Source organism: Flavobacterium movens, from assembly GCF_039581425.1.
In the GTDB taxonomy this organism is placed as follows: Bacteria; Bacteroidota; Bacteroidia; order Flavobacteriales; family Flavobacteriaceae; genus Flavobacterium; species Flavobacterium luteolum.
Genome location: NZ_JBCPXY010000010.1, coordinates 1 through 57,671, shown reverse-complemented (window position 1 = coordinate 57,671; position 57,671 = coordinate 1). Strand labels below are relative to the sequence as shown.

50 protein-coding genes (1 of these 50 running past the window's edge) are annotated in these 57,671 nt (G+C 34.0%); 19 read left to right on the top strand and 31 right to left on the bottom strand.

From position 1 onward, the window contains the following. The 3 genes in view from AAYQ05_RS17235 to AAYQ05_RS17225 are tightly spaced (at most 31 nt apart) and all read left to right on the top strand, a layout consistent with a single transcriptional unit that may run on beyond the window. Positions 1 to 651 carry the 3' portion of an ABC transporter ATP-binding protein gene (locus AAYQ05_RS17235; RefSeq protein ID WP_343544625.1) on the top strand. Its footprint begins 72 nt before the window's first position, so only the last 651 of its 723 coding nucleotides appear in the window; the start codon falls outside the window, past its left edge; its stop codon occupies positions 649 to 651. Then, entirely contained in the window at positions 635 to 1,402 is a 768-nt protein-coding gene (locus AAYQ05_RS17230; protein WP_343544624.1) for an ABC transporter permease, read from the top strand. The genes AAYQ05_RS17235 and AAYQ05_RS17230 overlap by 17 nt, the downstream gene beginning before the upstream one ends. Before the next feature lie 31 nt (positions 1,403 to 1,433). Continuing rightward, positions 1,434 to 1,805 carry a group III truncated hemoglobin gene (locus AAYQ05_RS17225; protein ID WP_281632766.1) on the top strand — a complete coding sequence of 124 codons (372 nt, stop codon included), beginning with the start codon at positions 1,434 to 1,436 and terminating at the stop codon, positions 1,803 to 1,805. Between the two features lie 132 nt (positions 1,806 to 1,937). On the opposite strand, the gene AAYQ05_RS17220 is transcribed toward AAYQ05_RS17225, so the two are convergent. The 8 genes from AAYQ05_RS17220 to AAYQ05_RS17185 all read right to left on the bottom strand — a co-directional run bounded on the left by AAYQ05_RS17220 (position 1,938) and on the right by AAYQ05_RS17185 (position 15,765). After that, positions 1,938 to 2,534 (bottom strand): Crp/Fnr family transcriptional regulator, encoded by a 597-nt coding sequence (locus tag AAYQ05_RS17220; RefSeq protein WP_281632765.1) that lies wholly within the window; start codon positions 2,532 to 2,534, stop codon positions 1,938 to 1,940. Between the two features lie 250 nt (positions 2,535 to 2,784). Beyond that, positions 2,785 to 4,095, bottom strand: a complete 1,311-nt coding sequence (locus AAYQ05_RS17215; RefSeq protein ID WP_343544623.1) for an OmpA family protein — start codon at positions 4,093 to 4,095, stop codon at positions 2,785 to 2,787. Positions 4,096 to 4,124: 29 nt separating this feature from the next. Then, positions 4,125 to 10,802, bottom strand: a complete 6,678-nt coding sequence (locus tag AAYQ05_RS17210) for an MBG domain-containing protein (RefSeq protein WP_343544622.1) — start codon at positions 10,800 to 10,802, stop codon at positions 4,125 to 4,127. An 11-nt stretch (positions 10,803 to 10,813) separates the two neighbouring features. Further along, entirely contained in the window at positions 10,814 to 11,410 is a 597-nt protein-coding gene (locus AAYQ05_RS17205; protein ID WP_343544621.1) for a phage tail protein, read from the bottom strand. A 7-nt stretch (positions 11,411 to 11,417) separates the two neighbouring features. Beyond that, positions 11,418 to 12,014, bottom strand: coding sequence for a phage tail protein (locus tag AAYQ05_RS17200; RefSeq protein ID WP_343544620.1), 597 nt, complete (start codon positions 12,012 to 12,014; stop codon positions 11,418 to 11,420). A 10-nt stretch (positions 12,015 to 12,024) separates the two neighbouring features. Next, complete coding sequence (locus tag AAYQ05_RS17195) at positions 12,025 to 12,636, bottom strand: phage tail protein (protein WP_343544619.1); 612 nt, start codon at positions 12,634 to 12,636, stop codon at positions 12,025 to 12,027. 420 nt (positions 12,637 to 13,056) lie between these two features. Next, positions 13,057 to 15,411, bottom strand: a complete 2,355-nt coding sequence (locus tag AAYQ05_RS17190; RefSeq protein ID WP_343544618.1) for a mechanosensitive ion channel family protein — start codon at positions 15,409 to 15,411, stop codon at positions 13,057 to 13,059. A 105-nt stretch (positions 15,412 to 15,516) separates the two neighbouring features. Next, positions 15,517 to 15,765, bottom strand: coding sequence for a hypothetical protein (locus AAYQ05_RS17185; protein WP_281632758.1), 249 nt, complete (start codon positions 15,763 to 15,765; stop codon positions 15,517 to 15,519). Positions 15,766 to 15,855: 90 nt separating this feature from the next. Between AAYQ05_RS17185 and AAYQ05_RS17180 the strand changes: the two genes are divergently transcribed. From AAYQ05_RS17180 to AAYQ05_RS17165, 4 genes are all read left to right on the top strand, one after another. Further along, on the top strand, positions 15,856 to 16,152 hold the full coding sequence (locus tag AAYQ05_RS17180) for a winged helix-turn-helix transcriptional regulator (protein WP_281632757.1): 297 nt from the start codon (positions 15,856 to 15,858) through the stop codon (positions 16,150 to 16,152). Between the two features lie 75 nt (positions 16,153 to 16,227). Then, positions 16,228 to 16,605: a hypothetical protein gene (locus AAYQ05_RS17175; protein ID WP_343544617.1), complete on the top strand. Its 378-nt coding sequence runs from the start codon at positions 16,228 to 16,230 to the stop codon at positions 16,603 to 16,605. A gap of 80 nt (positions 16,606 to 16,685) precedes the next feature. After that, positions 16,686 to 21,062, top strand: coding sequence for a CusA/CzcA family heavy metal efflux RND transporter (locus AAYQ05_RS17170; RefSeq protein ID WP_343544616.1), 4,377 nt, complete (start codon positions 16,686 to 16,688; stop codon positions 21,060 to 21,062). Position 21,063: 1 nt separating this feature from the next. Continuing rightward, a complete protein-coding gene (locus tag AAYQ05_RS17165; RefSeq protein ID WP_343544615.1) occupies positions 21,064 to 22,194 on the top strand; it encodes an efflux RND transporter periplasmic adaptor subunit in 1,131 nt (376 codons plus the stop codon). 394 nt (positions 22,195 to 22,588) lie between these two features. Here the strand turns inward: AAYQ05_RS17165 and AAYQ05_RS17160 are convergent, their stop codons facing one another. The 7 genes from AAYQ05_RS17160 to AAYQ05_RS17130 all read right to left on the bottom strand — a co-directional run bounded on the left by AAYQ05_RS17160 (position 22,589) and on the right by AAYQ05_RS17130 (position 31,226). Then, positions 22,589 to 24,529, bottom strand: a complete 1,941-nt coding sequence (locus AAYQ05_RS17160) for an oleate hydratase (RefSeq protein ID WP_343544613.1) — start codon at positions 24,527 to 24,529, stop codon at positions 22,589 to 22,591. A 137-nt stretch (positions 24,530 to 24,666) separates the two neighbouring features. Then, positions 24,667 to 25,302 (bottom strand): ligase-associated DNA damage response endonuclease PdeM, encoded by a 636-nt coding sequence (pdeM, locus tag AAYQ05_RS17155; RefSeq protein ID WP_343544612.1) that lies wholly within the window; start codon positions 25,300 to 25,302, stop codon positions 24,667 to 24,669. 5 nt (positions 25,303 to 25,307) lie between these two features. Beyond that, positions 25,308 to 27,767, bottom strand: coding sequence for a ligase-associated DNA damage response DEXH box helicase (locus AAYQ05_RS17150; RefSeq protein WP_343544611.1), 2,460 nt, complete (start codon positions 27,765 to 27,767; stop codon positions 25,308 to 25,310). After that, a complete protein-coding gene (locus AAYQ05_RS17145; RefSeq protein WP_343544610.1) occupies positions 27,768 to 29,369 on the bottom strand; it encodes an ATP-dependent DNA ligase in 1,602 nt (533 codons plus the stop codon). Between the two features lie 84 nt (positions 29,370 to 29,453). Next, positions 29,454 to 30,458, bottom strand: coding sequence for a ligase-associated DNA damage response exonuclease (locus tag AAYQ05_RS17140; protein ID WP_343544609.1), 1,005 nt, complete (start codon positions 30,456 to 30,458; stop codon positions 29,454 to 29,456). 43 nt (positions 30,459 to 30,501) lie between these two features. Continuing rightward, a complete protein-coding gene (locus tag AAYQ05_RS17135; protein ID WP_343544608.1) occupies positions 30,502 to 30,888 on the bottom strand; it encodes a YidH family protein in 387 nt (128 codons plus the stop codon). Between the two features lie 17 nt (positions 30,889 to 30,905). Then, entirely contained in the window at positions 30,906 to 31,226 is a 321-nt protein-coding gene (locus AAYQ05_RS17130; RefSeq protein ID WP_343544607.1) for a hypothetical protein, read from the bottom strand. A 222-nt stretch (positions 31,227 to 31,448) separates the two neighbouring features. Here AAYQ05_RS17130 and AAYQ05_RS17125 point away from each other — a divergent pair, with 222 nt between their 5' ends. Next, positions 31,449 to 31,580 carry a hypothetical protein gene (locus AAYQ05_RS17125; RefSeq protein ID WP_262510489.1) on the top strand — a complete coding sequence of 44 codons (132 nt, stop codon included), beginning with the start codon at positions 31,449 to 31,451 and terminating at the stop codon, positions 31,578 to 31,580. Between the two features lie 85 nt (positions 31,581 to 31,665). Here AAYQ05_RS17125 and AAYQ05_RS17120 read toward each other — a convergent pair whose 3' ends face one another. From AAYQ05_RS17120 to AAYQ05_RS17085, 8 genes are all read right to left on the bottom strand, one after another. Continuing rightward, positions 31,666 to 32,295 carry a DsbA family oxidoreductase gene (locus tag AAYQ05_RS17120; protein ID WP_343544606.1) on the bottom strand — a complete coding sequence of 210 codons (630 nt, stop codon included), beginning with the start codon at positions 32,293 to 32,295 and terminating at the stop codon, positions 31,666 to 31,668. 546 nt (positions 32,296 to 32,841) lie between these two features. After that, on the bottom strand, positions 32,842 to 33,960 hold the full coding sequence (dnaN, locus tag AAYQ05_RS17115; RefSeq protein WP_111423316.1) for a DNA polymerase III subunit beta: 1,119 nt from the start codon (positions 33,958 to 33,960) through the stop codon (positions 32,842 to 32,844). A gap of 107 nt (positions 33,961 to 34,067) precedes the next feature. Next, on the bottom strand, positions 34,068 to 35,753 hold the full coding sequence (gene gldG, locus AAYQ05_RS17110; protein WP_343544605.1) for a gliding motility-associated ABC transporter substrate-binding protein GldG: 1,686 nt from the start codon (positions 35,751 to 35,753) through the stop codon (positions 34,068 to 34,070). Further along, positions 35,753 to 36,478, bottom strand: coding sequence for a gliding motility-associated ABC transporter permease subunit GldF (gldF, locus tag AAYQ05_RS17105; RefSeq protein ID WP_343544604.1), 726 nt, complete (start codon positions 36,476 to 36,478; stop codon positions 35,753 to 35,755). The genes gldG and gldF overlap by 1 nt, the downstream gene beginning before the upstream one ends. A gap of 58 nt (positions 36,479 to 36,536) precedes the next feature. Next, on the bottom strand, positions 36,537 to 36,911 hold the full coding sequence (locus tag AAYQ05_RS17100; RefSeq protein WP_343544603.1) for a YbbC/YhhH family protein: 375 nt from the start codon (positions 36,909 to 36,911) through the stop codon (positions 36,537 to 36,539). A 61-nt stretch (positions 36,912 to 36,972) separates the two neighbouring features. Further along, positions 36,973 to 37,269 (bottom strand): putative quinol monooxygenase, encoded by a 297-nt coding sequence (locus tag AAYQ05_RS17095; RefSeq protein WP_343544602.1) that lies wholly within the window; start codon positions 37,267 to 37,269, stop codon positions 36,973 to 36,975. Between the two features lie 134 nt (positions 37,270 to 37,403). Next, positions 37,404 to 37,889, bottom strand: a complete 486-nt coding sequence (locus AAYQ05_RS17090) for a hypothetical protein (protein ID WP_343544601.1) — start codon at positions 37,887 to 37,889, stop codon at positions 37,404 to 37,406. Positions 37,890 to 37,900: 11 nt separating this feature from the next. Beyond that, entirely contained in the window at positions 37,901 to 38,728 is an 828-nt protein-coding gene (locus AAYQ05_RS17085; RefSeq protein WP_343544600.1) for an SAM hydrolase/SAM-dependent halogenase family protein, read from the bottom strand. Positions 38,729 to 38,991: 263 nt separating this feature from the next. On the opposite strand from AAYQ05_RS17085, the gene AAYQ05_RS17080 reads away from it, so the two are divergent. From AAYQ05_RS17080 to AAYQ05_RS17045, 8 genes are all read left to right on the top strand, one after another. Further along, the gene (locus AAYQ05_RS17080) at positions 38,992 to 39,942 is read left to right on the top strand and encodes a PhoH family protein (RefSeq protein WP_281632742.1); all 951 of its coding nucleotides are present in this window, start codon (positions 38,992 to 38,994) and stop codon (positions 39,940 to 39,942) included. 122 nt (positions 39,943 to 40,064) lie between these two features. Continuing rightward, complete coding sequence (locus AAYQ05_RS17075) at positions 40,065 to 40,319, top strand: DUF7660 family protein (RefSeq protein WP_343544599.1); 255 nt, start codon at positions 40,065 to 40,067, stop codon at positions 40,317 to 40,319. Positions 40,320 to 40,331: 12 nt separating this feature from the next. Beyond that, positions 40,332 to 40,694: a DUF1801 domain-containing protein gene (locus AAYQ05_RS17070; RefSeq protein ID WP_343544598.1), complete on the top strand. Its 363-nt coding sequence runs from the start codon at positions 40,332 to 40,334 to the stop codon at positions 40,692 to 40,694. Between the two features lie 138 nt (positions 40,695 to 40,832). Beyond that, positions 40,833 to 41,663, top strand: coding sequence for a Cof-type HAD-IIB family hydrolase (locus AAYQ05_RS17065; RefSeq protein ID WP_343544597.1), 831 nt, complete (start codon positions 40,833 to 40,835; stop codon positions 41,661 to 41,663). 111 nt (positions 41,664 to 41,774) lie between these two features. Next, positions 41,775 to 42,368, top strand: a complete 594-nt coding sequence (locus AAYQ05_RS17060) for a hypothetical protein (RefSeq protein WP_343544596.1) — start codon at positions 41,775 to 41,777, stop codon at positions 42,366 to 42,368. A gap of 91 nt (positions 42,369 to 42,459) precedes the next feature. Next, positions 42,460 to 43,413, top strand: coding sequence for a phosphoribosylaminoimidazolesuccinocarboxamide synthase (locus AAYQ05_RS17055; protein ID WP_281632738.1), 954 nt, complete (start codon positions 42,460 to 42,462; stop codon positions 43,411 to 43,413). A gap of 281 nt (positions 43,414 to 43,694) precedes the next feature. Continuing rightward, positions 43,695 to 44,075 carry an ankyrin repeat domain-containing protein gene (locus AAYQ05_RS17050; protein ID WP_343544595.1) on the top strand — a complete coding sequence of 127 codons (381 nt, stop codon included), beginning with the start codon at positions 43,695 to 43,697 and terminating at the stop codon, positions 44,073 to 44,075. Positions 44,076 to 44,227: 152 nt separating this feature from the next. Further along, on the top strand, positions 44,228 to 44,608 hold the full coding sequence (locus tag AAYQ05_RS17045; protein ID WP_343544594.1) for an ankyrin repeat domain-containing protein: 381 nt from the start codon (positions 44,228 to 44,230) through the stop codon (positions 44,606 to 44,608). Between the two features lie 65 nt (positions 44,609 to 44,673). On the opposite strand, the gene AAYQ05_RS17040 is transcribed toward AAYQ05_RS17045, so the two are convergent. Next, positions 44,674 to 45,216 carry an SRPBCC family protein gene (locus AAYQ05_RS17040; protein ID WP_343544593.1) on the bottom strand — a complete coding sequence of 181 codons (543 nt, stop codon included), beginning with the start codon at positions 45,214 to 45,216 and terminating at the stop codon, positions 44,674 to 44,676. 385 nt (positions 45,217 to 45,601) lie between these two features. On the opposite strand from AAYQ05_RS17040, the gene AAYQ05_RS17035 reads away from it, so the two are divergent. Further along, entirely contained in the window at positions 45,602 to 45,982 is a 381-nt protein-coding gene (locus AAYQ05_RS17035) for an ankyrin repeat domain-containing protein (protein ID WP_343544592.1), read from the top strand. Between the two features lie 163 nt (positions 45,983 to 46,145). On the opposite strand, the gene AAYQ05_RS17030 is transcribed toward AAYQ05_RS17035, so the two are convergent. The 7 genes from AAYQ05_RS17030 to AAYQ05_RS17000 all read right to left on the bottom strand — a co-directional run bounded on the left by AAYQ05_RS17030 (position 46,146) and on the right by AAYQ05_RS17000 (position 56,218). Then, a complete protein-coding gene (locus AAYQ05_RS17030) occupies positions 46,146 to 49,244 on the bottom strand; it encodes an efflux RND transporter permease subunit (RefSeq protein WP_343544591.1) in 3,099 nt (1,032 codons plus the stop codon). An 80-nt stretch (positions 49,245 to 49,324) separates the two neighbouring features. Then, entirely contained in the window at positions 49,325 to 50,485 is a 1,161-nt protein-coding gene (locus AAYQ05_RS17025; protein WP_343544590.1) for a carbohydrate porin, read from the bottom strand. Between the two features lie 110 nt (positions 50,486 to 50,595). Beyond that, a complete protein-coding gene (locus tag AAYQ05_RS17020; RefSeq protein WP_343544589.1) occupies positions 50,596 to 51,681 on the bottom strand; it encodes an efflux RND transporter periplasmic adaptor subunit in 1,086 nt (361 codons plus the stop codon). 13 nt (positions 51,682 to 51,694) lie between these two features. Next, positions 51,695 to 52,942, bottom strand: coding sequence for a TolC family protein (locus AAYQ05_RS17015; RefSeq protein WP_343544588.1), 1,248 nt, complete (start codon positions 52,940 to 52,942; stop codon positions 51,695 to 51,697). Positions 52,943 to 53,026: 84 nt separating this feature from the next. Beyond that, the gene (locus tag AAYQ05_RS17010; RefSeq protein WP_343544587.1) at positions 53,027 to 54,388 is read right to left on the bottom strand and encodes a sensor histidine kinase; all 1,362 of its coding nucleotides are present in this window, start codon (positions 54,386 to 54,388) and stop codon (positions 53,027 to 53,029) included. Continuing rightward, entirely contained in the window at positions 54,385 to 55,065 is a 681-nt protein-coding gene (locus AAYQ05_RS17005; protein WP_343544586.1) for a response regulator transcription factor, read from the bottom strand. Before AAYQ05_RS17005 ends, AAYQ05_RS17010 begins: the two co-directional genes overlap by 4 nt. Positions 55,066 to 55,129: 64 nt before the next feature. Further along, complete coding sequence (locus AAYQ05_RS17000; RefSeq protein ID WP_343544585.1) at positions 55,130 to 56,218, bottom strand: M42 family metallopeptidase; 1,089 nt, start codon at positions 56,216 to 56,218, stop codon at positions 55,130 to 55,132. A gap of 81 nt (positions 56,219 to 56,299) precedes the next feature. On the opposite strand from AAYQ05_RS17000, the gene AAYQ05_RS16995 reads away from it, so the two are divergent. Next, on the top strand, positions 56,300 to 56,977 hold the full coding sequence (locus AAYQ05_RS16995) for a DUF4294 domain-containing protein (RefSeq protein WP_281632726.1): 678 nt from the start codon (positions 56,300 to 56,302) through the stop codon (positions 56,975 to 56,977). A gap of 481 nt (positions 56,978 to 57,458) precedes the next feature. After that, positions 57,459 to 57,671 (top strand): hypothetical protein (locus AAYQ05_RS16990; protein ID WP_343544584.1); only part of this gene is annotated, 213 nt, incomplete at its 3' end.

Genomic DNA, 57,671 nt, shown 5'->3' with positions numbered 1-57,671 from the left:
AAAGCTGGAGAATGCATTGCACTTATAGGTCCGAATGGTTGTGGAAAAACAACTTTGATAAAATCGATTCTTGGAATGGTATTGCCTGATAGTGGTGATATTTTACTTCATGAAGAGTCTATTTTAAAGAAGTTCGAATATCGAAATAAAATAGGTTATATGCCCCAAATTGGCCGTTATCCTGATAATATGACCATTTCTCAGATTATAGAAATGATCAAGCAGATTCGGAATTCGAAGAAGGAATTGGATGAAGATTTGATAAAAGCTTTCAAATTGGATAAAATGAGCGACAAACAAATGAGGACGCTTTCTGGGGGAACAACGCAGAAAGTAAGTGCAACATTAGCTTTCCTTTTTAACCCAGATGTTTTAATTCTAGACGAACCGACTGCAGGACTAGATCCATTGGCAGCTGAAATCTTGAAGGAGAAAATCATTAAAGAGAAAAACAAAGGAAAATTAATCTTGATTACTTCGCATTTGCTAAGTGAACTGGACGATATGATTACTCAAATCATTTTTATGCAGGACGGAAAAGTACATTTTCATAAAACTATAAAAGATCTTTTGGAATCAACTGGAGAAACTAAAATTTCAAAATCTATTGCCACAATATTAAAAGAAAAACAGCATGAACAGAATAATTAAAATAGTCTTACTGGATATTCTTAAAAACAAGATTGTTGTGAGTTATGCATTAATTCTAGCATTGCTTTCTTGGGGATCTTTTATGCTGGAAGATAATACAGCCAAAGGTTTATTGACTGTTTTGAATGTTATTTTATTCACAGTTCCGCTGGTATCGATACTTTTTTCAACCATTTATATTTACAACAGTTCCGAGTTTATAGAACTGTTACTGAGCCAGCCTATCAAAAGAAAAAAAATCTGGATTAGTTTGTTTACGGGACTTTCTATAGCGATGCTTTTAGCTTTTTTTCTGGGAGCAGGAATTCCTCTTTTATTAAATGCGCCAGGAATGGCAGGATTGATGATGCTGCTGTCTGGAAGTCTAATTTCGATTGTTTTTGTATCGCTGGCTTTTTTGAGCTGTATTTTAACTCGAGATAAAGCAAAAGGAATAGGTCTGGCAATTTTATTTTGGATGTATTTTGCGATACTATTTGATGCGATTGTATTGTTCCTTTTGTTTCAGTTTGCAGAATACCCAATTGAAGAAGCTATGGTTGGTGTTACAGCATCAAGTCCAATTGATTTGGCTAGAATACAAATACTGTTGCATCTGGATCAGTCGGCCATGATGGGTTATACTGGAGCCATTTTCAAAGATTTTTTCGGAACAACTGTCGGGTTGCTGATTTCTTTTCTGCTGCTTGTTTTGTGGATTGCTGTTCCGTTTGTAATTTCGGTTAGAAAATTTGACCGTAAGGATCTTTAATCTTTTATTATTTATTCAGAACAAAAGAAATATGAAAACAGATATTAAAAATAAAGATGACATAATTGTATTGGTCGATTCTTTTTACTTAAAGGTAAAATCAGATTTGACTATAGGATACTTGTTTACAGATGTGGCGATGGTCAATTGGCAAAAACACCTCCCGATTATGTATGATTTTTGGGATAACATACTTTTTCATACAGGAAATTTTGATGGTAATCCTATGTTGAAACATCGAATGTTAGATCAGAAAAGTGCGCTAACAGAAGCTCATTTTAAACATTGGACAAAACTTTGGAAAAAGACAGTAGATGATTTGTTTGAAGGAGAAAAAGCCGATGAGATAAAAGTAAGGGCAGAAAATATTTCAAAATGGATGATGAACAAAGTCATTTCTTAATACAAAAACGGGAACTTTTTAAAGCTCCCGTTTTTATTTTTAAAGATATTAGAACTGAATTAATAATTTCTTTTACTCTTATACAAATAAAGAAAAAATAGAATTGTTTGGGTATGATTCAAATCATAAGCATTAATAAAATAATTTATGATCTACGATTTCAATTTTTTTGTTCTTGTTCATAAGAGATAATGTTCGTATTACGGTTTCTACGCGAAGACCTGTAAAATCTGCAATTTCTTGTCTAGTATACGGAATTTTCATTTTTGTACATGACGCGATATCATGCTGTTTTTTTAAGTTATCTAAAAAATACTGAATGCGATGCTCCGGTTTATGATTGACTATATTTTTAGAAAAAACAATTTTATTATAGATTTTCCATGCAAATAATTTGAGTATCTTAAATTGCATTTCGGGGTTTTCTTCAAGAAAAGAAAAAAAGTTTGTTTTGGATAATTTCAAAATAACGCAGTCCGTCTGGGCAATTGCTGAAGCGGGGTAGGGCTGCCCGATAAAAAGTGGCGGTTCGCCAAAACTATTTCCGTTATTAAAGATGCCAACAGTTAAATCTTTACCATCTTCATTGGTATAACTCATTTTTACAGTTCCTTCTAAAATTTGAAAATAGGAAAGAGCAACATCATTTTCAAAAAAAATAATGGTGTTTTTAGGAACCTTTTTGGCTACAGCTCCCCATGTGTAAAGCAAATCAGTATCAATGTGCATAGCGAAACAATTAATACGTTATAAGGAATTGGTTAAGTGTTTGGTATTGTTTTAATTAAAACAAATGAAGGAATTAAAAAAGAAAGAAAATATGATAATTGTTAGCTTTTGAATTGTTTTTTAAATAAAAATTTACTCAAATGAAATTTGGAAAGTAATGTGCGATAATGTAGCGTTTTATGAAAATGAAAAAGCATGATGAAGAGCTAAACTCTTGCATCATGCTTTATACAATTGCAGATTAAAAAAATTATTGTGCGTCTATCAGTATAAGCGAAACCCTTCTGTTTAAAGGTTTATTTTCTGCTGGAGTATTAGGAACCAAAGGCTCGCTTTCTCCTTTTGAAAATAAATGCATACGGTTAGATTCTATTCCTTTATTTTTTAAATACTCGGCAACAGCTTCGGCTCTTTTCATTCCAATTTCAAGATTGCGTTTTTCTGTTCCGATATCGCAAGTATATCCAGTAATATTCAGTTCTGTATCTTGATTTGATTTTAAGATTTTAGCAATTTCATCTAATCTTGAAGCAAGTTCTGGCGTTACGCTTGTATTTCCAACTTCTTGAAACGCGAGAGGTTTTTCAACATAGGTTTTTTCAGGAGCTGAAAGTTCTTTTTTGGCTGGCGAAGTTTCAACAGCTTTTTGCTGTACTGGAGCTTCCTGCTGAACTTGAACTGTCTCAGTAACTGTTTCTGCTTTTGGCTGAACTGGTTCTTGTCTGGTTTTTGCTAATGAAAAGCCTAATTTCAACTGAATGCCAGCAGATAAATAACGGCTTTCCTGAACTATTTTACTATTTCCAATTGTGCCGTTTGCCTGAATATTGTCAAGCCCGTTTGGATCGTATGCCACGATATTGGTGCTTGGCGTTTCTTTTGCTAAATCGGTTAAACCGTAATCAACGTACAAACCAGTGTAAAGCTTAGTTTTCTCTTTTAATTTGAATGTAAGACCAGTTTCAAAACTTAACATAAAAGCTGGATCTAAGCTTACCGTTGTTTTATCCTGCCAATTGGTTACTTTGCCAAATCCGTGAGAAGGCAGATCATCAATCAAAAGATTTAAATCTGGATAATAACCGCTCAGTTGCAACTCAGAAGCAGAAGCTTTTACTGTTTGTTTTCCAGGAAACATAATTTTTCCTCCAAATCCAAAATACAATTGTGTCTGAGAAGCAATTGAGGTTCTGTATTGCATCATTAGCGGAATCGCTACACCAATAAAATGCTGTTCTTCTTTATAGTTAGTTGGTGTTACGTGATACTCAAATGCAGAAGTCTGGTCGTCTACTTCATAAGTTGAAATTGTGGTTCCGTTGTTCAATTTAAAACTATTTTGATTGTACGTAACATCAACTCCTGTTGAGATTCCCCAGTGATCGCTGAAGAAATAGGTGTATCCAACACCTATTCCTCCGCCAAATTTCAGTTTACCGTCTCCAATAGTACTATCATAGAGAATACCCGACGGACCGCCATTAATTTTAAAATTAATTTCCTGTGCTTTTATTGTGACGCTAAACAGCAGTAGTATAGCTATAGTGGTTTTAATCTTCATTACTTGTAATTTTAAATTAAATCTCATTTTTATTTAACCAATAAATTGATTGTTTTAAGCTGACCATCGGCCAGTTTAAGAACCACAATGTATAAGGCTGCCTGCGACGGAGCAATAATCTGATTTTTGGCTTTTGCATTTGAAATAGTCTGCAGTAATTTTCCTGTGATGTCATAAATAACTATCTCAGATCCGTTTAGTTGAGATTCGCTAAAATCACACTCTAAAGTAAATTCTGCTCTTGGTCTAACTGGGTTTGGATAGATTTTGATTTTCTTGCTGAACGCCGTTCCCGTAGTCTCAGTTGGACAAGATTTAATTGAATTTCCGTTTTTATCTTTTGCAATTACATGATAAGTACCATTTAAAGGCTGAATTTCGCTGTAATACTGACGGGTAGCGCCAGATATAGCTGTTCCGTTTTTATACCATTGCCAAGCCACAAAATTATTTGATTTGTTGTCAAAGAGCAGAACATTTGCCCATTGCTGTATAACAAGTCCGGACTGGCTTATTTCTAATGGCTTAACTATAGCTGTCGCTGCATTATGATTTTCGTCGCCATTTTGTGTTGCAGTAATGGTTGAGTTTCCTGATTCTATAATGTTTAATGTCGATCCAGAAATTGTACCCAATGCTGCATTTGCAATGGCATAAGAAACTGGTAAACCGCTGTCGGTTGTTGCAGTTAAAGCCACACTATTAGAATCGGCACAGCCAAATTCTAGAGTCTGATTCCAAGTTATCGTTTGGTTAGCTTTTGTAATTTCAAATTCTGCTCCAGTAAAAGCAATTACGTAATCTGCACCAGCATTGATTGTTCCTAATTTGATGTTGTATTTTCCAACATTTTCTCCAGCATCTCTTGTAAGTAGACCGCTAAGTATTGCGTTTGTGTCTCCGTTAGCAAAACCTGAAGCAGTATAATTGAATACAGGATCAGCTGTACCATACACTTTTGTATGTCCTGTTGTAGCAGTTATAGTAAGAGTATATTTTTGTGTTGTAAAATTTACTTCGTTTCCATAATTGACAAAACCATTACTGTTTACAGCATACGTTCTAACATAGTAAGTTCTATTTCCTCTTAATCCAGATAGAGAATTTGTAAATATTCCTAATGTTGCTGTAGCATTAATTCTAGTGTCGTCAATTGTTGGATTGGCATGCTGTGCATATACAAAACCAACCTCTGTTAGACAAGATCCATTATCTGTGTTTATTCCGTCAGAAGATGCTGTACCAGATAAAGAAGCGCCAGTTACTGTTATTTCTGAAATAGCATTCGTATTTAAAACAACTGGATTAGCAGGCTGCATTATTTTGACAGTTGCAGAAGCGGAGCAAGAATTCGCATCTGTAACCGTTACAGTGTAAGTTCCCGCAGTAAGATTAGTTGCAGTTGCTGCATTTCCACCAAATGGCAACCAAGAATAAGAATAAGCACCTGTACCACCTGTTACGCTTACTGTAGCTGATCCGTTATTTCCATTATGACAAGATACGTCTACAGGAGTTGTGGTTAAATTTAAAGCATCAGGTTCCGTAATAGTAATGGTATTGGTAACAAAACATAAATTCTCATCTGTAACCGTTACAGTATATATTCCGGCAGTAAGACCAGTTGCGGTTGCAGTATTTCCACCAGATGGAGACCAAGAGTATGTGTAAGTTCCAGTTCCTCCAGTTGCAACTACAGATGCCGTGCCGTTATTACCACCGTTGCAGGAAACATTGGTATGTGTGTCTGATGCTGAAAGGGCAGAAGGCTCAGTAATCTGTACAGACTCTGTTACAAAACATCCATTTGCATCGGTCACTGTAACAAAATAAGTGTTTGGACTTAATCCTGTTGCAGTAGCATCAGATCCTCCAGATGGTGACCATGAATAGGTGTAAGGAAAGGTTCCTCCAGAAGGAGTTACAGTTGCCGTTCCGTTATTTGCCTGATTACATAAAACATCTGTTTTGGCTATCGTTGCTTTAAGAACAGGTGGTTCAGCTATAGTTACAGTTGCCGTAGTCTGACATAAATTGGCATCTTTGACAGTAACTGTATATGTTCCTGCTGCTAAACCAGAAGCAGTCGCATTAGTTCCTCCTGATGGTGCCCAAGAATAGGTATAAAGACCTGTTCCTCCAGTTACATTTACTGTTGCAGATCCGTTAGAACCTCCATTACAAGAAACATCAGTTTGAGATGTTGTAGCAATAAGTGCATCAGGTTCTGTTATGATGACACTTTGTGTTTTCGTACAAGAGTTAGCATCTTTTACGGTTACAGTGTAAGTTCCCGCTTTAAGACCAGTTGCAGTAGCTGTTGATTGGACAGGTGTTGTATTCCATGAGTAAGTATAAGTTCCAGTTCCTCCGGTTGCTGAAACACTTGCAGAACCATTGTTTCCGCCATTGCAGCTAACATTTGTTTTTGCTCCCGGTGTTATTACAATAGCTGACGGTTCATTGATTGTAAAGTTTTTTACAATAGAACAGCCATTGTTAGCGGTAATTTTTACAGAATAATTTCCTGCAGCTAGGTCATAAACTCTACTAGTGTTTCCTACATTTGGAGTCCATTCGTAGGTAAACGGTCCAGGAGCTCCTGATGGAACAACCCAAGCAGAGCCTGTACTTGCTCCATTGCAAAGTACATCAGTTTTATCAGCAGTAGCGACTACAGTATTGGTTGTATTGATGGTAACGTTTCTGATAATAGAACAACCATTCCCATCTGTGATTGTACAGTGATAAGTACCAGCTGATAATCCGCGTGCAGTAGCAGCAATCCCTCCAGAAGGTGCCCAAGAATAGCTATAACCTCCAACACCTCCAGATGGTATTACTGTGGCTTCACCACCCGTAGAACAAGTAGCATCTATTTGAGTTGTACTTGCGTTTAGTGCAGAGGGTTCACCAATGATAAACGTTTTGGTAATAAAACAGCTGTTAGCATCTGTAATTTTACAAGTGTAAGTACCAGCAGAAAGTCCAGTAGCCGTAGCTCCCGTTTGTCTAGATGGAGTCCACAAATAGGTCAGGTTGCCAGAACCGCCAGATGCGCTAACAGTTGCAGTTCCAGTCGCTCCGCCATTGCATAAAACATCTGTCTGAGATTGTGTTGCGTTTAAAACTGGTGGGTCTATAAAGGTAAATCTTTGTGAAGTCTGACAGTTGTTAGCATCATTTATTGTTACAGTATAAGTTCCTGCTTGAAGACCAGATGCAGTTGCTGCACTTCCTCCAGATGGAGCCCAAGAGTAAGTATAAGCTCCAGTTCCTCCAGTAACATTTACAGTTGCTGTACCATTTGATCCGCCATTGCAAGAAATATTGGTTTGACTTGAAGTTATTGTAAATGCAGGTGGTTCAGATATAGGGAAATCAAGTGTTTTTACACATTGGTTTGCATCTTTTACGGTTACAGTATAAGTTCCGGCAGAAAGTCCAGTTGCAGTTGCAGTTGTCTGGATAGGATTAGTATTCCAAGAGTAAGTATAATTTCGTGTACCGCCTGAAGCAATCACTTGAGCTGTTCCATTAGCACCTCTATAACAAGAAGTATTATTTACAGTGCCTTTTGCAAGCGTGAGTGCACTTGCTGGCTGTCCTATTGTCACACTAGCTGTATTGGAACATGAGTTTTCATCTGTCACAGTTACACTGTAAGTTCCTGCTATTAATCCTGTTATAGTGGCTGTATCTCCTCCATTAGACCATGAGTATGTATAGGAACCAGTTCCACCAGTTGCAGTTGCAGTTGCTTGACCAGTTGCATCACCAAAACAAGCTATGTCAACTTTCGGTGTAAGTATAGTAATATAGTTAACAGTTAAGGTTGCATTACTTGAAGTAGCTGAAGGGGGACATGTTCCGCCAACGACAGCTCTATATTTATATCCGTTAAATGCCGCAGGCGCCCCAGTTATAGTTAGGGTAGAAGTAGTAATACCACTGTAAGGAGCGTTGTTTTGCACATCGACAAATCCTCCACCTTGACCATTATCTACCTGCCACTTGTATGCTGTTGCATTTGATGCAGTTACTGAAAAAGTAGTAGTGCCACCAGAGCAGATAGCTATTGATGAAGGGTTTGATGTAATAGCAGGAGCAGCATTTACAGTAAGCTTTGCACTGTTTGAAGTGGCTGGAGGGGTACAAATGCCGGCTGCTATAGCTCTGTATGAATACCCGTTCATTGCCACTGTCGCTCCAGTTACTGTAAGAGTTGCGTTATTTACTCCAGAATAAGGCCCACCGTCTGATATATTGGCAAATCCATCACCTTCACCTTTGTCTACCTGCCATTGATATATTGTTGCATTAGAAGCAATAGCAGTAAAGGTAGTATTAGCTCCTTGGCACACAGAGCTTGCAGAAGGCTGTCCTGTTATAGAAGGCGCAGAATTTATTGTTAAGTTTACATTAACTGAAGTTGCGGAAGGATTACATCCTCCTGTCACTACTACTCTATATGCATAACCACCTAGTTCGGCAGTTGCTCCATTTATTGTAAGAGTAGAGGTAGTAACACCAGAAAATTGAGCATTGTTTGATATAGCGTTAAATCCTGTCCCTTTATCTACATACCATTGGTATCCTGTTGCATTAGATGCTGTAACAGAAAAAGCGGCATTGTCACCAATACAAACTGATGTAGATGAAGGCTGTGTTGTTATAGACGGAGCAGAATTTACAATTAGTGTAGCATTGTTTGAATAGGCGGTAGTGTTACAGCTATTTGTTGCCAAAGCTCTATATACATTGCCTCTCATTGCTGCTGTTGCCCCAGTTATTGTAAGAGTAGTACTAGTAACACCAGAATATGGACCACCATTTAAAATGTCTCCAAATCCACTACCTTCATCTACTTGCCATTTATATGAAGTTGCATTAGTTGTATTTATATTAAAGGTAGTACTGCCGCCTGTACAGATTGTATTCGAAGAAGGTTGTGAAGTTATTGCAGGTACTGGAGTTATAGTCCCAGATAATGCTACATTTTTTGTTGGAATTCCCGTAGAAGAAACAGTTAAATTTCCAGAGGGTGTTCCTGTGGCTGTTGCAGCGATACGTATAAATATGTTTCGATCGGTTACAATACCACCGGAAGGTGTGATAGATAAGTTAGGGGTGTAAGAACCTCCAGCCGTTGTTGCTATTTCAAAGCCTGCCGGAGCAGATAAATCTAAATTTGAAGATAACTGACCAGCTTTTACTCTAAAGCTCTGTGGAGAAGAAGGTAAATTTGGACAAGAAGTAAATCCGCTTAGTGAAGTTACATTAGTAGAAGCTCCTGGAGATTCTGCTATTACTACTGTTTGCGTGCTGGTACACGCAAAGTTATCTGTAATAGTAACGGTATATGTCATTGGAGCAAGACCGGAAGCTGTAGCACGAGTACCACCGCTAGGAGCCCAAGAATAAGAATAGTTTGAACTGCCTCCAGATACAGTAACTGTTGCTGTACCATTGTTGGCTCCATAAGCACTTGGGGTGTTAGCCGAAACATTGCTGATAATTTCTGGAGAAACGGTCAAAACAGCCGAACTTGTAGTAATAGAGCACGAGCCATTTGAAGCGATACAGTAATATTTATATCCGTTTATACTTGAGTTTACATTCGATATGCTTAATGTCTTTGTAGTAGCATTGGAGAATGAAGGAGATGTGCCTCCATTGGAAACAGGAGTTATAATACCAGCTGCATCTTGATACCATTGGTAAGAAGTTGCTCCCAAATCAGTAATGCTAAAGGTAGTATTTGATCCAAAGCATACTACTTTGCTTACAGGTGATTGACTTACTATTGGTGAAGGAGTTATTGTGCTTGACACAGCAACAGTAACGCTTGGCGCTCCTAGTGATGCAATGACAATATTTCCTGATGGATTATTGTTAGCGCTCGAATTTGTACGTACATATATCTGAGTAGGAGATAGTGTTGAACCGCCTGAAGCTAAGGTAATGCTAGAAGTAAAATTACTGCCTGAACTTAGAGAAATTTCATAACCCGTTGGAGGCGTAATTGTTACATTGCTATTTAAATTTGTGCCAGAAACAGTAAAGGATTGTTGCGCAGAAGGTGTGCCTGAGCACGCTGCAAAAGTTGGCAAATTAGCAGGTGCAGTAATTGTCGAGAGAATCTTTTCCCATTTCATAGCATCAAGTGCAACATACTCAAAGGTTCCGGTAGTACTTATTACATATTCATCTATTATCGCATTAGAATAATCGAAACCTCCATAAGTACTCAAATCTATGTTCGTGTAACCATTACTAATTGAGTTGTCAATATTAAATCCAGAATTTCCAGTTGTGGTAAAGACAGTAGATCCGTTTAGTTTTCCTGTTATTGTGCAAGTTCCTGCTCCAGTATCTAAATCTGATTGTCTCAGAAGTAGATAAATTGACTTTAATTTAAATGGAGAAGAAGTGCTTTTAATTGTAAATTGAACTGGAATGCCAATATCTGCGGTATTTGAATTGTCAATATATTTATTATCGGGAGCTGTACCGCTCCATCCTGTTCCGCCATAAGCTGATATTGCAAATGTTCCTCCCTTTTGTGAGGTAATATTAAAAATTACGTTATTATCTGTAAAAGAAAGACTACCAGTACTTTCTGTCTCAAATGTTTCTGTCGATTGAGCAAAAATGGAACTAGAAAAGACGAATATGACCAGTATTATAGAGTATATTTTTCTCATGTTGTCTGTTTTTAATTACTACGTGGGAATATGCCCTGTAAGGCTATTATATAGTTAATTGCTGTGTAAGGTTGCATCACATTTATGGGTAAATTATTACCAACAGGAGTTGAACTTACAGGAGCCAAAGTAGTGTTTGGTGTCTTTTCATTATAACCCAACACATCTCTTGTTATATTGTTTACCGTTATAGAAGGAGATGCAATAGAAGAGTTGGTGGAAGCAACGTTTGCTGTTGCTTTTGCAGAACTCACTTTGATATTTCCGGTATGTGTGTGTGTGGGTAAATTATTGACTGTTAAAGTAATCGATTCTGATCCGTCTACTGTTCCTTCAGGTGAATTGGACGATGCTCCTATTGCGACACGACCTCGGTAATCTGGCAAGGCAAATGTCGTTATGCCATCACCGCCATAAGTGGTGCCTATTAAAGTGTATAATATTTCATTACCGCTAATTTGTAAAGCACTTCCATCACAAATATGCCATCCTAGTGGAGCATAATTACCAGTGAAAAGTCTAATTTCTCCTATGTAACATTCGACTTGTGCTTGAATTGCTTTTGTGGATAGAAAAAGAACAAATATTAAAATGTATTTTATTTTCATATTTTTATTAATTGTGAGATGGATAAATTCCGTTAACTGCTATACAATAGTTACCTGACAAACTAGGCTGAAGTGCAACAGGACTTCCTGCTCCAGAATTTGATAGGGATAAACTTGTAGCTGGAAGTGTAACATTTGCAGAAGATGAATTGTAATAATTAATATTTCGATTAGAATTATTAAAGTTTTGGAAAGGGGCAGCCAATGATACGGCTGATGAAGGTACCTTTGAATTTGCTGTAGCCGAAGATGCTTTTATTGTAACCGAATGTACATGAGGAGGCAAATTAGCCGTTTTTATAGTATTATTTCCAGCTTTTGATTGTCCTAAAGTGGTGTTAGTTTGATCAACTCCAATAGCCATTTTATTTCTAAGATCAGGAAGCATAAAAGTTGTTGTTCCATTGCCGCCGTAGGTGATACCTAAAATACTAAATAAAGCTTGGTTTGAATTTATGGACAAAGTTTGCCCTTCGCATTTCATCCATCCTTTTGGAACGATTTGGCCGGGAAACAATCTTATTTCGCCCACAAAAGGAATCTGTGCAAAAGTTGATTTAGCTAATAGTACAAGAATAATGAGTAGTAAGTATTTTTTTTTCATATGTTTAAATTTATGGACGTGGAGGATAAGTAGCATTCAAGGAAATGATATAGTTTAGTCCAAGAGCTGGTCTTGATAGCTTAACCGCATTTCCTGAACCTGTGGGAGTAGTAGTAATAGTTTGAATATCTATATTGCCTGCACCAGAACTATATCCTGAATTGGCAACAAAAGTTCTACCCGAATTTATTCCTGAAACTGCAATGCTTGAGCTCGAAGAGGGAACGGTTGTAGAAGCATTTTCGTTACTAACAGTAATTGATGCAGAATGAGTATGATAAGGCATCTCATTAGGTAAAATAGTTATTAATTCTTGGCCACCTGTTTGCCCTACAACGTAAAGCGATCCGCTGTCTGACTGTCCAGCACCAATAGGAACTCGGCTTCGTAAATCTGGAAGATTAAACGTATTTTTTCCGTCACCGCCATAACTTATGCCAATGATAGAATACAGAGTGGGGTATTGGCTTATTGGTAATGTGCGACCATCACAAAATGCCCAGCCAGCAGGTGCATAATTGCCAGCAAAAAGACGAATTTCTCCTGTGTATTCATCTACTTGAGCAAATAGAAAACTCGTAAAAAATAATAGCACAAAAGTTAGAAAGTAGTTTTTTTTCATAAGTAAATATTAGTGTTAATTGCAAATAGATTTTTTATTCCGACCTAATATTAGAATGTTAAAAAATGATTATTCGCAAAAAGTTAGTTTTTAATTTCTTTAATCAATTGATGTTTGATTTTTTATAAAGAAAGGAATAGGCCAAGTGTAATAAGACAAAAGTAAGGTTCTGCAGGCACTTTTAAAATAGGTGAAAATACCCATTTTTTAATCTTTCACTGAAAATCAGAAAAATATCTCAATGGTTTTTTAGAATTTATCTTATAATATCACAAGATTAATTCTGTCTCAGATATTTCAAACATAACTATTTAATAAAATCTTGCATGAAAAATGCTTATAATACATAATAGACCAGTTTATATACAAAAAGAACTGCCTTATAAAAGGCAGTTCTTTTTGTATTTAGCTTGGTTTTGATTAACTGGAAAAAGTTAAACCCTTGTTTTTAAAACTGATATAAAGCTCTTGTCTTGCTGAACTTATCGTTTCTTCAGTCCTGTATATACTGCACCAAAATTTGATTAAAAGTTTATATTTCCCGTCAGAAATTGAACTATAATATATTTGTGATGGTTTTGAATTGTTTACTAATGGAAGATTAGCAAGCGTTTCGTTTACGATTGCATTAATTTCCTCTGGAATTGTTTCTCCGTTGATTTCAACAGTAATTTCAACCAATTTAAAATTGTCCGTATACGTCCAGTTCGTGATATTTTGCGATAATAAGTTACCATTCGGGATTATAATTTCGGCACCGTTTGGAGCATTGATTTTAGTTGTACGAAGTCCCATCGATTTGATTCGGCCAGATTCGGAACTAATTTCTACGACATCACCAACCTGAATAGGTTTATCAAAAATCAGGATAATTCCCGATACAAAATTGTTTACAACGTTCTGAAGCCCAAGTCCGACACCAACACCTAAAGCACCAAGAAGAATACTCAATTTGTCTAAAGGCATTCCAGAAGCTGCGACAGCAAGCAGATACCCGCTTATAAGAACAACCAATCTTGTGATAAGCAATTTTGAATGCTGTCTTTTATTGATGTTTTCTTCATTTTCATCGTCAATTTCACCAAAGAAATACGCAACATACTTTTGAAGTAAATGTGCTGCCCAAATAATAATAAAGAATAAAACAATATTGCCAAGAGTAAATGTAATGCTTCCTATTGTATTTGGATGACTTAACAGCTTAGTCAGAGAAGCACGAAGCGATTCCCAAATATTCAAATTTGACGCAATCACAATCAGCCACATATAGCTAATAACAATAATAAAAGGTTTTTTTAAAGTATCTGATAAACTTTCATAATCAAACATTTTTTCAATTCCTCTTTTTACTCTAGTAGTGTAAATTTGAAGCAGAATAATTTCCAGAATAATCTTCAAAAGGACACTTAAAGCAACGATTTGAGTAAGTGATATAAAAGCCGTAATGGTTAGCATATTAGAAAGAGAGACTCTTCCAAATAAATTGTAAAGAATTGATAAAATATTTAACCCGATAAAAATGATACTTGCCCATTTAAAAAAGCCTTTTATATAAAGCTCTTCTTTAAGTGTTTTTATCTGAACAAAACCATAACGAATTCCTAAAACATTAATGGCAACAAATGCAAAACGCTGCAATAATCCAATTGTAATAAACAAATCTAGGAAGCAAAGTGCGAAGAATAATCCTAAAAGATAAAGCCAATTTCTCATGGCAACACCAGACCATTGATTTTTGAAAAGAAAAATTAAAACGCCTAAAAGGAAAAGCTGAATCAATTCTAAGAATAAAGCAGGAGCATACAAATTGGTTACAACAGCAATATTCAAAGCGATTACTAATACCGGAAGTAAAACTCCACGATTTAAATATTTGAAGTTTAAAAGCAGAAGATTTTCAGAATAACCATTTGTTTTAAGGAATTTGATGTTTCGAGAAATGTACCAAAATAAAAGTCCCATAAAGAAACATAACGTAATAAGTCCGCCAGCTTTATAGCTTAGATAGTAGGCAGCAACATTTTCTTCGATTATAATTTTTGCTTTAATGTTGTGAGTAACCCTTTTCTTAGAAGCGGTGTCATTAATCTGCCATAGAGAAGGATATTCTTTCTTAAAAATACTGATTCCAGATTTTTCCAGTTTGCCTTCAACAGTTGTCAAAGCATTAGAAACTGAAATTTTGCGTTGAACCGTTAACCTTTTTTTATTGTTTAAAGTAGTCTGGTTTTTAGTCATCAAACTATCAGTGGCAACATATCTCTTTCTAAGGTTTCCGAACTCTTTTTGAAATTGTTTACGACGAATAGTATCCTTTAACAGCGTAATTAAAGTTTTGTCTTTGCGAAGATCAATTACACGTTTTTTAATATTTTCTAGATCGAGATTTTTGGCATTGATTGCTTTATTCTGTTCTTCTAATTCCTGCTGAATTTCCTGCAATACAACACGATACATCTGCTGATTGCGTACATTAGGATTCGCTCCTTTTAAACTGGCTAAAATTAAATCCAATTTGCTTTCTGTACGTTTCATATCGCCAAAAAGATGGCGCGTATCTCCAGCAAAATCAATATCATTATAGGCAGATTCTAATACTTCTCCGGCTTTTTCGATTGCCATTAAGTAATCGCTGTCTGTAGCTGTAGTGTCATTAAAAAGTCTTCCGCGACTTTCTTTTTTGATTGTTTTTTGCTCTTGCGCATAATTAAACTGCGAGAAGAAAAGAAGTAAAAATAAAGAGAAAAAATAAAAGGTTCTTTTTTGAATAATCATAATTTAAGGGCTTATTTGGGAGCCCAAATTTAATTTTTTTTGAATGACTTTCAGTTAAGAAAAATTAAAATTAAAAAACTATAACTGAATATTGAGCAGTAAATTTTATTCCAAATCTCTAGAAGTAATTTCTTGTTCAATTTCTTTAAGAGAATTAGAGTGGGTAATCATAATAAAAGCCACCAAAAAAGGAAATAGTATTAAAATGAGAAATCCTTTTTTTAGAAATAATAATACAATCAGAAATAGAACTATGATGGCAATCACAATCAATATCTTAATTGTCGACTGAATTGTTTTCTGCATTTTTAACAGCTCTTCAATACTCATTTCGCTTGGTTTCTTGGCTTTCATTTTATATTTTTACTTTAGAATTACAACAAATTTTAATTAAAAAACTTTCCAAAACAATAAGTCAATTTTTTTTGACTACCCACAATCATTATGGAAGAAACAGAAACTTGTCCGGCACAAAGACTTTTAAAAATGTTATCTGGAAAATGGAAAGCCGAAATTTTCCGTCTGGCTGTAGAAGCACCTTTGCGTTTTAATAATTTACTGCGTCAGATTCAGGGTTCCAATAAACAATCATTATCTACAGCTTTAAAGGAGCTGGAAGAGGAAGGGCTTTTGGAAAAAACTACAATTAAACTAAAACCGCTCCATATCGAATATAATTTGACAGAAAAAGGAAAAGCTTTAATTCCAGTTTTTCAGCATTTAGAAGGGTTGTCTCAATAAGTCTAAATTGTTAAAAGATATATTATAACTATTTTTCATAGTGAAAAATTATATAATTTGGGTTAAATTTGCCTTGTGCGAAAACAAATTGTCTACATATTCATTTTTCTAATAGCTTCAAACAGCAGTTTTGTACAGCAGTTTTATAAACTGCCAATATTGATTCAGCATTATGGAGAGCACAAAAAACTGATGGACTTAAGTTTTGTAGACTTTTTATCGATGCATTATTGGGGAGAAGATCTCAAAGACAACGACGGCGATCGCGACATGCAGTTGCCTTTTAAAACCATAAGCAGCAGTTCGTTTCACTTTGTTTTTATTTTAGACGACAAAGATTTGCTTCCAATTCCTTTCAATCCAGAATTACCACAGTTAAAAATACCAACTTATAGATCTGATCTTCATTCAGATCCAAATTTACTTTCCTTATTCAGACCTCCGGTAGCATAAGTATTTTTTAAAATTTTTATTGAAGCGACTGAAACGTATTGTTTTGGTGGCTCATTTATTATTTTCTAATTAATACATTTATGCTTAATAAAGTAATTCAGTTCTCAGTTAAGAACAAACTGGCAATTGGAATCTTTACATTGCTGTGGATTATCTATGGTGTGTACGAGGTTACCCAATTACCAATTGATGCTGTACCAGACATCACAAACAATCAGGTACAAATTATTACCACAGCGCCATCATTAGGAGCCGAAGACGTCGAAAGATTAATTACTTTCCCAATAGAACAGGCCATCAGTAATATTCCTCATCTTAAAGAGAGCAGAAGTATTTCTCGCTTTGGACTTTCATTAGTAAGTGTTGTTTTTGAAGACGATGCCGATGTGTATTGGGCCAGACAGCAAATTGCAGAAAGACTCCAGCAGGTAGAAATTGATCGAAATGCCAACAGACCCGAAATGGCGCCAGTTACAACTGGTTTAGGTGAAATATACCAATATGTTTTAAAACCAAAACCAGGTTACGAGGAAAAATATTCGCTAGAAGATTTAAGAACAATTCAGGATTGGACTATTAGAAGACAGCTTTTAGGAACTGCAGGAATTGCCGATGTTTCAACTTTTGGAGGAAAACTTAAACAGTATGAAATTGCTGTAAATCCAGCTAGATTGAAAGCACAGAACTTAACGATTAGTGATGTTTTTACCGCTTTAAATAATAGCAATGAAAACACAGGTGGAGCTTATATCGAGAAAGGGCCAACGGTTTCTTATATTAGAAGTACAGGTTTAGCTAAAAGCATTGAAGATATTGAGAATATTGTAGTTAAAAGTACTCAAGGCGGACTGCCAATTTTGGTAAAAGATGTGGCGAATGTCAAAATTTCGTCGGCTATTCGTTACGGTGCTTTAACTACAGACGAATACGGAGAATCTGTTGGCGGAATTGTGATGATGTTAAAGGGAGAAAATGCCAATAATGTTATTGTCAATGTAAAAGATAAAATTGCTCAAATTGAAAAAATCCTTCCTGAAGGTTTAAAAATTGAGCCTTTCTTAGATCGAACTAAAATGGTGGATAATGCCATCGGAACAGTTGAGAAAAATTTAATTGAAGGCGCTTTAATAGTTGTTCTGATTCTGGTTTTATTCCTCGGAAATCTTAGAGCAGGTTTTATCGTAGCTTCGGTTATTCCGCTAGCGATGCTTTTTGCCATTATAATGATGAATACTTTTGGCGTAAGCGGAAACTTAATGAGTCTTGGAGCCTTAGACTTCGGATTAATTGTAGATGGAGCCGTTATTATTGTAGAAGCCATTCTGCATCATCTTCATAGTTCTAAAAAATACCAGTCGGTTTCGAATATTTCTCAGGATGAAATGGATAAAGAAGTAACTGGATCTGCTGCTCGTATGATGAACGCGGCGGTTTTTGGACAAATTATTATCCTGATTGTTTACTTGCCGATTCTTTCTTTGCAAGGAATTGAAGGAAAAATGTTTAAGCCAATGGCACAAACTGTTGCTTTTGCCATTTTGGGAGCTTTTATTCTGTCATTGACTTATGTGCCAATGGTTAGCGCTTTGTTTTTAAGTAAAAAAATCAGCCATAAAAAGAATCTTTCAGATCGTATTATGGAAAGATTAGAAATAGCATATGAAGGATGGCTGACCAAAGCTTTAGACATCAGGAAAGCAATTGTTATCGGAGCATTTGTGCTTTTCGGAATTGCAGTTTTATTATTCGGAAGAATGGGAGGAGAGTTTATTCCACAATTGGAAGAAGGAGATTTTGCTGTAGAAACTCGTCTGCTTTTAGGAACTAATCTTTCTACGACAACAGAAACTATCACGAAAATTTCTAAAGAATTAAAGAAAGAATTTCCAGAAGTGCAACAGGTGGTTTCGCGAATTGGAAGCGCCGAGATTCCAACCGATCCAATGCCTATTGAAGGAGGAGATATGATTATTGTTTTAAAAGACAAGTCAGAATGGACAAGCGCTTCTTCGTTTCCAGAATTGGCTGATAAAATGACTAAAACCGTTAAGCGAATTGCACCTGGAGTGACAACAGGATTTCAGTTTCCGGTTCAGATGCGTTTTAATGAATTAATGACTGGAGCTAAGCAGGATTTGGTTTGTAAAATTTACGGAGAAGATCTTCAGAAACTTTCAGAATATGCCGAAAAACTTGGGGCTATTAGCAAAACTGTTGAAGGCGCAGCCGATTTATATGTAGAAAAAGTAACCGGAATGCCTCAAATCGTAATTGATTACAATTGGGCAGAAATGGCAAAATATAGTTTACGTGTTGCAGATGTAAATGCAACAATTAATGCCGCTTTTGCAGGTGCTGTTGCTGGAAGTATTTATGAAGGTGAAAAACGTTTTGATATGGTGATTCGTGTGGAAGATAACGGAAGAAAAGGCATCGAAGACGTGCGTAATCTTCTAATTGCAACTCCTTCTGGAATGCAGATTCCGCTTTATCAAGTAGCAAAAGTAGATGAAGTCGAAGGCCCAAATCAGATTCAGAGAGAAAATGCAAAACGAAGAATCATCGTCGGATTTAATGTTCGAGGTAGAGACGTACAGTCAATTGTGGAAGAATTGCAGCAAAAAGTGAATCAGCAGATCAAATTTGATCCAGGTTATTATATTACGTATGGTGGTGCTTTTGAGAATTTACAGCAAGCAAAAGCAAGATTGGGAGTTGCAGTTCCAGCTGCTTTATTAATGATTTTTGCTTTGTTGTATTTTGCTTTCAGATCGTTCAAAGAAGGAATTATCATTTTTACCGCAATTCCGTTATCTGCAATTGGAGGTGTCTTTGCATTAGTTATGAGAGATATGCCTTTTAGTATTTCTGCAGGTGTCGGATTTATTGCGCTTTTTGGAGTAGCCGTATTAAACGGAATCGTTTTGATATCAGAATTCAACCGAATTCAAAAACATGGTGAAATCACAGATCCATTTGATATTATTCTATTAGGAACCAAAAACAGATTGCGTCCGGTCTTAATGACAGCGGCTGTAGCTTCTTTAGGATTTTTGCCAATGGCTTTAAGCAACGGAGCAGGAGCAGAAGTGCAACGTCCGCTAGCAACTGTTGTAATCGGCGGATTGGTCACAGCAACTCTTTTAACATTGTTTGTCCTTCCAGCCATTTATTTAATGACGTATCACGCTAAAGTTTTTACGAAAAAGAGAAAAAAACAAATGAATAATCTAACCATTTTATTAGGCATTCTTTTTATTGGTAATATGGCAAATGCACAGCAATTACCAATTTCGTTAGACGAATCAATTTCAATTGCGATTCAGAATAACAGAACAATTAAATCGGCTAAACTAAACGAACAGTCAAAAAGCCATTTGCAGAAAACGGCTTATAATCTTCCGCAAACACAAATAGATGCCGATTATGGCCAATTTAATAGTGCGCAGAAAGATACTCGTTTTGGAATCAGTCAGACTTTTGCTTTTCCTACTGTTTACAGCAATCAGAAAAAAGCATTACAAGCCGATTTTAATAAAGCTAAAGCCGAAGTGCAGCTAACTTCTCAGGAAATTAAAACCAGAGTTCGTAACAGCTATTATGATTATTTATGGCTCGAAAGCAAAAAAGAACTTTTGGTTTATGCCGATTCAATTTATAGAATTATGGAGAAAAAATCAGATTTACGATTTAAAGCTGGTGAAGCCAATGTTTTAGAAAAAAGTGCTTCGCAGTCTGCCAGACAATTTTATAGCAATCAATTGGTAATGGTAAACCGAGATCTTGAAATTGCTTTAAATCTGTTTAATTCTGTTCTTCAGGATAAAGTTGCCTACGCCCCGAAAAGAGAAAAAGTAAAAGCAGTTTTGAAACCGTCATTAGTTGAAAATTTAAAAGCAGAGAATCTTCCAGCTGTTCAGCGTTCACAATTTGAATCGGAATCTGCAAAGTGGAGATGGAAAACAGAAAGTGCAAAACTGCTTCCAGAAATTACTTTAGGTTATAATAATTTAAGCATTATTGGTGCTCAAACCAATGCTTCAGGTCAGGAAGTTTATTACGATAGTTCACAAAGATTTAATTATATCAATGCTGGGCTTTCAATCCCGATTTTCTTTACAAGTCAGACAGAACGAAAGCGTGCAGCAAAAGCAGAATATGAGAGTTACGTCGAGCTTTCTGAAGCAGCTAAAATTGAGATGAAAACCAATCTGGAAAACGCTGATAGAGAAGTGAAAAAATATCAGGAAAGTTTAGAATACTACGAAAAAGAAGGTTTAAAGAATGCTCAAACTATTATTGAAGCTTCAAGTAGTCAGCTGCAAAATGGTGATATTGATTATCTGCAATGGGTTTTAGTAGTAAATCAAGCTATTACAATCAAAAGCGAATATCTAGATGCGCTCAATGCTTATAATAAAGCAGTTGTAACTCTTCAAAATCTAAATAACATTTAAAATGAAAAAATATATTGCAGCGTTTATAGGCGCTATATTTCTATTGTCCTGCGGAAATAAGAAAACGGAAGAAAATAAAGATGCTGAAACTAAAAGCATTAATATCATTAAATTAAGCCCTGAACAGGTTAAAAATGCGGGATTAGTAAGCGGTAATCCGACTTTGAAAAATGTGAAGGAGATTTTGAAATTGCAAGGAACAGTAGCTGTTCCGCCAAAAAGCGTGATAAGTATTAGCATTCCGCTGGGAGGTTATGTAAAAAGCACCAATTTAATCGCAGGAATGAATGTGCAGAAAGGACAGGTTTTGGCTGTTTTAGAAGACATGCAGTTTATTGAATTGCAGCAAGATTATCTTATGGCCAAGGAAAAGTTTGAACTGGCGCAAAACGAACACAAAAGACAAAAGGAACTTAATCTAAACAAGGCTGCAAGTGATAAGGTTTTGGAACAGATTACAACTGAAATGCGTACGCAACGTATCACAATGTCTTCTTTGGAACAAAAATTAAACTTATTAGGAATTAATGCTAAAACATTAAACGTAAATAATATAAGTAAAACCATAAAAGTAGTTTCGCCTATTAATGGTTTGGTTTCTAAAGTAAATGTCAATATCGGAAAATATGTAAATCCGACTGATATGCTTTTTGAATTAATCGATAAAAAAGACATTGTTTTAACTTTAAATGCATTCGAAAAAGATGTTGCGTCGCTCTCTATAGGCCAAAGTGTGATGGTTTATGCAAATGCATCTGATACTAAAAAATACGCAGCAAAAATTGCTTTTATCAATCAAAGTCTAAACGGTGATCGTGCAGCTGAAATCATCTGTAAAGTGAATACATACAATCCGGCACTTTTGCCTGGCTTGTTTGTGAATGCAGAAGTTGAAATTGAAAACCAAAAAGCATTAACAGTTCCAGAAGATGCTGTAGTGCGTTGGGAAGGTAAATTTTATGTGTTTACAGAACTTGGAAATAATCAGTTTCAAATGGTAGAAGTAAAGTCTGGAGTTAAAAATGAAGGTTATAATCAGATTATTTCTGATGCTATTTCTACTTCTTCAAAAATAATCGTAAAAAATGCTTACACCTTATTGATGTCTGCCATGAATAACGATGAACAATAATGTTTATTTTCTGATTACAATTTAGAGTTAAACAAGAAAACCCAGTAAATTTAGTTTTACTGGGTTTTTGATTTTAAAAACAGTTTTATTTAGGTTTTGTTTCGATTTCGATTGTATTTCAATTTCTATTTGAATAGAATTTCAATTTTATTCCAATTCTTTTCTAATTTCATTCCGTAGGAATGTCTCATCGGTAGAATTAGAATTTAACCGTGTATTTACGTTCCGTAGGAACGTTTTGTTGGTAGAAATTTAGATTACGTTTAATTATTTGACCATATTTTTTTCGGTAAAAATCAGGTGTCCCTACAGGACACATTTCAAAACAATATCATATTTTTTTACCGACCAAATATTCCTAACGGAATATTATTTGATCGTTTAAATGAATTATTTAATCTTTTATGCCTTTAATCCAATCCTTAAATCGATTAACCTGTTCGGCAATAAAAGATTCATGTTCCTCTTTATCTTCTTCAATTGGTGGCAAAACATGTTCAAAATAAGTGCCTTTAAGAACTTTATGCAGAATGCTTTCTCCTAAAAATGCTTTTCCATCATTCAGTGTTCTAACTGCTTTTAGCAAATGTCGAATATCATATTGCAACGGATTAATATCTGGAACTTGTTTATTTAAATTCAATAATTTGTAAACCGCAATTCTAGCCGTTCTAATCGAACTTTCCATAGTAAAGACAACATCATTATTTGTTTCAACAAATTGTCCAATTAAGCCAAGATTTTTGCATCCTTCAGGAACAACTCTAGGACGATCGCCTTTTGCTCTCGGCATAAACATCGATGTGATGTAAGGCATAAATGCAGTTCGGACGATCGTGTTTTCTACTACATTATCCAATTTATCTAGAATTCCTACATGGAAACATAGTTCGGTTAAGATTTCATCTCCAGTACATTCGGGCATTACTTTTTTGATATAATTTCCAGATTTATCCATAAATAAGGCATAAACCCAAAGGACTAAAATATCATCTGGCTGATCTGGAAAATGAGGCTGTCTGTTGCAAGTAAAACTCATTAGCCAATTAGAATCCGTGATCGTGATAATTCCTCCAGTAACTGTTTTTCCAGAATACGGATCGTTTACCGAGTATTCTTTTAATTTTTCTACAAGAGCAGAAGGTCTGCATGTAAGCGTAACCGATTCCCAAGATGATTTTTCGATATTGGAACAGAATTTTTCTGGTTTACCAAAAATAGGAGATTTTGCAGCAAGATTTTTCCAGAGCATCCATCCCGCACTTTTTCCACTTGTAGAGTTATCGATTTTAATAATTGGAGCCGTTTTATTATCTCCATAAAAAGTATCTTCGGTCATAGAACCAGTGGTTACAATTACAAAATCGTCTTTGCCAATAGGATGTCTGGTTTCTTTTCCTTCGTGTTCAGTAATAATTCCTTCTACCAATTTACCTTCAGTATTACTTTGAATAACTAGATCTTTGATTAAAGTATGAAATTTAATGTTCACACCTTTTTCTTCAAGGAATTTTCGAAGCGGTGTAATAAAGGTATCGTATTGATTGTATTTTGGAAAAACTAAAGAAGAAAGATCGTTTAATCCGTCAATCGCGTGAAGAAAGCGATGCATATATAATTTAAGCTCTAATAAACTGTGCCAGTTTTCAAAAGCAAACATGGTGCGCCAAAAAGTCCAGAAATTGCTTTCGAGAAAAGTTTCGCTAAAATAATCTTCGATAGTCAAATCGTCTAACTCGTCTTTTCTTTTCAATAAAAGTTTAACGATTGCCAGCTGATCTTTTTTGTTTAAACCAAATTTGCTGAAGTCTTTTATTTCTCCATTTTTATGAATTAATCGCGCTTTAGAGTAATTGGAATCATTATCGTTGATTAATCGATATTCGTCTAAAACCGTGTAAGGAGGTGGCATTTCTAGAGCTGGAATATCCTGAAAAATATCCCATAGGTTCTCATAAGTCATATCCATTTCTCGTCCGCCTCGAATAATATAGCCTTCTTTCGGATTTCCTGCTCCGTCGAGGGAACCTCCGTCAATATGAAGCTGTTCTAAAAAAGTGATGTTTTTAGCGGGAATTCTTCCATCGCGAATGAAGTAATAAGCAGCTGCCATTCCGGCAATACCGCTTCCTACAATATAAATTTTGCTGTTTTCATACGATTTGAGAGGAATACCAATGTTACGCTGGTAATTTCCAATCTGATCTGAAAACGGCATTGATTTTTCTGGGGTGTTTAACTGCGTTTCTGTACTTGAATCGGGTTCATGATTAACATTTCCGTAGGTTGGAGAATTGTTTAGGACTTTGTCAAATTTTGATGTAATATTCTTCATTTTCAAAGCTTTATAAAGTTAATCCAACTAAAGTAAGGTTAAATTATAAAACTTTGGTATTGTATTTTATATATTAAAATTGTATATTTTTGCTAAATATTAATAATTTATTAATTTATTTTTACCAAAACATTACGTTATTCTTTGTTAATTTGAATAACTTCATTTCCGGCAATAGCATAAATAGTATCGTCAAAATTAGGCTTTAGAAAATATTTTCCAGTAAACTCACCAAAAGCTGGAAGTATAATCTGATTGGGTCTGCAAAAGAAACAGTGAAGCTTTAAAGTCTGCAAACCCAAGCCACGCAAGACAATTCCAGGATGAATGTGGCCTGAAAAATTAAATAAATTTTCTTTTTCGGTTGGATGATGCGTGAAAAAGAAATGGTCAATTTCTAAAATCTCTGTAACAATCACTCCAATTTTTTTATAATGAATTTCATCAATAATATCATGATTCCCTGTTATTAAATAGGTCTCTTGTTTATGATTCGAAAGCCATTCCTCAAATAAATTCCATTCTGTATTTTTGATGCTGTGAAATAAATCTCCCAAAAAAATGATTTTTTCAGGAAGAAAATAATCCAAAACGGCTGTGATTTTCCTAAAATTTTCAGAAATAGCATTTTGCGGAATAGCGATTCCGTGTTTTCTAAAATGTGTCACTTTTCCCAAATGCACATCAGAAATAATAACCGTTTTTTGCTTTTCCCAAAAAACAGCACCACTGGCATGAAGTATAAAGTTTTCGTTTTGTATTTGAATATTCATAAGGTCTATTTCATGTATGATGCAGTCATTTTCTGAATTCTTTCGGCTAGAGTTTCACTCGAAAGCTTTTCTCTCAATCGATCGGTAATAATTGGAAAACTAAAAGGGGTTGGTTTCAAGCATTGTTTCCAGATAATTTTTTGATTCGCAATTCGTTCCAAAGCCAATATCAAACGTTCTTCTTCTAACTGATGCTCAAAGGTTTCACGGTAGGCTTGATGCAATAACAAGTTATCGGGCTCAAAATCTCTAAATACTTCAAACAGCAATTGCGAACCGCTTTGCAAATGTTTGGTCTTAACCATTTTTCCCGGAAAACCTGTAAAGACCAATCCTGAAATTACCGATATATCTCTAAATTTTCTTCTCGCCATTTCGGTTGAATTTAAACTTTTCTGCAAATCGTGATGCACATATTCGGTTGAAAATAAATTATTGTCTAAAACGGCTTCGATATCTATTTCCTGATCTGAAAGCAATTCGAAACCATAATCATTATAAGCCAAAGAAAATGTGATCGATTGCAGTAAACTAATTCTAAATGCCAATAAACTGGCTAAAGCTTCATGAACAAAGCGTCCCTCAAATGGATAAAAAATGGCATGAAATCCTTCTCGGGTTTTAAAAGTTTCAATCAAAAATTCATCTGAACTTGGCACAATAGATTCTTTTCGCTGTCTTTGAAATAAAGGCTGTAAAGCTTTTAATTCTGGCGAAAGATTATCGGTATTGGCTCGATATAATTCTTTTCGAAGCAATTCGCTCATTTGAGAAGAAAGAGCCAAACGTCCGCCCATCCAGCTCGCAATTTTAGATTCTTTCTTCGGACTCGCTTTTTTTACCAAAACCTGCATGTTCCTGATTTTGAATAATTCCAGTTTTTTTCCAGCAAAAATAAAAGTATCGCCCGGTTTTAATTTCGAAATAAACCATTCTTCAATCGTGCCGATATAACCGCCACTGAGATATTTTACGTTCATCACAGCATCGCCAACAATAGTTCCAATCTGCATTCTGTGGTGCATGGCAATCATTCTGCTGTTTATTTTGTAACAGCCGTTTTCGTCAATCTCCACTTTTTTAAATTCGTCGTAAGCATGAAGACTTTGACTTCCTTGTGTGATGAAATTTAAAATCCAGTTCCAGTTTTCATCCGAAATGGTTTGATAACTGAAAGTTCCCTGAATTTCTTTGAAAATTTCGTTTGGATAAAATCCGTCAGAAACGGCAAGCGTATTAAGGTATTGCACCAAAACATCCCAGCTGTTTAAATACGGGACACGATCTTCTATCACGCTGTTTTCAACCGCTTTTTTCAATGCAGAAGCTTCTATTAATTCAATGGCATGAGTGGCAAGAAAATAAATAACACTTTCTTTTCCAGGCTGATGTCCGCTTCGTCCGGCGCGCTGCATGAAACGGGCAACGCCTTTTGGGCCTCCGACCTGAATTATTGATTCGACAGGAGCAAAGTCAACACCCAAATCTAAACTAGAAGTGCAGACTACGACTTTTAATTCTTCGTTCCGAATAGCATTTTCAACCCAAAGTCTGGTTTCCCGATCAATACTTCCGTGATGCATGGCCATTTCTCCAGCAAATTCAGGATATTTTTCTAATAATCTCTGATACCATATTTCGCAAGCCGAACGAACATTGGTAAAAATAAGCGTCGTTTTACTGGTTTTTATAATTTTTGCGGCTTCATCAATCAGATGTAATCCCATGTGTCCGCGCCATGGATACGTATCCATTTTGTCTGGAATAATGGAAATAACTTTTATTTTCTTGTTAATTACCGCTTTGATTAAAACGGAATTATGATACGCTTCAGAATCTACTCCAAGCAAAACTTCCTGCGCTTGTTGTAGATTACCAATTGTGGCTGAGATTCCCCAGATTCGAATATTTTTAGCAACGGTTTTTAATCTTGATAAGGCTAATTCAACTTGTACGCCACGTTTGGTTCCGAGTAATTCATGCCATTCGTCAATTACGATGGAACTGCAATTTTTAAAAATATTTGAATACGCTTTTGTGGCTAAAAGCAGTTGCAGACTTTCGGGAGTTGTAATCAGCAAATCGGGCATTTTGGTTTTTTGCTTGGAGCGTTCTGCAGAAGATGTATCTCCCGACCGAATCCCAACTGTCATTGGGATGTCTAAATCTGCTAAAACTCGCTCTGCGGCTTGTTTTATTTCGACAGATAAAGACCTTAAAGGCGTAATCCAAATCGCTTTTAATCCTGAGTTATGCTTGATTTTGTAATTCGGATTTTCTTTAATATAGTTTAAAATGATAGGAAGCCAAAGCGCATAGGTTTTTCCGCTTCCAGTTGGAGCATTTAGCAAGCCGTTTTTGCCCTGCAAGAAAGCAGTCCAAGTCTGGGTCTGAAACGGAAAAGGTTTCCATCCCTGACTTTCAAACCATTCGCTGGCGATCTTATATAATTGCTCTCTATTCATTTATAAAATCATGTTTTTTAAATCTTCGATTGAATTGGCTTCTTCAATTTTTTTGTCGTGTCGCCATCTTAAAATACGCGGAAAACGGGTTGCAACTCCGCTTTTATGTCTTTTGGAAAGGGCAATTCCTTCAAAACCAATTTCGAAAACCAACTTCGGCGTAACGCTTCTAACAGGTCCAAATCTTTCTAAAGTATTTTTTTTGATGAAATCATCGACCATTCTACACTCGGCATCAGTTAAACCAGAATACGCTTTCGCGAAAGTGACGAGTTCACGTTCCTTATTTTCATTTTCCTGCCAAAGCGCAAAAGTATAATCGGTAAACAAATTAGATCTTCTGCCGTGACCGCGCATGGCGTAGGTGAGAACGGCATCAATCGTTAATGGTTCAATTTTCCATTTCCACCAATCTCCTTTTTTTCTTCCAACTAAATAGGGAGAATCTTTTCGTTTCAGCATTAAACCCTCGCTTTTCATTTCACGCGATTTTAATCTTTCGTTTGTAACATCTTCCCAAGTTGAAAAATGAATTCTTTCTGAAAGCTGTAACGGAATCTCTTTTCCAATTAAACCAGTAAATAATTCTTCCAATAAGGTTCGGCGTTCTTCGTAAGGAAGATTCCGAATATCTTTTCCCTGCCATTCCAATAAATCGTAAGCTTTAATAATAACTGGCGTATTTTTTAAAACAGAAGCCGATACATTTTTACGACCAATTCGGGTTTGTAGATCATTAAATGTCCCAATTTGATTGTCTATAAAAGGAAGAATTTCGCCGTCTATAACCGTTCCGTCGGGAATATTGCCAATGAAAGATTGAAATTCTGGATATTTATCGGTTACTAATTCTTCGCCACGGCTCCAAACGTAAATTTCGTTATCGCGAATAATGGTTTGAGATCGAATTCCGTCCCATTTATGTTCGGCGCTCCAGTCTTCGGGATTTCCAAGATTTTCAATTTCACCTTCAATTGGATATGCCAAATAAAAAGGATAAGGTTTCGATAAATAATCGCTACTTTTTTCGTCCAAAATCAATTCTTGAAACGTAATCGTATTCGGATTCCAGTCGCCCATTAATTTATAAGCGAGTGTATCTTCATCAATATTTTCGGCTTTAGAAAGTGCTCGAGTCATTAATTTTTGACTTAAACCAATTCTGAAACTGCCCGTTATTAATTTAGTAAAAACGAATCTTTCGTAATAATTTAAATTCAGCCAGTTGGTTTGTAAATATTCTTTTTTCTCTGAGTCAGTTTTCTTTTTTAAGGCAATGATTTCCTGTAAAAATTCAGTTAGACTTTTATCAGAATGTTCTTTTGTGGTTGGAATTACAAGCGCAATCGTTTCGGCCAAATCACCAACAATATGGTAACTTTCTTCAAATAGCCAAAGCGGAATATTAGCCAATTCGTTTGCCCATAAACGTAATAAAGTCGTATTAACGGGTCGGGGAGGGCGACGATGCGAAAGAATAGCGATTGTCCAGACTTTGTCTTCGTCGTTTGCTTTTAGGAAATAATTCGTCAGCGCATCAACTTTTACCGATGTTTTATTAGAACTGTCTAAGGTTTTTATAAGCTCGGCAAAGTTTTTCATTTTTTTTGTTGTAAAGTGTTAGATGTAAAATGTGAGAGGAGGTTAAATGTTGTCTTTTTACATTTAACTTTTTACATTTTACAATTATTCTTCATCTGTATTATTGGTTTCTCCTTCATATTGCGTGTTTGCTGTTCTGGCATCATAGCCTAATTCTCTTAAATATCTCGAGAAAATATCTGAATATCCATGAGTGCAGATGACTCTTTCTGCGCCTGTTGCTTTTATGCTTTCCAATAAACCGGTCCAGTCACAGTGATCGCTTAAGACAAATCCACGGTCAACGGCTCGTCTGCGTCTTGCACCTCTAAAAGCCATCCAGCCGCTTGCTGTTCCTGTTACAAAAGGAGTCATTTTTCTAATCCAAGTGCTTCCATGTGCGCTTGGCGGAGCAATTACAATATTGCCTAATAAATCTTCTTTTTTAGTTTCGGCAGTTACTCGTATAGTTGGAGGCAAATCAATCATTTGGCGCGTAATATTGGTCATATTTTCTATTGCGCCATGAGTGTAAATTTGTCCAATGTTTGTATCTAGATTTTTTAATAATCGCTGTGCTTTTCCTAAGGAATATCCAAACAAGACAGAGGTTTTTCCTTCTGCACGATTCTCAGCCCACCAATTATTAATTTCAGTCATAACATCTGCTTGCGGTTCCCATTTAAAAGCGGGAAGTCCGAAAGTACATTCGGTTATGAAAGAATGGCATTTTACGACTTCATATGGAACTGAAATTCCGTCGTCTTCTGTTTTATAATCGCCTGTAAAAACCCAAATTTCACCTTTGTATTCCACTCTAATTTGTGCTGAACCAATTATATGGCCAGCAGGGTGAAAAGAAAATTTTACGCCGTTTATGGTAAAAGTTTCATTCCAACCTTTTCCTGAAACATTAATATCTCCAAGTCGATATTTTATAATGGGAATATTGGAATAATGAGTAATATAATTTTGGTGTCCCCATCTAGCATGATCAGAATGACCATGTGTTATTATGGCATTGGTAACTGGCCGCCACGGATCAAGATAAACATCTGCCTGTTGGCAGTAAATTCCTTTGTCGTTAAATTGTAATAATGGCGGATTCATTTTTTTAATTAGATCATTAGGAAATTTGGCAATTAAATAATTTTTACGCGCTTGCTGCGATAATTAGATAAGCTATAAGTGATATGCTCAATACAAAAAGCATCATTGTAATAAAGGTAAGCATTGCGGTTGAATATTGATACTTTCCTTTTTTTAATAGTTTGATAGTGTGAATGTACCGCAGATAAGACAGCAAAATAGTTAATGCGCCAGCAATTAATAAACCAATCCCTAAATAGATGGTAAAGTTACTATTGGGCGGGACAGTTTCTGCTAAATGTTTAGCGGGAACCTGTTTTAGAAATAAAGAAAATTTTACTGCCACAAATCCGAAAACCATGATTCCAATTCCAGTACGAAGCCATGCTAATAAAGTTCTTTCATTAGACAAATATTCATTCATAACTTCCTGATCATTTTTTGGTGACATAACTGTTTTAGTTTTTTTTAGTATTCATAATTTCGATAAGGTGGACAGTTGTATTTATCATCTTCATTATCTAAATTATAGCTATCATAAGGATTAGCATCATCATAAGTTGAAAAAGGAGTATTATCCTCAGCAACATTTAATCCGCTTTCAATAATTTGATAGCAATCATTAGAATAGCAATTATATTGATTTCTGTAGTTGGTATCTGGATTTTGCCCTGAAGTAAACTCTTCATCCAAAGCTTCATTTTCATGTGCAGTATCAATATGATCAGGTTTTCTGCACTTAAGATTGTTTAATCTTGCAATTTTTAGGTTGTTGCTATCTGTACTCATAACTACTATTTTTAAGTTGTAATTTTTCGACTTTTGATATATACAAATTTGAAAATTAGATACTTGAAAAAATTATAAGATTTGATTTTAATTTTACATGATTCGTTTCTGCAAAATTTGTCTTAATTTTTATTTTATAAAATTCAATTATAATTCTGTAAAATAAGCATTTACGTATTTTGCAACTTTGTATATATTAATTATTTAAAAAATTATAACATTATGGAAACTTCAAGAAAAGATTCGAAATCTGGAATGAAAGATTCTGGAAAAACTCAAAAATCAACTTCTGGTTCTAGAGGAAAAAGCACTACAACAAAATCAAACGATTCTAAAGGTAGAGCTGGGCATTAATTTTTTAGTTTATTAGATAACTAAATAATAAAAGCGTGCTGTTTATATATAGACAGCACGCTTTTAAGTTTTATAAGGCTAAAGTTTATTTTAAAACCTCTTGAATTGTTTTTACAAAAGTTTCTACAGGTTGAGCTCCTGAAACAGCATATTTACGATTAAATACAAAAAACGGAACACCTTGAACACCAATTTCTCCGGCTTCTTTAATATCAGATTGCACTTCTTTTAAATATAAAGTATCGCTTTCTAACACTTCTCTAATTTCATTTTCTTCTAAACCGGCCTGAATACCTAATTCTATTAAAGTAGGACCGTTGTTTAAGTCTCGTCCATCAGTAAAATACGCCTTAAAGAATATTTCTTCCATTCGATCGCCCATATTTTTGGTTTTAGCCAATTGAATAATTCTATGTGCATTTAAAGAATTCGAGATTACTGCCTTGTCAAAATTGTAATCTAAACCAACACTTTTAGCGCGTTCTGCGACACCTTTGTGCATTTCTTTAGATTGTTCAATAGACATGCCTTTTCTTTCTGCTAAGAACGTGTAAACGTCCATATCAGGTTGAGCAGTAATAGTTGGATCAAGCTGAAAACTTTTCCATTCAATTTCAAATTCGTCATTTGGAAATACTGCAAGCGCAGTTTCCAACTGTCTTTTTCCGATATAACAAAACGGACACATGATGTCCGACCAAATTTCTATTTTCATTTTACAAAGATACGGAAAATTGTTTGCTTCAAGTTTCAGGTTTCAAGATTCAAGTTGATATACTATGCGTATATTTTTTACCGCAAAGTTTGCTAAGGTTTACGCAAAGGTCAGTTTTCTTTTTTCTAAAGTCTTTATAAAGAATTTAAATACACAAATCTTTACGCTCTTAGTATTCTAAAACAATCTTAAGTAAGAATCTTAGCGAACTTTGCCTAAAACCTTTGCGAACTTTGCGGTAAAAAATATACGCATAGTATATCAACTTGAAACCTGAAACTTGAAACCTGAAACTTGAAACCTGAAACTTGAAACCTGAAACATGAAACATGAAACCTGAAACATGAAACCTGAAACATGAAACCTGAAACTTGAAACCTGAAACTTGAAATAAAGAAAATCAAATAAAAAACCGCAACTCTTTATGGGAATTGCGGTTTCTAGGTATAAAAAATGGTTGGTTAATAGCGATATCTTTTTTTTTACAATGATATATCTTTTATTTAGAACTAAAAAATATCCCTGTAACAGAAAGAAACTTTAATGTTAACTATTTAACATTACAGGCATTACAAGCATAGTAACTGTTTCTCCTTCTTCTAAACCATCAACTGGCGTTAAAATACCAGCTCTATTTGGTAACGACATTTCAAGCATAATCATGTCAGATTGTAGGTTTGTTAGCATTTCAGTTAAGAAACGAGAGTTGAAACCAATTTGTAAATCATCTCCTTGATAATCACAAGTCAATCTTTCTTCTGCTTTGTTCGAGTAGTCAATATCTTCTGCAGAGACATTTAATTCTGCTCCAGCAATTTTCAAACGAATTTGATGTGTAGTTTTGTTAGAGAAAATGGCAACACGTTTAACAGAACTTAAGAATAAAGAACGGTCAATCATTAATTTGTTTGGATTTTCTTTAGGAATTACCGCTTCGTAATTAGGGTATTTTCCGTCGATTAAACGACACATTAAGATATAATTGTCAAATGAGAAAGTCGCATTCGAATCGTTATATTCAATTTTTACTTCAGCATCAGAAGTTCCTAAAATACTTTTTAAAATGTTTAAAGGTTTTTTAGGCATAATAAAATCTGCCACTTGAGACGCTTTTACATCTGTACGAGCATATTTAACCAATTTATGAGCATCTGTAGCAACGAAAATTAATCCTTCTGGTGAAAACTGGAAGAAAACTCCAGACATTACCGGACGTAAATCATCGTTTCCAGCAGCAAAAATAGTTTTACTAACCGCAGTTGCCAAAACTTCTGCAGGAACAAGTGTTACAGATGGATCTTCAAGACTTACTGCTTTAGGGAATTCTTCTCCTGCAGCATAAGCCAATGCATATTTACCAGAATTAGAACTAATTTCTACTGTGTTGTTATCCTCAACAGTAAAAGTTAACGGCTGCTCTGGGAACGTTTTTAAAATTTCAAGCAAAAGTTTTGCAGGAACTGCTACGCTTCCTTTGCTTGTAGAATCGATCGATAATGTAGCCGACATTGTTGTTTCAAGATCTGAAGCCGAAACGGTCAACTCATTGCTGTTTAGTTCAAATAAAAAGTTGTCTAAAATAGGCAACGTATTGTTACTATTGATTACACTACCTAAAACTTGTAATTGTTTTAATAAGTATGAACTCGATACTATAAATTTCATCTGTTTTATTTTATTTTTTGATGGATGCTCTAGCCAATAAAGGGCTAAATATACGGATTACAAATATATCTTAAACTATCTAAAGTATGACATTTTTTTATTAACATCTATTTGCTGTATTTTCTTTTTCTTACAAAAGTAAATACAAGTCCGAAAACCAATAAAATTAGAATTGGAACTCCGATAGTTATGAATTGAGTAAAGGTATAGCTCTCGTATACTTTTTCTTTATCTAATAAAGGCAATTCTACATCTTTACTTCTAATGTTAATAAGTCCAGTATCGTCTAAGAGATAATTGATACAATTCATAACGAAGTCTTTATTATCATATAGATTTCCTGTTCTTTGATCGTAACCTAGCTCGACTGGCATCATATTTTTATCCAATTGATTTCTTGCAATATCTCCGTCGGCAACAACAATCATTTTGTTTGCTTTTCCTTTTGCTGTAAAAGAATTATCCTTGAAAGGTAGAATTCTGTTCTCAAAAGCAGAATGAAAAGAACCTTCTAATAAAACAGCAAGCGGTTTATTTCCCTTATTCAAATAATCCTGCGGAGTTGTTTTTTCGGTAACCATATTCAGATTAACTTCTACAGGAGAACCAATTGTTTTAGAGTATTGAGAAGATTGCAATAAAACGGTTTTTTTAATTCCGTTTTTCAAAGTGTCAATCGGATTTGCGAAATCGAATTTAATTCCGCCCAAATTTTTAACGATAGGATGCTGGCTTGTAGGGTAAACCTGTGGCGCAAATTTCCAGATAAAATCCTGATATTGCGTTGCGCTCCCTTGTTCGCCAGTTGCTAGTTTAATCGGGCTTCCTTGTTCATCTTTAATTAAATCAGGATTAATTCTGAATCCGTATTTAAAGAACATATCGTTCAAATTTAAATCTCTTGGATATGCCAGAGTTGCGCCCATATCATTATATAGACTGTCCATATCGGCAGCGACTTGGTCAATTAGCCAAAGTGTTTTTCCGCCGTTCATAATAAACTGATCTAGAACTTCTTTTTCTTCGTCAGTGAATTTTTCTGTTGGTTTAGAAATAATGGCTAGATCGTATTTTTTCAACGCATTCAATGTTCCGTTTGGATCTTTGGCAACTGAATCTAAAGTGAATGGTCCAATAAAATAACTTTCGCGAATCTGCATCAGCATTTTAGCAACGTGAATTTCGTTCAATTCACCGTTTCCTTTTATGATTGCAACTTTTTTCTGTTTGTCTTTTGTGATTTTATTAATAGCATCTGCAATAGAATACTCTAAATGCTGTATTGACCCTATTACTTTCTGAGTTGTAGAAGCGCCCATTATGTTTTTTAGTAATGGAATATTAACTTCTTTATTGTTGTAAACTGCAACTGCCCAAGGAAAAACCATCGCCTGAGATTGTTTTCCTTTATCGTCAACAGTAATATTTATTGGAGTTAATCCTTTTTGGAAAAGTGATTTTGTCAATTCGTCACTTTCGTCTTCATTTTCTAACGGATCAACAAATTCAAAAACAATATTGCTATTATAAGCTTGAAATTCTTCTAGTAATTGTTTGGTTTCCTGCTGTAAACGTCTAAAATCGGCTGGAAGATCACCTGCCATATATATTTTTACAGAAAGCGGATTCTTGATTTGCTTTACAATTCCTAACGAAGTTGGCGATAAGGTATAACGTTTGTCTTTGGTTAAATCAAAGCGATGAAAAAATAAGGTTCCAAGGACATTTAATACGACTAAAATAAATATAGTGATGCCTAACGTCTTTAAGTTATGTTTGGTAGATAGTTTCATTAGGCTTTAAAAGATTTTAATTGGTAAACTGTAAAAGACAAGAAAGCAATAGCAATGCTTATGAAATAAATAATATCTCTAGTATCGATGACACCACGACTCATACTTTTAAAATGACTCTGCATTCCTAAAACTGAAATAAAATTGTTTGAACCTGGAATTAAAGAAGCTAGGCCTTCAAAACCAAAATAAAAGAAAAAGCAAAGAAAAACGGCAACAATAAATGCCACAATCTGATTTTCTGAAAGGGTAGAAGTGAAGATTCCGATTGCTGAATAAGAAGCAATTAAAAACAATAATCCAAAATAAGAACCAATTGTGCTTCCCATATCAATATTACCTTCTGGCGAACCTAAATCTGAAATTACTTTAACATAAATTAAAGTTGGTACAATCGCTAAAATAATCAGTAAAAATGAGCCTAAGAATTTACCATTTACAATTTGCCAGATTGATAAAGGTTTTGTCAATAATAACTCCAAAGTTCCTTGTTTTTTTTCGTCAGAGAAACTTCTCATGGTTACGGCTGGAATTAGGAAAATCAGAATCCAAGGTGCCAACGTGAAAAATGGAGTTAAATCGGCATAACCGGTATTTAGAATATTATAATCCCCTTCAAATATCCATAAAAATAGTCCGTTGCTGATTAAGAAAATCGCAATGACCAAATAGCCAATAGGAGAACCAAAAAAGGATTTTATTTCTCGTAAAATGATTGATTTCATTTGTTTGTTTTTGTTTTTGTATTGTTTCAAGTTTCATGTTCTTGAAACGACTTATAAATTATTTTCCGTGTGTAATTTTTATAATCTTCGAATTTCTAGCATCAATAATTATTAAAAATGTTCCTCCAACATAGTTTTCAGGCAATGTTCCAGAAATAACCCAGTAATTTTTTAAGAGGTAAATTTCATATGGCCTTTGTTTTTCTATCTTTTCTTTTCCGTAGATATCAAATAAAATAGGTTCTACGATTTTAATTGCTGTAACACTATCTTTTATAACTAACTTCTTATTATCGATAACATTATGCTGTGACTTTTTAGACAAAGCAATTTTTAATTCTTCGCTTGCATTTTCAACCCCTAAAACTAAACGCTTGTTTTGTGCACAACTGCTAAGTGTAATTAGTAAAAGTGATAAGAAAAAATATTTCATAATTTGATTTTTTACTTCATCTTTCAAGTCGCACGCTTAACGTGAAACCTTAAACCTGAAACTAGTTTAAGCTCACCAATTTATCAACGCTCCACGCTTCTGGTTTTGCGTTGAATAATTTTTTTGTGAAATCCCAAACGGTATTAAAAAGTTCAGATTTTCTGTAATTTTCTAAATCTTCTTCGGTTTCCCAGTAACTGTAAGTAAAAAAGATGCATTTGTCATTTTTGTCTTGATACAATTCTAAAAAACGATTTCCTTCGGCATTTCGTATTTTATGTTTCACCGATTCAAAATTCTCTAGAAAATCAGTAATTTTTTCTTCGTGAAAACTCATTTTTACTATTCGGACAAACATGTTTGTAATTTTAGATATCTGATTTTAGATTTTAGATTGTAAATCTGTTTACAGGTGCGCAAAAGTACCAAAATTGATTGTAATAAAATGAAATTCCAATTTTGAAATTCTAAATTCCAGTAAAAATTTAAATTTTAATTATTTAAGACACTTTTAACTTGATTATAATTGAGTTTGTCTTTAAAAAAAGTAAAAGGAGGTCTGCCATTTGGCTGAGTATTAACGAGTATTTTTTCTTTTGTAATTCTTATTATAGTCACGGTTTGACTTTCATAGCTGTAAGAACTATTAGTTGTAAGTTGAATAACTCCATCACTCCAATTTGTTAATATCCAACCATTTTTTTCTAATAGTTTTCCTATTTCATGAGTTGATAAGTCCTTTTTTAAAAGTAGTTCTCTGAATTTTCTTTCGCTTTCTATTCTGTAGATTATATATATAAATGAAATAATCCCAACTGCAATTAGATTTAATTCAACATTATTATCAGTAGATTTACCCAATCCTGCATAAATCATTATAAAAGGAAAAAACATAATAAAGCATTTACCAAGGTAATCTAAGCTTGTAATTGGCCATTTTAAATTTTCTATTATGTATTTTTTAGTTTTCGAAGTCATTTGTAGTTTAACTAAGAAAACTTAATCGTAATCACATCACGATAATTCAATCCAAGAAGACTATTTGCAGAACCCACTTTAGAAGGGTTGCTTCTGAAAATAGCGATTTCAAGAAAACCAGCTTCATTAAAAATAGCTAATTTTTCTCCTTCATAAGTTTTAATCGGATATTTGTCTGAAGTTGCAATAGCCGAATAATTTGGCAGAATCGTTTTGATGTTTTTTGGCTTCATCACGATTTCATACGGACGTCCGCGCGAAATTTCTAAGAATTGCTTTTTAGAGATATTAGTTACAACGTTTCCAAAATGGTCAATGTAAATGATGTTTCCTTTTATAGAGTTTCCGTCATCTGCTACAAGGGCTTGCAATTCGGTAGCTTCTTTAATGGCAGGGATTTCTTTTCCAATTACATTCAATAAACCGCCTTTTGATAAGTGAGTAGCCACTTGAATAAAAATATCCAAATCGGTAGCTTCAATCGGGAAACGATCGTGAATATTGATTGCCACGATCTTTTGCGGTACGATTTTCTGTGTCAGCATGCTCAAAATTCCGTTATCGGCGCAAATAAAGTAATGATCGTTCCATTGCATGGCTATATGCTGGTTCTCTTTATTGCGTTCAATATCAACACCAATTAAGTGTACGGTTCCTTTTGGGAAACTCATATAAGCTGCGCCAATTATATAACTTGCTTCGGCAGTATTAAAGGGATCAATGTCATGAGAAATGTCAACGATTTGAACTTCTGGATTTTCAGAAAGTATTTTACCCTTCAGCGACCCCACAAAGTGATCTTTTAAGCCGTAGTCTGTAGTAAGGGTAATTATTGACATATTTTTGTTTATAACTATTGATAGTATTTAAATCTAATTTTCATTAAATTTGAGAAATGCAAAGCTAATAATAGTAAACACAAATTGAAAGAAAGAAAAGACAAATTGTGTTTTTTAAAGTATTTGCAAGTTACAATATTCAGAAACAATGTTTTAAGCTTATTTTAAAAAATGGGACTGCGACTGAGTACTGTGACTAAATAAAAAAGAACCCGACAACTCTAAAAATAATAACTGAATTATTTAATTTAAAACTACTTCATTTGAACGAAAGAATAATCGAGCTAGTAGACATTGCTCCAAAAGAGTTTTGGGGCGCACAGGATAGCCATCTAGAAATCATTAAAAAGTATTACCCAAAGCTTAAAATCGTAGCACGAGGGACAACTTTAAAAGCATTTGGCGAAAAAGAAGTTTTAGACGAATTCGAAAAAAGATTTCAAAGATTAATGCTTCACTTTACACGTTACAATAATATTGATGATAATGTAATAGAACGTGTAATAATGAGTGATGGTCAGGATGAAAAGAGAGCTTACGATCATGACAAAATCTTAGTTCATGGTGTTGGCGGTAAGATTGTAAAGGCAATGACTCCAAATCAGCAATTGCTGGTTGATACTGTAAAAAAGAACGATATGGTTTTTGCAGTAGGTCCGGCCGGAACAGGAAAAACGTACACAGGAGTCGCAATGGCAGTAAAAATGCTAAAGGATAAAGAAGTAAAAAGAATCATTCTGACGCGTCCTGCAGTTGAAGCTGGTGAAAACCTAGGTTTCTTGCCTGGAGATATGAAAGAGAAACTCGATCCTTATATGCAGCCACTTTATGATGCATTACGTGATATGATTCCGAATGAAAAACTGGAAGATTATATTCTGAAGGGAATTATCCAGATTGCACCTTTGGCTTTCATGCGTGGAAGAACTCTTGACAATGCTTTTGTAATTCTTGATGAAGCTCAGAATACCACTCACTCACAAATGAAAATGTTTTTGACCCGTATGGGGAAAAATGCCAAATTCATGATTACAGGTGATCCTGGACAGGTCGATTTACCGCGAAGAACCATTTCTGGTCTTAAAGAAGCGCTTTTGGTTTTAAAAGACATTGATGGCATCGGAATTATTTATTTGGATGATAAAGATATCGTTCGCCACAGATTGGTTAAAAAGGTAATCGATGCATATAAGCAAATAGAAAATCACGACTAATTATAAATTTTAGTGAAATGTTAAATGTAAATCGTGAATTGTGTTTTAACATTTATTAATATTCGTTTTGTAAGTTTTCTTTTGAAAAGTGCAAAACGAATATTTTTTTAATTTTAATTTCTATGAATAATATTAATGATTTTGAAGTTGTTGACAGAATAAGTTTTGTGAAGTTTTTATACTTATTGCGAAAGGATTTTTTAGATAATCACGAAATTTGGAATAATAATAATCTAAGTGTTTTTTTAGAAGCTTTAAGTTCTTACGCTGAGGATATTCAGGGGTATTATGATAATACAAAACAAATTATTGATGCAGATAAACCTGATTGGAAAACATTTGCAGATATTTTTAAAGGCGCAAGGATTTATGAGTAATGAAATAGTTTAATGAAAGAAATAGCTGTTTTTTATGAGAATTTAGAAATGCCTTTCAAAGAAATATTCTTGTCTATAAGCGAAATTATTCTGCGTCAAGATAAAGAAATAACGAATGTTTTAAAGTATGGAATGCCATTCTTTTGTTATAAAAAGAAAATGTTCTGCTATTTATGGATTCATAAAAAACTCAAAAAGCCTTATATCGGAATTGTAGAAGGAAAACATTTTGAAGAGCCTTTTCTCATTCAGGAAAATCGTTCGAGAATGAAAATTATGATGTTTGATGTTAATGAAGATTTGCCTTTGGAGCAGATTGAAACAATAATCCAAAAAGCCATAAATTTATATAAAACTGGAATTGTTAAGATTTAAATTGTTTATAAAGCAATATTTAACGGAATAGTTAAATAAATAATAAACTTGCCTCAATTTTAGCTTTCAAAGACTGTAATCTTTGCCTAACCGAGCTTAAAACCGTAAATTTGCATATCATCGAATTTGATAATTAATATGACAAAACTTAAAAATATAAAAGCTGTAGTAAGTGACCTTGACGGAACTTTACTCAACCCACAACACAGAATTTCAGAATATACGAAATCAATTTTTCAAGAACTTCACAATCAAGGCTACTTGATTATTGTAGCTACAGGACGTCATCACCTAGACGCAATGGCAATTATAGACACACTTGAAGTACCAGTTTATCTTGTAAGTTCTAACGGAGGAAGAATACATTCGCCAAACAAAGAAGAACTTTTTGCTTTTAATCTAGACAGCGATATTGTCAAAGCAGCTTTAAATATAGAAATCGACCCAGATGTTACAGTTGTACTGTTCAAAGAAAACGTTTGGCAGACTAATAAATGGAATGAAAGATTAAACTCTTTTCAAGCCGAATTGAAATATCGTCCTGAATTGGTCGATTATAAAACAATTGAAGATTTTAAAGCGATCAAAATTTTCTTTTCTTGCGACGATCATGAGAAATTGGTAAAAGTAAGAGATGCTGTATTAGACAATTCTTCAGAACATTTGCACCACGCTTTTAGCTTACCAACTTGTTTAGAATTTATGGATAAATCGGTAGACAAGGCAGTTGCAATTGAAAAAGTGTTAGAAAAAGAAGGTTTTACTTTGAATGAAGCTATTTCGTTTGGAGATGGTTTTAATGATTTGCAAATGTTGTCAGCAACGGGAAAAGGATTAATTATGGGAAATGCGCCTTCAATTTTAAAAGATGCTTTACCAGATTTAGAAGTAATTAAGACCAATGCTGAGGATGGAGTTGCAAGATATATAGCAACCAAAATTTTGGATAAAGAGTTTGCAACAACTTAATTAAGAATGTTTTATATTCGGTTTGTTGCCGAATAACAAATAATCGTTATTTTTATAAGAGCTAATTCACAGAGAGTTAGCTCTTATTTTTTTAACCTTAATTATGCAACCATGAAAAAATTTCTACTTCAAGCTGAACGAAACTTGATTTCGGGGGCATTAGTTTTATTACCGCTTTTAGTTTTTTTTATTTTGTTGGGAAAAGTCTGGAAGTTTTTTCAGAATTATGGAGAAAAATTTGCACACTTTCTGCGTTTGGATTTGATATTGGGAAAATACGCGACCGATATTGTGGGAGGAATGATTTTGGTAGTTCTAATTTATTTAAGTGGCTTTTTGATGCGTTTATCTATTCTAAAAAGATTTACCAATTGGGTAGATGAGAAATTAATGATCTTTTTGCCAGGTTATGAAAAAAATAAAAAAGAAGCCGAAGAAAAATTATTAAAGAGAAATAGTAAACCAAAACCAGTTACAGACTTGCCAATTTTGTTTAAAAATGGAAATTTCTGGCAACCAGCCCATCTGATTGAAGAAGATGAAACGGGAAATGCAGTAATTTTTGTGCCCAATGCACCAGCTCACAACGAAGGACAAATTTTAATTGTACAATCTGGAGATTTTAAAAAGTTGCCTAAAACGACAATTTCAAGTTTAGACGAGTCAATAAAATCTTTTGGAAAAGGAATTTTAAGCTTTAAATAAATCACTTAAAATTGAAGTAATATTTTCTTTGTTTGCTCTGTCAAATAGTTTTAAATTTGCATTCATTAAAAACAACACAACCAAAAGGATAATGAGTAATACAATCACAACTACAAATTTTAATTTCCCGAATCAGAAATCAGTTTACCGTGGAAAAGTTAGAGAAGTTTATAATATTAACGACGAACTTTTAGTAATGGTGGCTACCGATAGACTTTCTGCTTTTGATGTAGTTTTGCCAAAAGGAATCCCGTACAAAGGACAAATCCTAAATCAGATTGCAACAAAATTTATGGAATTGACACAAGATATCGTTCCAAACTGGCTGATTGCTACTCCAGATCCAAACGTTGCTGTTGGACATTTATGTGATCCTTTTAAAGTAGAGATGGTTATTCGCGGTTATTTGTCTGGACATGCAGCTCGTGAATATGCAGCAGGTAGAAAACAAATCTGTGGTGTTACTATGGCTGAAGGTTTAAAAGAAAACGATAAATTTCCTGAGCCAATTATTACACCAACTACAAAAGCAGATAATGGTTCTCATGACGAAGACATTTCTCGCGAAGATATTTTAGCAAAAGGAATTGTTTCTGAGGAAGATTATTTAGTTTTAGAAAAATATACTCGCGCTTTATTTCAGAGAGGAACTGAAATCGCTGCTAAACGCGGATTGATTTTAGTGGATACAAAATATGAGTTTGGAAAAACAAAAGATGGTGTTATTGTTTTAATTGATGAAATTCATACTCCAGATTCTTCTCGTTATTTCTACGCTGAAGGATATGAAGAAAGACAAGAAAAAGGAGAGGAGCAAAAACAATTATCTAAAGAATTTGTTCGTCGTTGGTTGATCGAAAATGGTTTTCAAGGGCAAGAAGGACAGCAGATTCCAAATATGACAGACGAATATATCGAGTCAGTCTCTGAAAGATATATCGAATTGTATGAGAATATTTTAGGAGAAAAGTTTGTAAAAGCTGATATTGCTAATATTGATCAGCGTATTGAGAAAAATGTATTAGATTATCTTTCTTCAAAATAATAATTTTGATTTAAGCTAAAAAAATCAATAAAAAAAAAGCCTTGCTGTAATAAATTCAGCAAGGCTTTTTTTCGTTTAAATAGGTTTTCGATATGAAATCTAATCTGGAATTATCCCAATTTAATTATGCGAAAAGTGCAATTGAGCCTATCTGATTGCACTTCTTTATCTTTTTTTAAGAAAAATTATCTTTTTTTTCATTTTTAATGCAACGTTTTACGCATAATGAGCGTCTAACAAGTAATCATCACAATCATTAATCATTAAACAAGTAATCAATCATGAAAAAGACAGTAATCATTCTAGGGACGGCTCTTGCCGTATTTGTAAATTTTGCAGCAGCTTCCAATCATAAGCTGGCAGTTAAAAATCAAATTGAAATTTCAGATTATTTCTCATCGCCTTTGCACATAGCTACGTGTAATGGAGATGTTGAAACCGTAAAGAAAAGTATTGAATATGGCGCGGATGTAAATAAAATTGTGCGAAATATGACGCCTTTAATGCTTGCGGCTCGTTATAATCATATTGAAATCATTAAAATTTTGCTGGCAAATGGAGCTAAACCGTCAATTGAAAATGCACATGGACTTCGAGCATTGGATTATGCTAGATATGCAAATGCAATAGAATCTGCAGCTATTTTAAAAGGGCTTAGATAAAATTTTAAGAGGAAAAAAAATGAAAAGCATCATCTTTTTAAAGGGTGATGCTTTTTTTTATTCTTTTTTTTCAAAAATCTGCAACCAAATTCATTTGTTAGTCGTCTATAGTATAAATACATCATCATCAATCATTTAATAAACAATCAATTATGAAAAAGACAGTAATTATTCTAGGGACGGCTTTTGTCGTATTTACAAGTTTTGCCACTGCTTCTAATCAACGGGTGGTAATTAAGAATCAAATTGAACATCCAGATTATTCCGTATCACCACTACATAGAGCTATATGTAAGGGCGATATTGAAAAAGTGAAAAAATGTATTGAATATGGGGCAGATGTCAATAAAATGTCAAGAAAGATGACACCCTTAATGTTGGCAGCTCGCTATAATTACGTTGAAATCATTAAAATTTTGTTGGCAAACGGTGCTGAATCGTCAACTGTTAATGAACAAGGGTATAAAGCATTAGATTATGCTAATTATGCAAAAGCATCTGAATCCATTGCTATTCTGGAAAAGTTGAGATGAAAATTTTTTATGAAAAAAAGAAAAGCATCATTAAAGAATGATGCTTTTTATTTTAAAGTGAAGATTCAATTTTCTTCCATTTTATCTTTTAAATTTTCAAGACCTTTTTGCAAATCATTTCCAATCATCTGATCCATTCTTAACATTGGAAGCATAATATTAGTAGGGTATGGAATTACGCCACTGATTCCCCATTTGACTTTTGTCTGATTTCCAGAAACAGGTTCTGTCGACATAAAACCAACAGCGGTATCATCCATTGGTTTTTTAAAACGAAGAGCAAAATCTAAACGTCTGTTTTCTATTATTTTGGTAATTTCCTGTTCGCCAACACCAACTTCTTTGACATTGCTTTCCCAAGAAGAAACAGAACCTACCATGCCGTCAATTCCTCGATAATGGACTTTCATTTTTGGATCTAAATTAGCCCAAACGCTAAACTCGTTTTGATTTTTAAGTGATCGAACATATTTAAAAATGCTATCAGCGGGTTTATTGATTGTTATTTCTCTTTCAACAGAATATTCCTTCGGCATAAAATAAGCAGCGATTAAAACAATTGAAATAAGTAAAATTAAAATAACTAAAATTCTTTTTATAAAAATCATGGCTTCTGGTTTTAAGGTTATTATCTTTTTTTTTGGTTGATTTTATTTGTGAAGTTCAGCATTATAAGGCTTTAGCATTAAAATGTTATTGTTTTGATTTTTAATGATATAGTAAATTTAAAAAAATATTTTATGCGTTAGAAGAAGATTGATTTTAAAAAGAAGAAAAAAAATAAGATTTATTGTAACATTTTTTCTTTTCAGTAGTCTATTATAGTAAAATCAATAATTTGATAACGTTCAGGTTCTTTATTTAGCGTTTTATTAAGTAAGTGTTAAGAATTGGTTAAAACATGGTACTTTGTAATGCATAATACATAAAATATATTACCTTTACTTCATCAAATTAAAATCATCATCAATCATTTAACAAACATCAATCATTATGAAAAAATCAGTTATTTATTTAGGATTAGCCTTAGTAACATTTGGAAATGTAGCAATGGCTTCAAATGAAATTTCAACTAGTAAAAATCCAGTTGAGCTTAAAAATTATGTAGGAACTCCTTTAAATGTTGCTATTAGTAAAGGAGATCTTGAAACTGTTAAGAAATTTATTGAATACGGCGCGGATGTAAACCAATTATCTGAAGATTTTACTCCTTTAATGACGGCCGCACTTTACAATAAACACGAAATCATAAAAATTTTATTGGCTAATGGAGCAAATCCAAATGTAAAAAATGAAAAAGGTTATACTGCATTAAAATATGCACAAGGATCAAATGCTTCTGAAGCAATTGCACTTTTGAAAGATTTGAAATAACAGTTTAAAAGTTTTGAGTTAGTAAAAATGACCTTTCTGAGCAAAAGGTCATTTTTTTTGTTTAAGCAAAATTCAATTAAACAAAAAAAGCATCATTACGAAAATGATGCTTCTTCTTTTTTAAATCCCAACAAATTGATTTAAAACTAAATATTTTAACTGGTTATTCTATTGGCACATGTTTTTTTCTGTTGAATATCCAGAATAAAATTGGAAATACTAATAGCGTCAAAACAGTTGCTGTCATAAGTCCACCGATAATTACAATGGCAAGCGGTTTCTGTGATTCTGAACCAATTCCTGTAGAAATTGCAGCTGGCATTAATCCTATGGAAGCCATTAAAGCGGTCATTACTACTGCTCTGGTTCTGGCTTTTACTCCTCTAAAAATAGATTCTTCGAGAGAATGTTTCGCTTTCAGATTATGATGAAATTCAGATATTAGAATTACTCCATTTTGAATACAAATTCCAAGAAGTGCAATAAAACCAACTCCAGCAGAAATTCCGAAATTCATTCCTGTAATATGAAGCGCAATAATTCCTCCAATAATCGCAAAAGGAACATTCGCTAAAACAAGAAGAGAATCTTTGAAATTACCAAATAGAATAAACAAAAGAACAAAAATTCCAATTAAACTTATAGGCACAACTTGAGCGAGACGAGCACTGGCACGAACCTGATTTTCAAATTCGCCTGTCCAACCAGTTGTGTAACCTGTAGGGAGTTTAAGCTCGTTTACTTTTTTCTGTGCTTCTGCAATTGTACTTCCTAAATCTCGATCACGAACTGAGAATTTAACTCCGATAAAACGTTTGGTATTATCTCTGTAAATAAACGCAGGACCAGTGATAGTTTTAATATCGCAAATTTCTTTTAAAGGAATTTTGATTCCGCTAATGGTTGGAACTTTAATTTCTTCCAAATCTTTTTCATCTTTTCGATATTCTTTAGAAAAACGAACACGAACATCAAATTTCTTTTCATCTTCATATTTTTCAGTTGCCGTTTTTCCTCCAAAAGCCAATTCTAAAACAGCTTGCGCATCGCTTAATGTTACTCCGTAAGCTGCCATTTTTTCACGATCTAGAATAACGCTAATTTCTGGCTGACCTACATTTCGTAAAATACCAGCATCTTTAATACCTGGGATATTTTTAATTTTATTTAAAACTTCATTAGCAAGTTCATCTAGTTTGTTCAAATCATCACCATAAATTTTTACAGCATTAGAAGCTTTAAATCCGGCTACCGATTCGGCAACGTTGTCAATTACTGGCTGAGAGTAATTGTATGTGATTCCCTGATGTACTTTGAGTTTATTATCCATTTCATTAATTAGTTCATCCATAGAAATTTTTCGTTTCCATTCGGCTTTTGGTAATAGATCAACTTGAAGCTGGATAAATCCAAAACCATTCGGATCGGTTCCATCGTTGCTTCGTCCAGTTTGAGACAAGACTTTTTTGACTTCAGGAAAGGTTTCTAAATCTTTTCGAATTATGGCTGCCGTTTTAACACTTTCTGGAAGTGAAGTACTCATTGGTAATTCTGCCGTAACCCATAAAGCTCCTTCGTTTAATTGGGGTAAAAATTCTGTTCCTAAGAAACCTGCAGAAAAGAAAACGGCGGCTAGTAATCCTAATGAAGCAATTAATGTTTGTACTTTATGTCTAAATGTCCATTTAAAACCTTTACCAACAATTCTATCCCAAAAGTTCACAAAAGGATTATGTTTCTCTTTTACATTTTTATTCAATAAAATATGTGAAAGAACAGGAACTAAAGTCAAGGTAAAAATAAGTGCTCCCAATAATGCAAAACCTAATGTAAAGGCTAGGGGAGAGAACATTTTTCCTTCTACTTTTTGAAAGGAGAAAATTGGAAGTAACGCTGTAATAATGATAAGTTTCGAGAAGAAAATAGCTTTACCCATTTCTGTTCCCGTTTTTTTGATCAAACTTCCTTTTGCAATTTTATTAAATTTCTCCATTCCCAGCTGGTGCGCTCGATGGTCTAAAACTACAAACAGACCTTCAACCATTACGACAGCTCCATCGATAATAATTCCAAAATCGACCGCACCTAAACTTAATAAGTTGGCGCTCATTCCCATCATTTTAAGACATAAGAATGCAAATAATAAAGAAAGCGGAATGACGATAGAAACCGTAAAAGTAGTTCTCCAGTCGGCCATAAAAAGAAAAACGACAACAGTAACCAAAATAATACCTTCAAATAAATTGTGCATTACGGTTTCGGTCGTAAAATTCATCAGATTATCACGATCATAAAAAGTTTCTATTTTTATGTCTTTCGGTAAAACATTATCATTAAGGTCTTTTATTTTTGCTTTTATTAAGGCAAGAGTTTCCTGTGGGTTTTCGCCTTTACGCATGACAACAATTCCTTCGACAGCATCATCATTATCTCCAATACCAGTTTGTCCAACTCTTGGCATTGAGCTTTCGTAAACATCAGCTAAATTTTTAACTAAAATTGGATTCCCTCCAGCATCATCAACAATAATATTTCCGATATCTTCTTTTGACTTTAATAAACCGACACCGCGCACAACAAAAGCTTGTCCGTTTTTCTCAATGACATCACCACCAACGTTTAAGTTACCAGCATTTACAGCGTTGTAAACTTGTAAAGGTGTAATGTTGTATTTTGCTAATTTTATAGGATCAACTCCAACTTCATAAGTTTTTGTCTGACCTCCAAAAACATTTAAATCGGCAACACCAGGAAGAGAACGCAATTGTTTGTCGATAACCCAGTTTTGGTAAGTCAATAGTTCTCTACTGTCTCGGCTGTTACTTTTTACAATATACCTGAATATTTCTCCCGTTGGACCATAAGGAGGCTGAACATCTGGTTCGACATCATCTGGAAGAGAAACATTTTTAAGTAAATTGTTTACTTGAAAACGAGCAAAAGTATCGTCAACACCATCATCAAAAATAATTTTGATAACTGATAATCCAAACATGGTAATACTTCTAACACTTGTTTTTTTCTGAACGGAGTTCATCGAAATTTCGATTGGAGAAGTAACAAAACGCTCTACTTCTTCAGCACTTTTTCCGTTCCATTGCGTAATAATAATGATTTGCGTATTGGTAACGTCAGGAAAGGCATCTATAGGCATGTTTTTGAAAGAAATAAATCCTGCAACAGCTAATATTCCCACCCAGAAAAAGGTAAACGCTTTATTCTTAAGGGAAAAAGCAATAATGTTTCTTATGAATTTGTTCATTTTAAAAAGTATTTTTAATGATGAATTTTATTATTTAATTTATAATGCTTCATTTTTAAGCATAAATATTTTTATTGGTATTAGAATTCTGTATGAAAGCGTATCGCTAAAAACTGAACTGGTCCTCGATCTTTGTTGTACGCTGGATTCATTGCAAATTGATAATCTGGAGAAAGTGTGATTTTGGTATTGGGAACTAGAAAGGAATAAAAAACCTCTACGATTTGTTCTGTTCCGTAATTTAAAGTCCCGTCTCCAATCATAAATCCATTACCGCCCAGTTTTTGATATTCTTTATGTGGGCCAGATAATCCGTTGGCAACTATTGCAATACCTCCGAAATCATCTTTTCGGTTCCACATTTTTCCTTTTAGATTAATGCCTAATTGTGCCGATTTATCAATTTCTGTAAATGCCCATGTTTCATTTTCACCATCGTTATAACTTATTCTCGCAAAAAGCCCCCAATTGTCGCCATGGGTATAATCCATGTTTAAACCAATTCCGTATTTGGTGCGGCCACTTTGTCTTGTGCTTTTTATATCTGGAATAGTAGTGAAACTAGAATTTGCTTCGTCGTAATTTCCCATTCCTGCTATATTTCGAAATCCTAATAATTTAATGTTACTGGTATCATTGTTTTTAAAAACAATCTGTTTCTCGATTTCTACATTGATGGCATTAGAATCTTTAAAATTAAACTCGACATTTGGTCCGTTGGCATAAGTTGGTATGGCACTTAAACATGCTCTTATTTGCCAGCTGTCAAACTGATAATTTGCATATAATCCGTCTGTGTATCCTCTTGTATTTGCCGCATAATCCCAAGCGCCGTAAGTCATTAGTGACCAGTTTAAAAATTGAGTTCTAGGGTCATGAGAATAGCTATTATTGTCGAAATAGTCTGACAATCCAAATTTTCCAAAAACCAATTGCAATGATTTGTTGTTTTTAAACTGGAACTTTTGCTCTAAAAGCATTCTTGCTACATATACCACTGGTTTTGCATCTCCAATTCTAAATGTTTCTCCATTAGGAAAACCTCCCAATCCTCTGGCTTGTGATAAACCTTGTCCGCCTGACATTTCAGGATTAAAAGTGGCGGTAGCTCCTTTCCAAAGCGGAAGATCAAAAAATAGGGTAGATGTTAACGATAAAGCGCCTTCTTCTTTTGGATCCATACTATTTGTTCCTGAATAATCAGCGTGAAAATCTGGATGATATTGATATATAGATGTCATTTGAAATCTCAGTCTATATTTTCGTATCGAATCAGCTTCTTGCGAAAATGAAAACACGGAGATGAATAACATTGCAAAAGTCAATATGTTTACAGATTTCCCCATTTCATTTACTCATTTAATGCACGATAAATAAATAACTGATTATTGGTAATGACTTTTTCGTTTTCTTTTAATCCGTTAGAAATGTATGTTGTATCTCCTACAACTCTGTATACATCAACTTGTCTGGTTTCAATATTGTTACGATCTTTAAAAATCATGACAAAATTTTTGCTTTTGTCAAATACAATAGCTTTACTAGGTATGGCTATCATAGATTGATTTTCATTAAAAGACAATTTGATATTAGCATTCATATCTGGCTTAAGCATATAATCTGGATTATTCAGCTTAATTCTGGCTTGCATGGCTTTTGTTTCAGGATCAATTACATTGTATATTTTATCCACTTTTCCGTGAAATGTTTTATCAGGATAACTCAATGTGGTTACAGAAGCGCTAGTTCCTAATTTTACCTTGTTAATATCAATTTCATTAATATTAGCCATTGCCCAAACTTCACTGATTTCTGCAATATCAAATATGTTTTCAGAACGGTCATTTCGTAAAAGCATGTCTTGATTAATGCTTTTCTGAATAATAAAACCACTTATGGGAGCCGTTACTTCATAAATAGATCCAGCCTTGATATTATAAATTTTATACGTTTCCTGAATTTTGCTTAATTGTGACTGCGCTTTATTTACTTCAGATTTTGCTTGCAGCACATCGCTTTCAGAATTTAGTTTTCCGTCAAATAATTCCTGAGCAACTTTCAAATTATTCTTAGCTACAAGCAAATCGCTTTTTGCATCGATAGATTGTTTTTCAAAATCGGCAACATCGGTACTTTTTATAGTAGCCAAAACTTGCCCTTTCTTAACATAATCACCAAGCTCAACATTTACTTTCATTACATTTCCGCCAACTAACGGATAAACGTCAATCATTTTATTATTGTCAGCTGTAATTTTTCCGTAAAAGCTAAGTTCATTTTTTAGTGGTTCTGTTACCGCCTCGGCTGTTGTTGTAGTTTTTAACATCGCATCACTTAAAACAAAAGACGAATTTGTTTCTGGATTTTCAACTTCTTTTTTGCAGCTTGTAAGAGATAAACCAGCTAATGCAATTCCGATGAATAATATATGTTTCATTTTCTGTAATTTTTTAAAATAAATCTTTGTTGATGGTACTATTTAATTCTTCGCCAGCGATTACTACTTTTTTCTTTAATTCATTTAACTGAATTATTGCCTGATTGTAGCTTTCCATGAAATCTGTAAATTCCAAAAGACTTACATTTCGTTTTTGGAAATTGGTTAGCATCCCATTATATACTGCCTCAAAATCTGAATTTACGGTTGGTTTTATAACCGCATAATTCTGTCTTGATTCATCCCATTTTGTCCATGCAGAAGTAATTTCAGTTTGCAATTGCAGTTCAAAATTTTGTTTATCTATTTTGGATTGTTCTAAAATGGTTTGGGCATATTTGATGTTTCCTTTGTTTTTATTCCAAAGAGGCAAAGGAATTCCAACGGTTAAATTTGCTTCATTGTTAAAAGCACCGCTTCGCTGATCATAATTTGCTCCTAAAGTAACATCTGGCACAGAAAGCGATTTTTGCCATTTTACATTTAGCTCGTTGGCATCTATTTCTTTTTGTTTGGCTAAATAGTCAGGACGATTTGCAATAGCTTGTTCTTCAAAGCTTTTAAGGTCAAAATCGATTATTTTTAAATATTTATTCGAATCATCTTTACTTACAATAGGAATCACGTTTTCAGTTTCATTTAAAAGTAATTTTAAATTAGCCTGTTCTTCTATATTGTTATTGATAACTTCCAGACGTTCGTTTTTAAAATTGAGGTACAATGACTGCAGACGAACCACATCTTTTAGGGGAATATTTCCTTTTTGAGCTTGTATAGAATAAGAGTTAATCAAGTTTTCTATATGAGCCAACTGCTTATCTGTATTCTCAAGATTTTTAGTGTTGTAATACACCGTATAGAAGCTTTTGCGTAATTGTAGTTTTAATGTACGAAGCAAATCATTAAATTGAAGTTCGGCTAGCTTTTCATTAGCTTGTGCTAGTTTTACTTCATTGCGTTTTTTACCGCCAAGATAGATTAGCTGCTCAACCGCGAATACTTTCTGTCCATCTTTTCCAATGTCAAAAAACTTATCTCGTTCGGGATTGTACGCATTCAATTCTGCTGAAAGTGTTGGGTTGTCCCAAATACGAGCTTGAATCGTTAGTGCTTTCGAGGCATCAATATTATATTGAGATGCCAGTAAAAATAGATTCTTTTTTAAGAATTGGCTTTCGCAGTCTTGAAGAGTGACTGTTTTCTGAGCCATAACTACCTGATTTAAGAATGCAAGTAGCAAGAATGCATATAGTTTTTTCATTGTATCAAATTTATTTTATACAAATATGCTATTGGCCGACTTTAAGACACCTTAAAATCTACCTTAAAAATAGCTTAAAATAAATTATCTACGAAAAATAATACAAAATAAATTTATGTTATTACTTGGAATGCTGTAAGTTATATAAGAATTGTGAAGATTTAAGATACGGTTTACAATACGCAGACCCAATCCAAATCCTGTAATTCCTTTAGAATTTTCGCCACGCATAAAGGGCTGAAAAAGATTTTTCTGCTCGATATCGTTTAAAGTCGAACCAGAATTTGAAATTGATAAATGCAACAAACCATTTTCAGTATTTATTTTTACTTGAGCCTGCTTGTTATCAGAATAAATATAGGCGTTCTTTAAAACATTTGTAATGGCAATTTCCAAAAGGTTTTTGTTGCCCTTAATCTCTAATGCAGTATCGAGATCTTCACTTTCTTCCATTTCAAATAGAATAATAAAATCAGGATATGTTTTGTTGATCTTCTCAATTGAAGAAAACAAAATTTCATCTATGCGCTGAATTTCATTATAGTCTGCATTTCGATTATCAATTTTTGAAAGAATTAAAAGGGAATTTATTAACTCAGTCAAATGATTAACATCGGCTAAAATAGTATTTAAGAAAGACTTGGTGTTGGGTTTGGTTTCTGGATCGGCAATGGCATTCTCAATTTGTGAAGTCATCCTCGAAAGCGGTGTCCTCAGTTCATGTGAGGCGTGAGCTGTAAATTCTTTCTGTTTTTGATACGAAATTTCAATCCGATCCATCATAAAATTAAATTCACCAGCAATAAGATCAATTTCGTCTTTACTGCTTTTAGATTCAATTCTGGTATCAAGATTGTTTTCGTTGATGTTTTTTATCTTCTGATGAAAAGCATTTAAAGGATTCATGGCCTTTCTCACCATAAATGAAGTTAATAGCCAACAGATTGTGGTAAAAAAGATATATGAAATGACCAAAGTATATCGTAAGAAAAGCAGTTTTCGGTTTCCATAATCATCTGTAGCAGAAATTAAAGCATAAAAATCTTTATCATTGGTATCATAGAAAACACCGTAAACTTCGTAATTGCCTTGCTGCTTAAAAAAGGTTTTGTTCTTTTTAAGATATTTTAAATCATCAATAGACCAATTGATTTTAGCGTCGTCAATGCTGCTGTAAATCAACTTATAATTAGAATCAAAAACCAAGGTTTTTTCATCATACAATTTATTAATAGAATTTTGATCTATTATTTTTAAAAGCTGATTGTCAACCTGCTTTACGTTTACTAATAATTTGATATTTGATAACGCTTTGATTTCTAATCGATCCCGAAATTCTTCTTTTCTGTAATTGGAGTATAAAATGAATATAACTGTAGAAGCCAGTCCAAAAAGAATGGTAAACAGTAAACTTACTAAAAGTGATATCCTATTTTTTAATGTCATTCCTGATCACTTAGATAATAACCATATCCAACTTTGGTACGGAGAAGTTTTGTATCGTGATCTTTATCAATCTTTTTTCTTAAAAAATTAATATAAACCTCAATTGTATTCTGATTGGTTTCAATATGATAATCCCAAAGTTTCTCTGCTATAAATTGTTTCGAAAGCACTTTCCCTTTGGCATGAGCTAAAATCAAAATCAGTTTAAATTCTTTTGGAGTAAGTTTAATTTCCTCTCCGGCCCTAAAAACTTTCATATCTTCCTCTAAGATTTCTAAATCTTTAATGGCTATTTTACTTTCTGTTTGTTGCGGAACTTCTTTCCTTCTTAAAAGTGATTGTACACGCGCATACAATTCATCAAAATGAAATGGTTTTACTAGATAATCATCAGCACCATTATCAAAAGAAGACAATTTATCTTCAATTTCACTAAAAGCGGTAAGCATTATAATTGGTGTTTTTTTATCGGTTTCTCGAATACCTTTACAAACATCAATTCCATTTAAACCAGGAACATTGATATCAAGGATAATCAGATCATATTCATACGGGAAATACTTTTTCAGAAGAAGAGAACCATCATAATAAGGAACACACTCAAATTCCTTTGAAGTAAAGAATGCCGAGATTTCTTTAGATAGAGTAAAATCGTCTTCGAGCAGTAATATTTTCATGTGTAATTATATTATTTGTAAATCCGATTGAATAAATTCAAATCGGATTTACATTAAAAGTATATTATTTAAAATAAGAGAAAGTCTCGTTGTTCTCAATTTTCAACAAAGCTTCATAAATGAGCTGAATCACATTTTCAACATCATCTCTATGAACCATTTCTACAGTAGTGTGCATGTATCTTAACGGAAGGGAGATTAAAGCAGATGGCACACCACCATTGCTATATGCAAAGGCGTCGGTATCTGTACCTGTTGCACGCGAAGTAGCATGTCTCTGAAACGGAATTTTGTTTTCTTCTGCAGTATCTACAATCAAATCACGCAGCTTATTTTGGATCGCGGGAGAATATCCAATAACAGGACCTTTTCCCATTTTTAGATCACCTTCAACTTTTTTATCGATCATTGGAGTAGTAGTGTCATGACATACATCAGTCACAATTGCCACATTTGGCTTGATTCGGTGAGCAATCATTTCAGCTCCACGAAGGCCAATTTCTTCCTGAACAGAATTTACAATATATAGACCAAACGGAAGCTCTTTTTTGTTCTCATGTAACAAACGCGCAACTTCGGCAATCATAAAACCACCCATTCTGTTGTCAATAGCGCGGCACACAAATTTATTTTCATTCAAAATCATAAATTCGTCGGGATATGTAATTACACATCCTACATGAACACCTAATGCTTCGACTTGTTCTTTATTTTCACATCCTAAATCAATAAAGATATTGCTTAATTTAGGAATCTCTTCCTTGTCACGTAAACGAGTATGAATTGCTGGCCATCCAAAAACGCCTTTTACAATTCCTTTTTTTGTATGAATGTTAACTCTTTTTGAAGGAGCAATCTGATGGTCAGAACCTCCATTTCGTATTACATATATTAAACCATCCTCAGTAATATAGTTTACATACCATGAAATTTCATCAGCATGTCCTTCAATTACAACTTTATAAGGTGCATCCGGGTTAATTACCCCAACAGCTGTACCATAAGTATCTGTAATAAAAGTATCTACATAAGGTTTTAAGTAATTCATCCAAAGTTTTTGCCCTTCACTTTCGTAACCTGTTGGAGAAGCGTTATTTAGGTAGCTTTCTAGAAAAGCTATAGAAGTATCATTTAAGATCGATTTCGTGCTCATAAAAATATTTTTCCGCTAAAATATAAATTTGGTATCAGAGTTGTGTATAAATATATAATTTTACACTTTAATTATGATTCAATGAGACTAACCACCTTTTTATTTATACTACTAGTTTGTTTTTCTTCTAAAGCCCAAGTTACTCCAAAAGAGAACGAACAAATGGGCTATATATTAACTGAGAAAGATTCTATTTTAAGCGATACAATTCAGCTTCCCGAAATCATCATTTCAAAAGGACAGAAGATGAGTCCAGAAGAAATGAAACAATTTCAAATTCTTCAAAATAGAGTCTATAAAGTATATCCTTATGCAAAACTAGCTTCAGAACGATTAACTGCTTTGAATAACGGAATGGCTCGTTTAAAAACAAGTCGCGAAAAAAAGAAGTACTTTAAAATTGTAGAAGATTATTTGAACAATGAATTCGAGGAAAGACTAAAAAAACTATCAAGAAAACAAGGGCAGATTTTAGTAAAACTAGTTCATCGTCAAACAGGAATCACGACCTATGAGTTGATAAAAACACTAAAAAGCGGATTCAAAGCCTTTGTATCGAATACAACAGCCAATTTGTTTGACATTAGTCTGAAAGAAGAGTACAAGCCTTATGATGTAAATGAAGACTATTTGATAGAAACCATTTTGGTTAGAGCGTTCGAATCTGGTCGATTGGTGAATCAGCGACCATCGCATCCTATAGATTATGAAGATTTATCAGAGAAGTGGCAGCAAAAAGCAAAAGAGCTTAAAAAGTAATTCTATTTATAATATATAGTATACAACCCGATAGGTTTTCAAAACCTCTCGGGTTTATTTTTTTATGTATACATATATATGTATAGAATAAATTAAAATCCAATTCGCCGTAGAGACACACAGCAGTGCATCTTGCGCGCTATGTATATTTAATATATAATGCTTGGTTGAGGGAAGCCGAAGCCTTCTGAGTTTGGAATTTGAGTTTTAAGATTTGGAATTTGTTTTTAATATGGAGCTATTTCCCGCTATCCGCTCCAATCTTCTGCTTTTTAAAGAAAAAAGCAGAAGGATTTCCGCTTCTATCGGGGCTAGGGCATGAGTTTTCAGAAGGAAAAAGGAGAAAACTTTAAGACCTGGCGTTTTTTCGGGATTAAAAGTATGGCAAAAAAAGGCATAGAAGATTAAAATCCACAAAAATGGGAGAGGGAAGGTGGCTTAAAATAGAGAAAAAAACAAAATACTGCAGAAAAACCTCACAATGTTTTGGAAAAAGTCATTTTGTAAAGAAGCTGTTATCAGACTGTTAAGAAAAAAGGAGAAAAAAGATCAAAAAAACCCGGTAAATAAGCTTGGAAAAGCGGAAAAAGGTTCTACTTTTGCACCCGCAACAGCGAAAGGCGTTCATCGAAATACCGGCATGAAGGAAGGATCTGAAGAAAAGAAATTTTCAGAAAAAAAAGATTCGGAAAAG

Excerpts from the sequence above, each read along its gene's own strand:
- AAYQ05_RS17230 (WP_343544624.1), top strand. The coding sequence starts at position 635 with ATGAACAGAATAATTAAAATAGTCTTACTGGATATTCTTAAAAACAAG.
- AAYQ05_RS17225 (WP_281632766.1), top strand. The coding sequence starts at position 1,434 with ATGAAAACAGATATTAAAAATAAAGATGACATAATTGTATTGGTCGAT.
- AAYQ05_RS17220 (WP_281632765.1), bottom strand. The coding sequence starts at position 2,534 with ATGCACATTGATACTGATTTGCTTTACACATGGGGAGCTGTAGCCAAA.
- AAYQ05_RS17215 (WP_343544623.1), bottom strand. The coding sequence starts at position 4,095 with ATGAAGATTAAAACCACTATAGCTATACTACTGCTGTTTAGCGTCACA.
- AAYQ05_RS17210 (WP_343544622.1), bottom strand. The coding sequence starts at position 10,802 with ATGAGAAAAATATACTCTATAATACTGGTCATATTCGTCTTTTCTAGT.
- AAYQ05_RS17205 (WP_343544621.1), bottom strand. The coding sequence starts at position 11,410 with ATGAAAATAAAATACATTTTAATATTTGTTCTTTTTCTATCCACAAAA.
- AAYQ05_RS17200 (WP_343544620.1), bottom strand. The coding sequence starts at position 12,014 with ATGAAAAAAAAATACTTACTACTCATTATTCTTGTACTATTAGCTAAA.
- AAYQ05_RS17195 (WP_343544619.1), bottom strand. The coding sequence starts at position 12,636 with ATGAAAAAAAACTACTTTCTAACTTTTGTGCTATTATTTTTTACGAGT.
- AAYQ05_RS17190 (WP_343544618.1), bottom strand. The coding sequence starts at position 15,411 with ATGATTATTCAAAAAAGAACCTTTTATTTTTTCTCTTTATTTTTACTT.
- AAYQ05_RS17185 (WP_281632758.1), bottom strand. The coding sequence starts at position 15,765 with ATGAAAGCCAAGAAACCAAGCGAAATGAGTATTGAAGAGCTGTTAAAA.
- AAYQ05_RS17180 (WP_281632757.1), top strand. The coding sequence starts at position 15,856 with ATGGAAGAAACAGAAACTTGTCCGGCACAAAGACTTTTAAAAATGTTA.
- AAYQ05_RS17170 (WP_343544616.1), top strand. The coding sequence starts at position 16,686 with ATGCTTAATAAAGTAATTCAGTTCTCAGTTAAGAACAAACTGGCAATT.
- AAYQ05_RS17165 (WP_343544615.1), top strand. The coding sequence starts at position 21,064 with ATGAAAAAATATATTGCAGCGTTTATAGGCGCTATATTTCTATTGTCC.
- AAYQ05_RS17160 (WP_343544613.1), bottom strand. The coding sequence starts at position 24,529 with ATGAAGAATATTACATCAAAATTTGACAAAGTCCTAAACAATTCTCCA.
- pdeM (WP_343544612.1), bottom strand. The coding sequence starts at position 25,302 with ATGAATATTCAAATACAAAACGAAAACTTTATACTTCATGCCAGTGGT.
- AAYQ05_RS17150 (WP_343544611.1), bottom strand. The coding sequence starts at position 27,767 with ATGAATAGAGAGCAATTATATAAGATCGCCAGCGAATGGTTTGAAAGT.
- AAYQ05_RS17145 (WP_343544610.1), bottom strand. The coding sequence starts at position 29,369 with ATGAAAAACTTTGCCGAGCTTATAAAAACCTTAGACAGTTCTAATAAA.
- AAYQ05_RS17140 (WP_343544609.1), bottom strand. The coding sequence starts at position 30,458 with ATGAATCCGCCATTATTACAATTTAACGACAAAGGAATTTACTGCCAA.
- AAYQ05_RS17135 (WP_343544608.1), bottom strand. The coding sequence starts at position 30,888 with ATGTCACCAAAAAATGATCAGGAAGTTATGAATGAATATTTGTCTAAT.
- AAYQ05_RS17130 (WP_343544607.1), bottom strand. The coding sequence starts at position 31,226 with ATGAGTACAGATAGCAACAACCTAAAAATTGCAAGATTAAACAATCTT.
- AAYQ05_RS17125 (WP_262510489.1), top strand. The coding sequence starts at position 31,449 with ATGGAAACTTCAAGAAAAGATTCGAAATCTGGAATGAAAGATTCTGGA.
- AAYQ05_RS17120 (WP_343544606.1), bottom strand. The coding sequence starts at position 32,295 with ATGAAAATAGAAATTTGGTCGGACATCATGTGTCCGTTTTGTTATATC.
- dnaN (WP_111423316.1), bottom strand. The coding sequence starts at position 33,960 with ATGAAATTTATAGTATCGAGTTCATACTTATTAAAACAATTACAAGTT.
- gldG (WP_343544605.1), bottom strand. The coding sequence starts at position 35,753 with ATGAAACTATCTACCAAACATAACTTAAAGACGTTAGGCATCACTATA.
- gldF (WP_343544604.1), bottom strand. The coding sequence starts at position 36,478 with ATGAAATCAATCATTTTACGAGAAATAAAATCCTTTTTTGGTTCTCCT.
- AAYQ05_RS17100 (WP_343544603.1), bottom strand. The coding sequence starts at position 36,911 with ATGAAATATTTTTTCTTATCACTTTTACTAATTACACTTAGCAGTTGT.
- AAYQ05_RS17095 (WP_343544602.1), bottom strand. The coding sequence starts at position 37,269 with ATGTTTGTCCGAATAGTAAAAATGAGTTTTCACGAAGAAAAAATTACT.
- AAYQ05_RS17090 (WP_343544601.1), bottom strand. The coding sequence starts at position 37,889 with ATGACTTCGAAAACTAAAAAATACATAATAGAAAATTTAAAATGGCCA.
- AAYQ05_RS17085 (WP_343544600.1), bottom strand. The coding sequence starts at position 38,728 with ATGTCAATAATTACCCTTACTACAGACTACGGCTTAAAAGATCACTTT.
- AAYQ05_RS17075 (WP_343544599.1), top strand. The coding sequence starts at position 40,065 with ATGAATAATATTAATGATTTTGAAGTTGTTGACAGAATAAGTTTTGTG.
- AAYQ05_RS17070 (WP_343544598.1), top strand. The coding sequence starts at position 40,332 with ATGAAAGAAATAGCTGTTTTTTATGAGAATTTAGAAATGCCTTTCAAA.
- AAYQ05_RS17065 (WP_343544597.1), top strand. The coding sequence starts at position 40,833 with ATGACAAAACTTAAAAATATAAAAGCTGTAGTAAGTGACCTTGACGGA.
- AAYQ05_RS17060 (WP_343544596.1), top strand. The coding sequence starts at position 41,775 with ATGAAAAAATTTCTACTTCAAGCTGAACGAAACTTGATTTCGGGGGCA.
- AAYQ05_RS17055 (WP_281632738.1), top strand. The coding sequence starts at position 42,460 with ATGAGTAATACAATCACAACTACAAATTTTAATTTCCCGAATCAGAAA.
- AAYQ05_RS17050 (WP_343544595.1), top strand. The coding sequence starts at position 43,695 with ATGAAAAAGACAGTAATCATTCTAGGGACGGCTCTTGCCGTATTTGTA.
- AAYQ05_RS17045 (WP_343544594.1), top strand. The coding sequence starts at position 44,228 with ATGAAAAAGACAGTAATTATTCTAGGGACGGCTTTTGTCGTATTTACA.
- AAYQ05_RS17040 (WP_343544593.1), bottom strand. The coding sequence starts at position 45,216 with ATGATTTTTATAAAAAGAATTTTAGTTATTTTAATTTTACTTATTTCA.
- AAYQ05_RS17035 (WP_343544592.1), top strand. The coding sequence starts at position 45,602 with ATGAAAAAATCAGTTATTTATTTAGGATTAGCCTTAGTAACATTTGGA.
- AAYQ05_RS17030 (WP_343544591.1), bottom strand. The coding sequence starts at position 49,244 with ATGAACAAATTCATAAGAAACATTATTGCTTTTTCCCTTAAGAATAAA.
- AAYQ05_RS17025 (WP_343544590.1), bottom strand. The coding sequence starts at position 50,485 with ATGACATCTATATATCAATATCATCCAGATTTTCACGCTGATTATTCA.
- AAYQ05_RS17020 (WP_343544589.1), bottom strand. The coding sequence starts at position 51,681 with ATGAAACATATATTATTCATCGGAATTGCATTAGCTGGTTTATCTCTT.
- AAYQ05_RS17015 (WP_343544588.1), bottom strand. The coding sequence starts at position 52,942 with ATGAAAAAACTATATGCATTCTTGCTACTTGCATTCTTAAATCAGGTA.
- AAYQ05_RS17010 (WP_343544587.1), bottom strand. The coding sequence starts at position 54,388 with ATGACATTAAAAAATAGGATATCACTTTTAGTAAGTTTACTGTTTACC.
- AAYQ05_RS17005 (WP_343544586.1), bottom strand. The coding sequence starts at position 55,065 with ATGAAAATATTACTGCTCGAAGACGATTTTACTCTATCTAAAGAAATC.
- AAYQ05_RS17000 (WP_343544585.1), bottom strand. The coding sequence starts at position 56,218 with ATGAGCACGAAATCGATCTTAAATGATACTTCTATAGCTTTTCTAGAA.
- AAYQ05_RS16995 (WP_281632726.1), top strand. The coding sequence starts at position 56,300 with ATGAGACTAACCACCTTTTTATTTATACTACTAGTTTGTTTTTCTTCT.